The sequence below is a fragment of the Pseudarthrobacter niigatensis genome (assembly GCF_030812615.1).
In the GTDB taxonomy this organism is placed as follows: Bacteria; Actinomycetota; Actinomycetes; order Actinomycetales; family Micrococcaceae; genus Arthrobacter; species Arthrobacter niigatensis.
Genome location: NZ_JAUSTB010000018.1, coordinates 1 through 41,516 on the forward strand (window position 1 = coordinate 1; position 41,516 = coordinate 41,516).

Sequence of the window (41,516 nt, forward strand, 5' to 3'; positions counted from 1 at the left end):
CGGGGGACGGTTTCGACGTTGTGGGCGAAGACTTCGGGGGCGGAGTCGCAGATCGCCTTGATGTGGTCGGGGTTGCCGGAGAAGTCGGGGATGAGCAGTTCGACGCCGGTGCCGGGGTTCAGTTCGTGGATCTTGCGGACGGTTTCGGCGTAGAGCCAGACGCCTTCGTCTTCGAGGTCGTCGCGGGCCACGCCGGTGACGGTGGCGTAGCGCAGCTGCATGGATTGGACGGAGCGGGCCACCTTGGTGGGTTCGAACATGTCCACGGGGGAGGGTTTGCCGGTGTCGATCTGGCAGAAGTCGCAGCGGCGGGTGCATTCGGAGCCGCCGATCAGGAAGGTCGCTTCCTTGTCTTCCCAGCATTCGAAGATGTTGGGGCAGCCGGCTTCTTCGCAGACGGTGTGCAGGCCTTCTTTTTTGACCAGGTTCTTCAGTCCGACGAACTCGGGGCCCATCTGGACCTTGGCCTTGATCCACTCCGGCTTGCGCTCCACCGGGACCGCAGCGTTGCGCTGCTCGATCCGCAGCATCTTCCGGCCTTCAGGTGCCAATGTCACAGTAGAGCTCCTTCAGGGCTCGAAACCAATACTTCTTCATGCTTGCGGAATTCCTCCACGAACCGCTCCGCGATGTCCGCGGGGTGGATTTCCCTGCCCGTTTCAAGGGACATGGTGGTCACTCCGGCGTCGGTGATGCCGCAGGCTATGATCTGGCCGTAGGGCGCAAGGTCGTTGCTGCAGTTAATGGCGACGCCGTGCATGGTCACGCCGTTCAGGACACGGATGCCGATCGCAGCGATCTTGCGGTCGGGGCCTTTTGAATCGGCCTTGATCCATACGCCCGCGCGGCCTTTGATGCGTTCTGCGTTGATGCCGTAGTCCGCCATGACGGCGATCATGATCGCTTCAAGGCGCTCCACGTAGTCCCTGATTCCGGAGCGGTTCTTGAGCTTCAGGATGGGGTAGGCAACCAGTTGGCCCGGGCCGTGCCACGTAAGTTTGCCGCCGCGGTCCACCGCGACGACCGGCGTACCGTCAAAGGGCCGCTCGTGGTCCTCGGTAAGCTTGCCGGCCGTATAGACAGCGGCGTGCTCCAACAGAAGGACTGTGCTGGGCGCACTTCCCGCGACAACTTTGTCATGGAGTTCGCGCTGGGCATCCCAGCCTTCCATGTAGTCAACGAAGTCGGGGGCAAGACCCAGCTGTGAAAACTCAAGAGTCATGGCATCCAGCTTAGACCCCGCAGCCGCACCGGCCCGGTTTAGTGTCGAAGCTCACCGGCGGAACTCAATGTGACCACGGCCGCCGGAGGCTGTGGATAACTTCTGCGGCGCGGCCGGAAGTCGGCTAGACATGGACCATGGACGATGCACAGGCACCCGAGGTACCGGGCTACGACGTCGGCAGGCTGCTGGGGCGGGGCGGCAGCGCGGACGTGTGGCTGGTACGGGAGCGCCGGACCGGACAGGAATACGCACTGAAGTGCTTCCGCGCCGCCGGCAGCGGCGCGGGCAGCAGTCCGGGAATCACCCAGGAGGAAGTGCGGCGGGAGATCCGCATCCTGTCAGTCCTGGACCATCAGCACCTGGTCAAGGCCCACGGGGCGGTGCAGGGCACCGAACCCGGCAGCGGTGCGGCCCTGACCATGGACTATGCTGCCGGCGGTTCGCTGGCCCAGCTGGTCGCCTCCCGGGGCAGGATCAGCGTGGGGGAAACGGTCACGGTGCTCACGCCCATAGCCCAGGCCCTGGCCTACCTGCATGCCAAGGGCTTCACGCACTCGGATGTGTCGCCGGGAAATGTCCTGTTCACCGGGCAGGGAAAACCGGTGCTGTCGGACCTCGGAATTGCCCGGATGCTGGGCGATCCCGGCCGTGCGGGGGCCGCGGGAACCGGAGGATTCGTGGATCCGTCCCCGGTGGACGCCGTCCGCGCCGGCCTGCAGCCGGAACGCGACGTGTACTCGGTGGCCGCCCTGGGCTGGTATTGCCTGACGGGTGAGCCGCCGGGACGGACCGCCGACCGGCCTCCGCTGTCCCTGCTGGTTCCCGGTGTTCCCAAAGACTTGGCAGCCGCCCTGGAAGCAGGACTGAACGATGAGCGGAGGCTGCGGCCTGACGCACTGGCGCTGGCCACTGCCGTGTACCGCAGTGCTGAACCACAACCCGTGGACCTCTCCGGCGCCGTTCACCCCAGCGTCCTGCCGGAGCTGCTGACCCGCCGCCACGTTCCCCCTGTGTCGCGGGGCAGCCGACTCCGGGAGAAAATCCAGGGGCTCCGCCGCCGGGCGGAGGCCTCCCGGTGGTCCGCGTGGCCGGGAGCGGCAACAACTACAACCCCGCCGGCCAGGGGAAAGCACGCGGTGGGCCCGGCCGGTGGCCAGGTGCTGCGGCTTCTACGCCGTTCCGTGCTGCCGCTCGTTGCCGCCGCTGCCGCAGTGCTGTGGTGGCTGTCAGCGTCCGCAGGGCACGGCATGTGGCCCGGGAATTCTGCACACGGTCCGGTCCCACCAGGTGCGTCCCCGGCCGCAACAGGTGGCGGTGGCCAGGCGGCCGTGCCCCTGGACGTGGCGGTGGAGCAGGCAGGGGCAGCTGATCCCGTAACAGCCGCGCAGGGGCTGGCGGCGGTTCGCGACTACGCCTTCAACAGCGGTGGAATGGAACTGCTGGCGGACGTGAACGCCCCCGGGTCGGCCGCGGCTGTGGCTGACCAGAGGATCTCCAGCCAGGTCGCCGCCGGCCGGCGGCTCGCCGGATTCAGCACCACGCTTTCAGGGTTGACTGTCGAGGACGGGGCCACCGGCGTGCACGCGGTGGTGCGGGCCGTCTCCACTACGTCCGGATACCAGGTGTTGGACCCGGATGACACCGTGCTGGCCACGGGGCCCGCGAGCCGGCCGCAGCCGCTGCGGCTGGTCCTGGTGTCCGTCGATGGCCGGTGGCGGGTCAGCGACATCCTGCCCGGCCAGTGAACAGCCCTCAGTGCATTGCCCTGCGAACCCTGGCATCCAGCATTGCCGGGTCGCCCCACTGCCTAGCCCCGCTGGACCGCGCCGGCCTTTCCCGCCACCCATTGGGCTGCATCTGCCAGGTTCCCGTGCTGCCACTGGAACCCGGCAGCTGCCAGGACGGCCGGCTCCATCCGCTGGCTGTACAGCAGGAGCTCCTCACCCAGGCCGGGCATCACGGTCCGCAGCACCGGGGCGGGGACCCGCAGCAACGCCGGCCGGTGCAGCGCCTTGGCCAGGGCCGCCACGATGGTATTCACATCCGCCTGTTCAGGGGCGGCCACATTGACCGGCCCTGAGACCGGGGAGGCCAACAGCAACAGGAATGCGGCCGAAACATCGGGAAGCGTTACCCAGGGCCAGAATTGCCTGCCGTTGCCAAACGGGCCGCCCACCCCCAGGCGCAGCAGCGGGAGCAGCTTGCCCAACGCCCCGCCGGACTGGCTGAACACCACTCCGGTCCGCGGCGTCACCACCCGTACGCCCGCCGGCGCCATCAGCGCGGCCTGCTCCCACTCAATGCAGATTTGCGCGAGTGTCCCCTCGCCTGCCGCTGCATCTTCCCGGAGGACGGTGTTGCCCGCGTCACCGTAGTAGCCCGAACCGGACTGGCTGATGAAGGCTGCGGGTGGAGCGTCGGACCGTGCCATAGCCTGCACCAGGGTCCTGGTGGGTCCCAGCCGGGAACTGAACAGTTCCTCCACGCGGTGCCGGGTCCACGGCCGGTCGCCGATTCCGGCGCCGGAAAGGTTGACCACTGCGTCCGCGCCGGACAGCACCCCGGGATCCAGGACCCCGGCCGCCGGATCCCAGCGAACTTCGCCGGCATTGGCCGGGGGCCTGCGGACCAGTGTCACCACAGAGTGGCCGGCACTGCGGAAGGCTGCGGACATGGAGGTGCCGATGAGCCCGGAGGCGCCGGCCATGACGATATGCATGGTCCATCTCACCACGGCAGCACGGGTTGTGTATCTCCCGCGGGGCAGGGGAGGGGATGGCTATGATCGAACGATGACCTCTTCCAGCTACTTCCGTTTCCCGCATCTGCACGGTGATCTGGTCACTTTCGTGGCCGAGGACGACGTGTGGATCGCGCCCCTGGACGGCGGCCGCGCTTGGCGTGTCTCCTCCCTCCAGCTCCCTGCCCGCAACCCGCGTTTTACCCCTGACGGCAAGCGCCTGGTGTGGACCGTAGTCCAGGGAACGGCGCCGGAGGTAGTGTCTGCACAGGTGGACGGCGGCGGGTACCGGCAGCTCACGTATTTCGGCCACAGCACCACCAAGGTCAAGGGATTCACCACGGGCGGTTCCGTGGTGGTCACCAGCGCGTTCCGCCAGGCCGAAAGCCGGCATACCCACGCCTACAGCGTCCCGCTCGACGGCGGCTGGGCCCAGGAGCTGCCCTATGGACCTGTGGAGTCCGTTGCCTTCGGCCCCGAAGTCGGCGATGAACGCCCCGTGGTCCTGGCCAGTGTTCTCTCCCGCGAACCCGCATGGTGGAAGCGGTACCGGGGTGGAACTGCTGGGAAGCTGTGGATCGACCGCGACGGCAACGGCGAATTCGAACGCCTCCTCCCGGACCTTGACGGCAACCTCGCCGACCCCCTCTGGGTGGACGGCCGGATCGCCTTCCTGTCCGACCATGAGGGCTACGGCAACCTGTACTCGGTCCTGCCCAGCGGTAAGGACCTGCGCAGGCACACCGACCATCAGGACTTCTATGTCCGGCACGCGGCCACCGACGGCAAACGGGTCATCTTTGAATCGGCCGGCGAACTTTGGGTCCTCCACGACCTTGGCTCGGACGCAGTGAAACTGGACATTAGCCTCGGATCCGCCAGCCAGACGAGGCGCCCCGCACTGCTCGACGCCGTCAAGCACCTCGGTGCGGTGGCACCGGATGTGGCGGGCGCCGCCAGCGCCGTCGAATCCCACGGCACCATCCACTGGCTGCGGCACAAGGACGGCCCGTCACGCATCATCGAGGCCACCCCGGGTGTCCGCGGCCGGCTGCCGCGGCCGCTGGGAGACGGACGCATTGCCTACATCGCCGACCATGGCGGCGTCGAAGCACTGCATATCAAGGACATCGCCGCACCTGTTCCGCACACCGCTGGAAATCCGGGCACCCAGGCCCAGGATGCCCCCGTCGGGGCAGCACCCGCTGAGGATGAAGCGGAGGCGGTCAGCCTGCCCCAGCCTGTCCCGGCGTCCGGCGCCAAAGTGCCGGCGGCAACAACAGCCCACGCGTCCACCGATGACGAGCAGCAGGCGGATGTGGCGCCCCAGGCCGATGCCCCCGGCACCGAAGCCCAGGCTCCGGCGGCGGACGCCGGTGTCACCGTGCCGACGCCGTCCCGGGCCAGTTCGCTGGAGCCGAGCCCCGACGGCCGGTGGGTAGCCCTTGGAACCTCCTTTGGTGATGTCTTCGTGGTGGACACCCGCACCGGAGACCTCACACCGGTAGCCAGCATCGGGGAGGGCAGCATCTCCGAACTGGGGTGGTCGGCGGATTCGCGCTGGCTGGTCTGGTCCGAGCCCGTCACCTCCTTCGGTTCGCGCAGCCGGCTGCGCCTGGCCACCGTGGACCGGCTCGACGCGGCACCCGTGGAGGTTACCGACGGCCGCTTCCGCGACGCTTCCCCGGCCTTCACCCCGGACGGGAAATTCCTTGCGTTCCTGTCCAACCGCAGCTTCGACCCCGTGTACGACGGGCACTCGTTCGACCTCTCCTTCCCCAGCCCCATCAAGCCGTACCTGGTGGCGCTTGCTGCCGGGACGCCGTCGCCCTTTGGCCCGTCGGTTGATCCCGCGGGCCGGGAGCCGGACGCAGAAGCCGCGGACGGTGCCGGGGACGGCGCGGTGCCCGCCGTCACTGTCGATCCGGAGGGCCTTGCCCACCGCGTGATCGGCGTTCCCGTGCCGCAGGGCAACTACAGCTCATTGAAGGCCGTTGACGGCGCGCTCCTCTGGCTCGACTCCGTCCTGGCGGGCGTGACCGGCGACGGGAAGGCCAGCCAGGAGGACAAGGACGCCCGTCCCAGCCTGGTCCGGTATGACATCGCCCGGCGCAAGCAGACCACCCTGGTGGATGCCGTGGACAGCTACCGGCTCTCGGGTGACCGCAGCAAAGTGGTGGCGGTCGCCGATAAGCAGGTGACTGTTGTTCCGTCGGACGCCAAGACGGACGAGGAATCCGGCAAGCTGGTCAAGGTGGACCTGGGCAGGATCCGCGTCCTGATGGACCCGCTCAGCGTTTGGGGACAGGCATTTGACGAGGCCTGGCGCCTGCAGCGCGACTTCTTCTGGGCCGAGGACATGGCCGGCCAGGACTGGGAATCCATCCACGCCCGGTACCGGCCGCTGGTGGAACGGCTCGGCTCCCATGACGACCTCGTGGACCTCCTGTGGGAACTGCACGGCGAACTGGGAACTTCCCACGCCTACGTGCGCCCTGCGGCCGTCACCGAACGCGGCAGCCGTGGACAGGGCAGGCTCGGCGCCGACCTCCTACACACCGCCCGCGGTTGGGAGATCACCCGCATCCTGGCGGGCGAGTCCTCTGACCCGCTGGCGACGTCGCCGCTGACCAGGCCCGGCGTCGGCGCGAAAGCGGGGGACGTCCTCCTGGCCGTCGACGGCGTCCCGCTGTCCGAAAGCACCACCCCTGCCATGCAGCTGGTGGGGGCCGCCGGCCGCGCCGTGGAGCTCACCCTCCTCAACGGCCCCGGACACGGCGGCGCTGAGGGCACCCAGCGGAGGGTCGCCGTCGTGCCTGTCAAGGATGAGGAACGCCTGCGGTACCAGGAATGGGTTGCGGGCAACCGGCGGACGGTCCGCGAGGCTTCCAACGGAACCTTCGGCTACCTGCACATCCCGGACATGATGGCCAACGGCTGGGCCCAGCTCCACCGGGACCTGGATACCGAAACGGCATTCGATGGCCTGATCGTCGATGTGCGCCGCAACCGCGGGGGGCACACCTCCCAGCTTGTTGCCGAGCTCATTGGCCGCAAGGTCACAGGATGGAGCATGCCGCGCGGCGAAAAGCCGCGTACTTACCCCCACCATGCGCCGCGGGGGCCCGTGATCATCCTCGCGGACGAGTTCGCCGGGTCCGATGGCGACATCATCACCCAGGTGTCAAAGCTCCGCGGCATCGGCCCGGTGATCGGAACGCGCACCTGGGGCGGTGTGGTCGGCATCGACAACCGGTTCACGCTGGCGGACGGCACCGGCGTCACCCAGCCCCGCTATGCCAACTGGTTCGGCGGCGGCGTGGGCTGGAGCGTGGAGAACTACGGCGTTGACCCGGACATCGAGGTCACCTACCCGCCGCACGCCTACGCCGCCGGGCGGGATCCCCAGCTGGAGTACGGCATCGGGGCGCTGAAGGAAATGATCCAGGAACTGCCCACCGACCGGCCGCCGGCGCGCTCCGGCTACCGGAAGCTGAAGCCTGCCCCGCTTCCGGCGCGCCGGCACGACGGCTAACCCGGGCCGGCAACGGCAAAGGCCCTGCCCTTCCGGATTTCCGGAAGGGCAGGGCCTATGCGTTGTGCGGGGTGCGGAACCTAGGACTGCAGCGTGGCGTCGAGGGTGATCTCGATGCCGGCCAGGGCCTGGGACACCGGGCAACCCTTCTTGGCGGCCTCGGCAATGCGCTGGAAGTCTTCTTCCGAGATGCCGGGGATGCGGGCGCTGAGGGTCAGGTGGCTGCCGGTGATACCGGTTCCGGGCTGGAAGCCGACCTCCGATTTGGTGTTGACCTCTTCCGGAGTGAAGCCCGCCTGGCTGAGTTCGTGGCTGAAGGCCATGGAGAAACAGGCCGAGTGGGCCGCTGCGATCAGCTCTTCCGGGCTGGTCTTTCCGCCGGCAGCCTCCGTGCGCGCCTTCCAGGTGACATCGAAGGTGCCCAGGCCCGAGCTGTCCAGGGTGGTGTTGCCCGAGCCATCGGTCAGGCTTCCGGTCCATACGGTGTGGGCATTGCGTGTTGTAGCCATGTCTCTCCTCAACGTCGATTCGGTCCGGGTCCGGCAGCACGGCCGGGCCCACCGTTTCCCATCCTAGGGATCCGGCCCCTGCGGTGCACGGATTGTCCGCTCTCAGAGGATTATGACCGGTCCCCGGACGGGTTTTACTGCCAGATGGTGGCGATGGCGATGTTGACCAGGGCCAGGCCGCCTACGCCGTGGGCGAGGCCGGTGGACACAGGCTCACCCTTCTTGACCTTGCGGGTGCCGATGATGGCGAGGACTGCAACGACGATGGCAATGACGAACTTGATGCCCAGCTTGGCGTAGTTCGGGTCCTTGTCCGGCAGGAACGGAAGGATGCCCATCATGGCGATGCCGGTAAGAAGCTGAAGGAAGGCGCCGTCACGCTGGCGCGGGTGCACGGTAGGGGTCCGCATCGTGGCGATCCAGTAGCCCACGATCATGGCCGCGCCCACGACGTGCAGGAAAACCAGGATGTTAAAGAGGATAGTCATGGCTCCAGCTTAGCCAGTCAGTTCTACCGCCTGTAGCAAAGCCACGCTGGCCACCCACGCCTGGGTGCCCATTAAACAACGACGGCGGCGGGTGCCTCCGGTGGATATCCCACCGTTTGGCACCCGCCGCCGCTGCTCGTGGCTGGCTGTTACAGCCCCAGGTCCGCTTCGAAGGCGCCTTCTTCGAGGCGTGCCTTCAGCGTCTGGAGGAACCGGCCCGCGTCCGCGCCGTCCACCAGGCGGTGGTCGTACGTCAGGGACAGGTACATCATGGAGCGGATGGCGATCGAGTCGTCACCGTTTTCGTCGGCAACCACAACGGCACGCTTGACGATCGCGCCGGTACCCAGGATCCCTACCTGCGGCTGGTTGATGATCGGGGTGTCGAACAGTGCGCCAACCGAACCGATGTTGGTGATGCTGAACGTGCCACCGGACAGTTCATCCGGACCGATCTTTCCGTCGCGGGTTCGGGAGGCAACGTCCGCAATTTTGCCTGCCAGTCCGGCGAGGTTCAGGTTGCCGGCGTCAGCGATGACCGGAACCAGCAGGCCCTTGTCGGTGTCGACGGCGATGGCCAGGTGCTCGGCGTTGTGGTAGGTGATTTCCTGCTTGTCCTCGTCGTACGCAGCGTTGAGCTTGGGGTGCTGCTTGAGGGCCTCGGCCACGGCCTTGGCGATGAAGGGGAGGAAGGTCAGCTTGACGCCGTTCTGGGCCTGGAACGAGTTCTTGGCGCGGGCGCGCAGCTTCGCCACCTTGGTCATGTCCACTTCGTGCACCTGGGTGAGCTGGGTGGAGACCTCGAGGGATTCGCGCATGCGGCGGGCGATGACCTGGCGGATGCGGGGAGCCTTTTGGGTGGTTCCGCGCAGCGACGAGGCAGCTGCAGCCGGGGCGGCAGGGGCGGAAGCGGCAGGGGCTGCTGCCGGAGCCGCTGCCGGGGCAGCCTTGGCTTCAGCGGCGGCCATGACATCCTGCTTGCGGATGCGGCCGCCAACACCGGTGCCGGACAGTGAAGCGATGTCCACACCGTGCTGGTTTGCCAGCTTGCGGACCAGGGGAGTGACGTAGCCGGATTCCGAGCCTGCGGCCGGGGCGGCTTCCTGGGCAGCGGGTGCAGCCTGCGGGGCGGGCGCCGGTGCTGCGGCGGGGGCCGGTGCTGCGGCCGGAGCGGGGGCTTCCTGCTTGGTGGCTTCCTGCTGGGGAGCCGCGGGTGCAGCCTGCGGGGCGGCGGCAGCGGGGGCACCCGAGCCGATGACGGCCAGCACGGAACCAACCTCGGCGGTCTCGTCCTCGTTGACCCGGATTTCCTGCAGCGTGCCGGCAACCGGCGAGGGGATCTCGGTGTCTACCTTGTCGGTGGAGACCTCGAGCAGGGGCTCGTCGACCTCGACGGAGTCGCCCACGGCCTTGAGCCAGCGGGTGACGGTGCCCTCGGTGACGCTCTCGCCGAGGGCGGGGAGCGTCACTTCATGGCTTTCGCCGCCGGCAGCCGGAGCGTCCTGGGCGGGCGCTTCCTGGGCAGGTGCTGCTTCAGCGGGTGCTTCCTGGGCCGGGGCCTCCTGTGCCGGAGCGGCAGCGGGAGCTTCTTCGGCCGGGGCGGAACCGCCGCCAGAGCCGTCGCCGATGCGCACCAGCGGTGCGCCGACCTCGGCGGTCTCGTCTTCAGCGACCAGGATTTCTTCAATCACGCCAGCTACGGGAGAGGGGATTTCAGTGTCTACTTTGTCGGTGGAGACTTCGAGCAGCGGCTCGTCCACCTCTACCCGGTCACCTACCTGCTTGAGCCAGCGGGTGACGGTTCCTTCGGTGACACTCTCACCGAGGGCGGGCAAGTTAACGGATTCAGACATGTCGTCCCCGTTCTCCTTATTGATCTTTAGTGCGAATGATTGCTGCCTTGTTGGAAGCCTAGTGCACCCGGCCTGCGCGGCCGGGTGCACCGGGCCTGGTAATGCTGGGGGAACTAGCCGTGCAGCGGCTTGCCGGCCAGCGCCAGGTGGGCTTCGCCAAGGGCTTCGTTCTGGGTGGGGTGGGCGTGCAGCAGCTGCGCCACGTCCTCAGGGTAGGCTTCCCAGTTCACGATCAGCTGGGCTTCGCCCACCTGCTCGCCCATGCGGGCACCGATCATGTGGACGCCGACGACGGGGCCGTCCTTCTGGCGGACCAGCTTGACCAGGCCGGAGGTGCCCAGGATGGAGCTCTTGCCGTTGCCGGCCAGGTTGTATTCCTGGGTCTGGACCTGGTCTTCGCCGAACTTCTCCTTGGCAGCCTTCTCGGTGTAGCCAACGGTGGCGATCTCGGGCTCGGAGTAGGTGACCTTGGGGATGTTGATGTCCTCGACGACCACCGGCTTCAGGCCGGCGATTTCCTCGGCCACGAAGATGCCCTGCTGGTAGCCGCGGTGTGCCAGCTGAACGCCGGGGACGATGTCGCCGACGGCGTAGACGTTGCCGACGCCGGTGTGGAGGCGCTCGTTGGTGATGACGAAGCCGCGGTCGATGGTGATGCCCGCTTCCTCATAGCCGAGGTTCGCGGTGACGGGGCCCCGGCCGACGGCGACCAGCAGCAGGTCGGCTTCGAACGTCTTGCCGTCCACCAGGGTGACCTTGACGCCGTCGTCGTTCTGCTCGACGCCCTGGAAGAACACGCCGGTGGAGAACTTGATGCCACGCTTCTTGAAGGCACGCTCGAAGTTCTTCACGATCGTGGCGTCCTCGTTGGGAACGAGGGAGGGGAGGCCTTCGACGATGGTGACGTCCACGCCGAACGACTTCCAGACCGAGGCGAACTCGACGCCGATGACGCCGCCGCCCAGGATGATGGCGCTCTTGGGGATGTAATCCATGGTGAGGGCCTGGTCCGACGTAATGACCTTGCCGCCGATTTCCAGGCCGGGCAGGGTGCGGGAGTAGGAGCCGGTTGCCAGGACGATGTTCTTGCCCTTGTAGGCGGTGCCGTTCACGATGACGGTGTCGGTGCCCTGCAGCTTGCCTTCACCCTCGATGACGGTGATGCCCTTGGACTTGATGAGTCCCTGCAGGCCCTTGTACTTGCCGGCGATGATGCCGTCCTTGTACGCGTTGACAGCGTTGATGTCGATGCTGTCCAAGGTGACGTTCACGCCGTACTTGGCGGAGTCACGGGCGTGGTCGGCGAGCTCTGCAGAGTGCAGCAGGGCCTTGGTGGGGATGCAGCCGTTGTGGAGGCAGGTGCCGCCCAGCTTGCCCTTCTCCACGAGGCCGACGGTGAGGCCGAGCTGTACCGCACGCAGGGCCGCAGCGTATCCGCCGCTGCCGCCACCGAGTACCAGGATGTCGAATTCTTGCGCAGTTGCCTGATCGGCCACTAAAACGCTCCCTCGCGTGAACGATGACGCGTTCAGCGCGCATCATCTGGTCTTGGAACTTGCACTGCCGTGATTATGTCAGCAGGGCAACTCTCTTGCATTTGTGACTACCGTGGTTCACCTTAGCGAACCACCTATCCATGCTCCACCTTGGCACTGCGTTTGTGGAGCGCTTGTGTCCAGTGTCACGCGGCTCTGTGGCACAGGAATCACCTGGCCGCAGGGCCGCGTGGCACGGGGGCTGCAGCCGTTCTCAGGCGGCGGCCAGGATGTCCTCCACGTAGGCCACCAGGGTCCGGACAGTGCATCCGGTGCCCTGCTTGTGCGTGTAGCCGTACGGGCTCCCGTTATTAAAGGACGGTCCCGCGATGTCGATGTGCGCCCAGGGGATCTGTTCGCCTGCCTTGTCCTTACCCACGAACTCACGCAGGAACACGGCTGCGGTCATCATCCCGCCGTGCCGTTCGCCGATATTGGCCAGGTCCGCCACCTGGGAGTCCAGCGTGGGGCGCAGTTCCTCCGGCAGGGGCATGGGCCACACCAGCTCGCCCGCACGGTCCGCCGCCTCCTTGAGCGCACCGGTGACGCTGTCCGAACCCATGACGCCGGCGGTGCGGTTGCCCAGTGCGATCAGCTGCGCGCCGGTCAGGGTGGCCACGTCGATGATGGCGTCGGGGAGTTCGCGGCTGGCAGCGACGATGCCGTCGGCCATGACCAGACGGCCTTCGGCGTCGGTGTTGAGGACTTCCACGGTCTTGCCGCCGTACATGGTCAGGACGTCGGCGGGGCGTGAGGCGCCGCCGCCGGGCATGTTCTCGGCAATGCAGAGCCAGGCGGTGGCCTTAACCGGCAGGCCCAGTCCGGCGAGGGCCAGGACGGTGTTGAGGACGACGGCGGCGCCTGCCATGTCGCTCTTCATGTCACCCATGTTCAGGGCCGGCTTGAGCGAGATCCCGCCGGTGTCGAACGTGATGCCCTTGCCAACGAGCGCGATCTTTGCGGTTGCCTTGGCGGGGGCGTACTCGACCTTGACCAGGCGGGGCTGGCGCGTGGAGCCCTTGCCCACGCCCATGATGCCGCCGAAGCCTTCCTTTTCCAGGCGCTTCTCATCCCACACGGTGACCTTCACGGGCAGGCCCTTGGCCAGGTCCTTGGTTGCCTCTGCGAAGGATTCCGGGTACAGATGGCTGGGCGGCGTGTTGACCAGGGAGCGGGTCTGGTTCACGGCCCTGGCAACCAGTCCGGCACGCTTGAGGGCGGCTTCGAGCTCTGCGCTGCCAGCGAGTTCGGTGAAGATCATCGCGTTGCGGACCGGATCCTTGAGCCCGTCCGTTGAGGACCGGAACTCGGTGAAGGAGTAGGCGCCCAGCGCGGCACCCTCGGCGACCGCCGCCACGTCCTGGACGCCCGCCGTCGGGAATGCCAGGGTGACCGTGGCCAAACCGGCCAGCTGCCGCACGGCCGACCCCGCTGCCCTCCGAAGTGCCTCACCTGTGAGCGCCCCCGCAGCGGGGACCTTTCCGACGCCGGCCAGGACCAGGATGCCGGCACCGGTCTCGGGCAGGCCCGGCAGGCGGACCAGCTGGTCTGCAGCGCCGGTCACTCCGAGTGCCTTAAGTGAGTCTGCGAGTGCCTCTGCGGACTTTGCCGTCAGCGGGTTCTCCAGCAGGACGGGGCCGTCAGTTCCCTGCCCCACCCCGATGACCACTGCGTCGCTGGGGCTCTTCTTCAGGTCCCGCGAGACGGTACTAAGGTTGACTTCAGTATTCTTGACCACAGGGATGAGTCCTCAATTCTCGAAACGTTCGGGCAGGGATGCATGTTGGGCGCGCTGCCATAATGGCCCGGATCCGGCCGTTCCGGACGGTCACGGGGTGGGTTCAGGCCCGGCTGGCAGGCCAGTTCCGATCGTAGCCCTTCCCCGGCGCAGCATGGGAATTTCCTGAGAGGTGCGCCACACCGGCCCGAGGAATGCCGGGTGCCCGTGCAGCGTTATGAATGATGTCCACCCGCACCCCTGAAAGGAACATGCCGTGCTTGAACGGATTTCCGGCTCCCTGCTGGACCCCGACGCGCTCTATGCCAGCAACATCGAGCTGTTCCACAGCCCCGACCTGCAGGGGTTGAACCTGGTCATGGGTTTCACCGGGTTTGCCGACGCCGGCCACGTGGTGAAGCAGATCAATGCGGAACTGCTGGATTCCCTTGATGCCCAGCCGGTCGCGGTCTTCGACGCGGACCAGTTGATTGACTACCGGTCCCGGCGGCCGCACCTGAGCTTCGTTGAGGACCACATCGAGGACTACCAGGAGCCCCGGCTGGCCCTCTACCGCCTGGTGGACGGGCTGGGGAAGCCGTTCCTCCTCCTGGCCGGCTTCGAACCGGACCTGCAGTGGGAACGTTTTGCCCGTGCCGTGGTGAACATCGTGGAGAAGCTGGACGTCAACCTGGTCACCTGGATCCACTCCATTCCGATGCCCGTGCCGCACACCCGGCCCGTGGGCGTGACGGTTCACGGAAACCGGCCTGAGCTGATCGAGGGCATTTCGGTATGGAAGCCCACCGTCGAAGTTCCTGCCGCCGTCGGCCATATCCTGGAGCTGCGCCTCGTGGAGGCCGGACGCAACGTCGCCGGGTACGTCATCCACGTCCCGCACTACCTGGCTGAAGCTGAATACCCCACCGCCGCCGTCGCCGGCCTGGAATACCTGGGCGCTGCGGCGTCCCTCATGCTGCCTACCGACCGGCTCCGCGAATCGGGCCGCGAGGTCAGCCGCCAAATCGCCGAGCAGATCGAGGCCTCCGAGGAGGTCCAGCAGGTGGTGTCCCGCCTCGAAACCCGCTATGACGAGAAGGCAGACGGCATGGTGCGGCGCTCGCTCCTGGCCAACGAAAACGACGAGCTTCCCGACGCCGACGACCTCGGTGCCGCCGTGGAGGCTTACCTGGCCAGGGAGAACCCCGGGCAGTAGCGCGGCGTCACAGCATCCGCGGGGGCGCCCGCGGGCCGGGCATAATGAAGGAGTGACTGCACCCCGCGCCTGGCTTATCTGGACCATTGGAATTTTCGGGTACCTGGTGGCCGTGGCGCAGCGGACATCGTTTGGTGTGGTGGGCCTGGAGGCGACCGAGCGGTTCCACGCCACCGCCTCTGCCATCTCCTTCTTTACCGTCCTGCAGCTGCTGGTCTACGCGGGTCTCCAAATCCCCGTGGGACTGCTGGTGGACAGGTTTGGATCGCGGGCCATGATCGCCGGCGGTGCGGTCCTGATGGGACTCGGACAGCTGCAGCTCGCCTTTGCCGAAAGTATCCCCGGCGGAGTCCTGGGCCGCGTGCTCGTGGGCGCCGGCGACGCCATGACCTTTATCTCCGTGATCCGGCTCATTCCGCTGTGGTTCGCCCCCGCCCGCGTGCCCTTGGTCACCCAGCTGACAGGGATGTCCGGGCAGCTGGGGCAGCTGTTCAGTGTCCTGCCTTTCGCGCTGGTGCTGCACCTGTCCGGATGGACCCCGGCCTTCCTGATGCTGGCAGGAATGTCCGCTCTCGCCGTCGTACTTGTCGTCCTGATGCTGCAGGACGCGCCGCCGGGCAGCGAACGGCCGCACGCCCGGCAGGGGCTCAGGGCCACCGGGGCATCACTTGCCCGTGCCTGGCGGCAGCCCGGCACCCGGCTGGGCATGTGGAGCCATTTCACCATCCAGTTCAGCGGCACCGTTTTTGCCATGACCTGGGGCTACCCGTTCCTGATCTCCGGGCAGGGCCTGGATGCCGGAACCGTTGCCGCCCTGATGGCGCTCTACGTTGCGGCCGCCATGGCCGTGGGCCCCTTCATTGGACGTTTCGTTTCGCGGCACCCGCTGCGCCGTTCCACCATGGTGCTGCTGATAGCCGGGGGAACCGCCGCTGCGTGGGCCGCCGTGCTGCTGCTGCCCGGCCGTGCCCCGCTGTGGCTGCTGGCCGGCCTGGTGGTGGTGCTCGCCATCGGCGGCCCGGGGTCCATGATCGGCTTCGACTTCGCCCGGACCTTCAATCCCGCGCACCGGATCGGCACTGCCACCGGGATCGTCAACGTTGGCGGCTTCATCGCGGCCCTGGTGTCGATCTTCCTGATCGGCCTGGTGCTCGACGTCCTCTACGCTTCCGGGTTCTCCCAGGGGGTGCTGTACGGCCTGGACCCCTTCCGGCTGGCACTGAGCGTCCAGTTCCTGGTCCTTGCTTTCGGCGCCGCCGCCATCCTCGCCTCACGGCGGAAGGTGCGCCGCCAGATGGCGGCACAGGGGATCGTGGTGCCGCCGCTGCGCAGCGCGCTGGCCCGCCAGCGCCGCGAAATCCTGGCGCGCCGCCGCCAGACAACGCCCAGCGACGACTGACTGCTCCTGCACAGGCCGCGTTTTATGCGGGCTGGACCAGCCTGGGTCCACGGGCGGCCGGACTTGTCCACATACGGCCGGGACTCCCTTATGCTGTGCCGCGTCCGGACAAAGGCTGGAGCCATGACAGCTTCAGAACGATTAACAATCCGCGGACCGGAAGATATTCTCAGTTTCATTCCACATTCCCTGGGGTACTGGCCTGCCTCCAGCCTGGTGGCCATCACCCTCCACGGCACCAGACTCGGCGCCACCCTGCGGCTCGACCTCCCGGGGCCGGATATCCAAGCAGAGCCCGCCGGTTTTGCCGGCGCCGTCCGGAGTTACCTGGAGTCCGACCAGGAGGCTGACGGCTCGTTGCTGGCCGTCTTCACCAGCGACGCGATGATGGCTCCGCCATCGGCGTACCACCGCCTGGTCCTGGTGGTGCAGTCAGTCCTGGGCCGGGCCGGGATGCCCGTCCGGGACGCCTGGTTCGTGGGGGAGAAGTACTGGCGTGACGCACTGTGCGCCGATCCTTCGTGCTGCCCGCTTCCGGGGCGCCCGGTGCAGCAGATCCGGGACAGCACGCTGAACACCGAAATGGTGTACAGGGGCAGCAGCGTCGGCCCGGCTCCGGCAGCAGGCGGCGCGCCGGCAGCGGCCGTCCCCGCCATCCACCTTGCAGCTGTCCTTGAGGCGCAGGCGGGCTGGGAGGAAGAGCTTGGCAGGCGCTCCGGGAGCAGGCAGCAGTTCAATGCCGTGCTCGACTTCTGGGAGATGCTGCTGGAGCGGACCGGGTCCGGGCCGTGGATCCCGGACGTTGAGCGGGACGCCTTCCTCAGGGCCACCCTGCTCTGCCACACCTGGCGTGATGCCGTGCTGGTGATGGCAGCCGCCGGCAGGACCGCCGCGGCGGCCGGGGCCGTCCACTTTGGTGTCTTTGAGGACCCGACGGGCGACGGCATTGACGCCTCCGTGGTGCCGTTGCCGCTGGTGCCGCCGGCAGCAGGTGCGCGCCGGAATCCGAGGGGAGGCCGGGCAGGGGCCGCTTCGGCAGGGCCCGCGGCGCTCCGTCCACGGGTGCCGCTTCCCGCACGGGGAACAAGGGCACGCGCCGAATCCGTTCCCGCAGGCTACGGAGAGGTCCTTATGGGCATGGCACCCGAGGTTCCCGATTGGGAGGCCCTGGAAGCATTGGACCGGGTCCTTGGGCAGTTGGCTGCCTTGGGCGGGCCTGCGGCCGCGGCAGCCCTGACGCTTCGGGGCTGGGTCTCGTGGTGCCGGGGCCGCGGCTCGTACTCGGCTGCCTACCTGGGGCAGGCCCTTGAGCTTGAGCCGGGCTACCGGCTGGCGGAACTACTGCTGGACCTCGTGGGCAGAGGAACCCTTTGCGGCTGGGCTGCGCGGAAAGACGCGGCCTGGCAGAAGTTCCGGGAGGTCCCGGCCGGGGAGTGAGCGGAGCCGTATCCTGCCGGCACGGAGATATCCACCCATGGAAGGGGCGCGCGGCCGCGCGGCGCGGCGGCACTGTCAGCGGCACCATGCGGGGCAGGAGTAACGGATGGCGGCAGGAGAGGCCGGATCCGGGCAAATCATGAGACAATGGATGCCGAGACCCGGTTGGGTCCGTGTACCGAGTGCTTGTAAGCGGTCCCGCAAGGGAACATTACAGCCGCTCCGGGAGTTGTCTTAAGTGACTCTGCCGGCCGTGGTGGCGCTTGGTTTTCATCACGGACTTGACAGGGTCATAGTGGTGTTGCCCGTATGGTGATTCCACAGACCACCGCTAGAAAGGTTTTCTGTGACCCCGTCTTCCACGAAGAAGGATTCCGCCGCCCAGGATGTCTTGTCCCCTGAGGAGAAGCAGGCCGCGACCAATGCCAAGCGGGCAGCCACACGTGCTGCCAACAAGGCTTCGGCAGGCGAGGCTGCAGCGGACGGCAAGCGCGAGCCCAAGAAGCGTGGGCCCAAGCCCGGCGCCAAGGCTGCAGCAGCGGCCGCGGGAAAGTCCGCCGGTGACACCGACCCGGATGAGGTCGAAGAAGTCGAGGAAGACCTCGACGTCCTCGAAGGGCCGGACGCAGTAGAGGATGCCGATACCGAGGCCGATCCCGTCAAGGGTGCAGCCGGCAGTGGCAAGGGCTTTGTCTACTCCGACGCGGACGACGACGACGCCCCGGTGCAGCAGGTCATGTCTGCCGGTGCCACGGCCGACCCCGTCAAGGACTACCTGAAGCAGATCGGCAAGGTGGCACTGCTCAACGCGGAGCAGGAAGTGGACCTGGCACTGCGGATCGAAGCCGGGCTGTTTGCCGAGGAGAAGATCGCCGCGGACGACGGATCCATGGACCCGAAGTATAAGCGCGAACTCGAATTCATCATCCACGACGGCAAGCGCGCCAAGAACCACCTGCTCGAGGCCAACCTCCGCCTGGTGGTCTCGCTCGCCAAGCGCTACACCGGCCGCGGCATGCTGTTCCTGGACCTCATCCAGGAAGGCAACCTGGGCCTGATCCGCGCTGTCGAGAAGTTCGACTACACCAAGGGTTTCAAGTTCTCCACGTACGCCACGTGGTGGATCCGCCAGGCCATCACCCGCGCCATGGCTGACCAGGCCCGCACCATCCGTATTCCGGTTCACATGGTCGAGGTCATCAACAAGCTCGCCCGTGTGCAGCGCCAGATGCTGCAGGACCTGGGCCGCGAACCCACGCCCGAAGAACTGGCACTGGAACTGGACATGACCCCTGAAAAGGTTGTCGAAGTCCAGAAGTACGGCCGTGAACCGATCTCGCTGCACACCCCGCTGGGCGAGGATGGCGACTCCGAGTTCGGCGACCTGATCGAGGACTCCGAGGCCGTTGTCCCCGCCGACGCCGTGAGCTTCACCCTCCTGCAGGAGCAGCTGCACTCGGTGCTGGACACCCTCTCTGAGCGCGAGGCCGGCGTGGTTGCCATGCGCTTCGGCCTCACCGACGGACAGCCGAAGACTTTAGACGAAATCGGAAAGGTCTACGGCGTGACCCGCGAGCGGATCCGCCAGATCGAATCGAAGACCATGTCCAAGCTGCGGCACCCCTCCAGGTCGCAGGTGCTGCGGGACTACCTGGACTAAGTCCCCGCAATGGCCAGGCAGGGGCCGTCCGGGACCCACTGAAAAGTGGGTCCCGGACGGCCCCTGCTGTTTCGCTCCGTTGTCTCCTGGTCTGCAGCGCCATGTCCCGTGCGGGCCGGGCCCAGTCCGGCCAGGGGTCCTTAAACGCCTGCGGGACCCTTCCGAATGGAAGAGTCCCGCAGGGTCGTTGTTACCGATGCCTCATCTAGTCGATTTCCACGGCAGCTTTCTCGTGAAGCTTTCCCGTCTCGTCGTGCCAGTCGGAGCTCAACGGCTTGAGCGTCGCTTCGACTGCACGGGCGTGGTGGCCGCAGAACAACAGCTCACCGCCGGAGGACTCGAGTACAACCCGGACATATGCCTGGGCTCCGCAACGATCGCACCGGTCCAGTGCGTTGAGCGTGCGGTCTGCCACTGCTGTTGTCATGTCGGCCTCCTTAGTAGATCAGTACATCTATATAACCAGCATTCGTATCCAATCCATCGCAAGGATGGGGCAAGTTCGCTGTGCGCGTATCCGCAAGGTTCGGTCAAGAACTTCCCAGTTCCGCCCGCCACCACGGTCCGTGGCGCGCCGCACACCGGGCCGCGGGTGTGGCAGACGGTTCTGCCCGCTGCAGCGGACTACCCTAGAAGGTGCGGTCCCAGCGCCGCATCGACGTCCCTGAAGGAGTTCATCACCAGTGGCACCAAGCTCTGAGTACACCGCCCGGCACCTTTCCGTCCTGGAAGGCCTCGAAGCCGTCCGCAAGCGCCCGGGTATGTACATCGGCTCCACCGACTCGCGCGGCCTCATGCACTGTCTCTGGGAAATCATCGACAACTCCGTGGACGAGGCCCTGGCCGGGTTCGGCCACGACATCCGGATCATCCTGCACGCGGACAACTCCGTGGAAATCCACGACGACGGCCGCGGCATCCCCATCGACAAGGAGCCAAAGACGGGGCTCACCGGCGTCGAAGTGGTGTTCACCAAGCTGCACGCCGGTGGCAAGTTCGGCGGCGGGTCCTACACGGCCTCCGGCGGCCTGCACGGTGTGGGCGCATCGGTGGTCAACGCCTTGTCCTCGCGCCTGGACGTCGAGGTGGACCGGGGTGGCAAGACCTACAGGATGTCCTTCCGCCGCGGTGAGCCCGGCCGCTTCAAGGACACCGGGTCCCGCCTGGATCCGGCAGCTCCGTTCACGCCGTTCGTCAACGACTCCGTGCTGGACGTGGTGGGCAAGGCCAAGCGCGGCGTGACCGGAACCCGGATCCGCTACTGGGCTGACCGGCAGATCTTCACCCCCGATGCCAAGTTCTCTTACGATGACCTGGTTGCCCGCGCACGCCAGACCTCGTTCCTGGTGCCCGGCCTCAAGCTGACCGTCCGGGACGAGCGCAGGGTCCCCGGGACCCCCGGTGAAGCAGGTCCCTTCGAAGAGGTTTTCCACCACGACGGCGGCATCTCCGAGTTCGTCGAGTTCCTTGCAGCCGATCCGGCCGTCACGGACGTTTGGCGGCTTCACGGTTCCGGAAAGTTCAAGGAGACGGTCCCGGTCCTTGATGAGCGCGGACACAGCCAGCTGGCCGAGGTCGAGCGCGACTGCGAGGTGGACGTGGCGCTCCGCTGGGGGATCGGCTACGACAGCTCCGTGCGGAGCTTCGTGAACATCATCGCCACCCCGAAGGGCGGCACCCACCAGTCCGGGTTCGAACAGGCCCTGATCAAGACCTTCCGGAAAGCCGTGGAGGCCAACGCCCGGAAGCTCAAGGCCGGCAACGACAAGATTGAAAAGGACGACATCTTCGCCGGCCTGACGGCCGTGCTGACCGTCCGGCTCGCCGAACCGCAGTTCGAAGGCCAGACCAAGGAAATCCTGGGAACCAGCGCCGTCCGCGCCATCGTGGCCAAGGTGGTGGAGCGCGAAATCTCCGCCAAGCTGTCCTCCAGCAACCGGAACGACAAAGCCCAGTCGGCGCTGCTGCTGGAGAAGATCGTCAACGAGATGAAGTCCCGCATCTCGGCGCGCGTGCACAAGGAGACCCAGCGGCGCAAGAACGCGCTGGAAACTTCCTCCATGCCCACCAAGCTTGCCGATTGCCGGACGGACGACGTCGGGCGTTCCGAACTGTTCATCGTGGAAGGTGACTCCGCGCTGGGCACGGCCAAGCTGGCCCGTTCCTCGGACTTCCAGGCGCTGCTGCCCATCCGCGGCAAGATCCTGAACGTCCAGAAGGCCTCGGTGGGGGACATGCTCTCCAACGCCGAGTGTGCCGCCCTGATCCAGGTGGTCGGGGCAGGTTCCGGCCGCAGCTTCGACATCAGCGCCGCCCGCTACGGCAAGGTGATCCTCATGACCGACGCCGACGTGGACGGCGCCCACATCCGGACACTGCTCCTGACCCTGTTCTTCCGCTATATGCGTCCCATGATCCTTGAGGGCCGGGTGTTCGCCGCCGTGCCGCCGCTGCACCGGGTGGAGGTCATCAACGCCGGCCAGAAGGCCAACGAGATGATCTATACCTACTCCGAGGCCGAGCTCCACGTGCTGCTGGCCCGCCTGGCGAAGGAGGGCAAGCGGTACAAGGAGCCGATCCAGCGGTACAAGGGCCTGGGGGAGATGGACGCCGAGCAGTTGGCCGAGACCACCATGGATCCGCGGCACCGCACCCTTCGCAAGGTGGGGATCGAGAATGCGCAGCAGGCTGAGGAGATTTTCGACCTGCTGATGGGCTCGGACGTGTCCCCGCGCAAGGACTTCATCATTGCCGGCGCCTCCAGCCTGGACCGGGAGCGTATCGACGCGTGACAGCCGCCGGTTTTCGCGCGGCTGAACCACCAGGAGGCAGCGCGCGACGGCGGCGCGTCAGCCGAGCAGTCCGGGTACCACCAGCAGGGCGGTAGGCAGCGCCAGCAGGAGGATGCAGCCGGCCAGGACGGCGCTGCGGACAGCGGCAGGAAGCTGGGGCTGCGGCGTCAGGAGCCGGCTGACCCGGGAGGCAGCCGTCCGGACCGCATCCGAGCCCGGGCCGCCCGATGCCGCCTCGAGGCCCGAAAGGGCAAGGGTAGGGGACGACGGCCGGATGTCGCCGCCCCCGGAGTTGCCCGCCGAACCGCTGGCCACAATGGCGATGGCCTTGATGAGCGTCGCTTTGCTTTCCGTCCGAAGGGCGACGTCGTCGGCCAGCATCTCGATCAGCGAATTCACCGACTCCTGCGCAAGCCGGGTGGTGGGCAGCCAGGGGAGGGCCTGCCGCCAGGCCGCGAAGGCCCACAGGAGCAGGTGGTGCCGCTGGCTCAGGTGGGCGTTCTCGTGGATGAGGACGGCACGAAGCTCAGCCGGTTCAAGGGCAGCCATCAGGCCATCCGACAGTACGGTGACCGAGCGGGCGCCTCCCGGAAGGCAGTAGGCAACAGGGGAATCGTGGCTGATGACCAGAGTTCCGGCGTCCTGGCCTGACGGGGAAGCCAGGATGGCGAGCAGTTCGCGGTGCCGGCGCCGCTGCCGCTGGATCTTGTAGTACGTCAGCAACAGGGTGAAGACCAGGTGGGCCGTGAGCAGGGCGGCAGCGGACAGGGCAAAGATATGCCAGAACCCCAGCGCCGTGGTGGGGGCATTGAAGAGCACCATGCCGGCAAGGGCGCGCAGCCCCGCGATGAGGTTGTCACCCACAGGTTCCAGGCCGTAGACCAGCATGGCGCCGATCATGGAGAGACCACCTGCGAGTGCGATCGCCTGCCACAGCAGCATGGCCGTGAAGGGCGACCTGGCCGGCCATTGTGCCCGTGACAGGAGGATTGGCACCGGCCACGCCAGGATTATCGCAAGGACCGCCAGCAGGTATGAGGCCCAGAACATGGTGTGCTAGAGATGACCCAGCAGTTTGCGCAGCGTTTCGGCTTCACCTTCGGAGACAGACCCGATGAAGCGGGCCAGCACGGCCTCGCGGTCCGGGGCCGACCCAAGGACCTCATGCATGAGTTCGGCGGTGTGGTCTGCACGGCTGGACACTGCCTGGTACCGGTGCGGGCGGGTGCCGCGTTCGCGTTCGACCAGGCCCTTCTTTTCCAGGCGGGAAAGTACGGTAAGCACCGTGGTGACGGCGAGTTCCTTGCCTTCGTGGCCGGGGCCGCCCTGCGCCGCCGACGTGCGCGCCAACTGATCCCTCAGGGTATTGGCCGTAGCCGCTTCCTGGCCCGCCCAGAGCAGGTCCATCACTGCCCGTTCCAGTTCACCAAGACTAGCCATGTCACTTTTCCTTTTATTTCCCCGCACCGTGCGCTGTGCGCCAGGTGACGTCACGCGGTTGTTCAACTACACAACTAAATTTACCCCGAAAACGCCGAACCTTCTACATCGGGTAGAACATCTGGCGCGCCGCGCCCAGGTGGGCGATCCTAGGGAGGACGGTTGGTTTTCGTCCGCCGCCGACCATGTTCTACACTTTGTAGAAGTTACAGTTCTACGAAGCGTAGAAAACTGCATTGGCTAACAGTAGGGACTGCCATGGACGCCTTGGAAATCGCACGCTGGCAATTCGGCATCACCACCGTCTACCACTTCATGATGGTGCCGCTGACCATCGGCCTGGGCCTGGTGGTCGCCGTGATCCAGACGGCCTGGTACCGCACCGGCAAGCCGGAGTACCTGCGCATGACCAAATTCTGGGGAAAGCTTTTCCTCATCAACTTCATCATGGGCGTTGCCACCGGCATTGTGCAGGAGTTCCAGTTCGGCATGGCCTGGAGCGAGTACAGCCGCTTCGTCGGTGACGTCTTCGGCGCCCCGCTGGCCCTCGAGGCCCTCCTGGCCTTCTTCGTCGAGTCCACCTTCCTGGGCCTGTGGATCTTCGGGTGGAAGCAGCTCAAGCCCGCCATCCACCTTGCCTGCCTCTGGGTGGCCGTCGTCGGCTCGGCGCTGTCCGCCTACTTCATCATCGTGGCCAACAGCTGGATGCAGCACCCGGTGGGCGTGGAAATGATCAACGGCCGGCCCGTCATGACCGACGCCTGGGCCGTGTTCACCAACAACACCGCCCTGGTTGCCGTACCGCACACCCTGTTCGGCGCCCTCGCCGTGGCGGGCGGCTTCCTCCTGGGCATCGCCTGGTACCACCTGTGGCGGAGGCGGCACGACGGCGTCGACACCGTTGGCGCCGACGGCCGGATCATCCCCGGCGAAGACGCCAGCATTTCCGGCCGCGACCGGGCCGACTACAAGGTGTGGATCCGGTCCCTGCGCATCGGTGCCGTGGTGGCCATGATCTCCTTTGCCGGCACCGCCGTCACCGGTGACCTGCAGGGCAAGCTCATGTTCCAGCAGCAGCCCATGAAAATGGCCGCGGCAGAGGCTGCGTGCCACGACGGCACCGGCTTCTCCGTCCTGAGCGTCGGCAACGTGGGCTCGAAGAACTGCGACGACGTCGTGGCAGTGATCGAGGTCCCCGGCATCCTTTCCTTCCTGGCCAAGGGTGACTTCACCACCGAGGTGAAGGGCGTCAACAGCCTGCTGCCCGAGTACAAGGAAAAGTACGGAACCACGCTCCCGGACAACCCGATCTACGGGGACCGCGCCGGCCAGGAGATCCAGTACGTACCCGTCATGGAAGTCACCTACTGGGGCTTCCGGATGATGATCGGCTTCGGCGGCCTCGCGGCGCTGGCTGCGCTGGTGGCACTCTGGATAACCCGCAAGGGGACGGTGCCGGAATCCCGGTGGCTGATGCGCCTGGCAGTGTTTGGCATCCTTGCACCCTTCGGTGCCAACGCCGCCGGCTGGATCTTCACCGAGATGGGCCGCCAGCCGTTCGTGGTGGCACCCAATCCCGACCCGAGCGGCATCGACCAGGTGTTCATGTTCACCGCCGCCGCCGTATCACCCGGTGTGTCCGCAGGGGAGCTGATCGCCTCGCTGGTGGCCCTGACCGCCGTCTACGCCGTCCTGCTGGTGGTGGAAGTAAAACTGCTGGTCAAGTACATCCGCGGCGGTGTGGTCTCCGCTATGCCGGAACTCGGCCACGCCCCGGTGGACGAGAACGAGGATGAAACCCCGGGCCCAGGCGGCCCCAAGCCCGCCGACGACGTCCTGGCCTTCGCCTACTAGCAGAGGAAACACACAATGGAACTGCTGCCCACCATCTGGTTCATCGCCATTGCGGTGCTGTGGACCGGCTACCTCTTCCTCGAAGGTTTCGACCTGGGCGTAGGGATGCTGATGAAGCTCTTCGCCCGCAACAACACCGAACGCCGCGTTCTCCTGAACACCATTGGGCCCGTCTGGGACGGCAACGAGGTGTGGCTGCTGACTGCCGGCGGCGCCACCTTCGCGGCCTTTCCGCTTTGGTACGCGTCCTTGTTCTCCGCGCTCTACCTCCCGCTCCTGGTGGTCCTGCTCGCCCTGATCTTCCGCGCGGTGGCATTCGAGTACCGCGGCAAGGTGGACACCGACAGCTGGCGGAACCGCTGGGACTGGGCCATCGCGCTGGGTTCCTTCTTCGCCGCATTCGGCGTCGGCGCCGCCTTGGCCCTTACCACCACCGGGCTGCCGCTGAACGCCAACGGTGACCGCGAAGGCGGCCCCATGGCCTGGTTCAGCGGGTACGCCCTCCTTGGCGGCGCGGCAGTGGTGGGCTTCTCGCTCGTGCACGCGCTGGCATTCCTGGCACTAAAGACGGACGGGGATGTCCGGCACCGTGCCCGCCAGTGGTTCGTGCGGCTGCTGCCGGTCCTGCTGCTGCCCATCGCCGCATGGGCGCTGGCCATCCAGTTCATGGACGGGAAGCCCTGGACCTGGGCCGCCGTCGTCCTTGCCGTCGCCGCCGCCATCACTGCCTGGCTGCTGGCCCGGAAGGGCGCTGAAGGCAGGGCCTTCCTGGCCCTCGGCGGCTTCCTGGTGCTGGGCACGGCATCCATCTTTGGTGCGGTCTTCCCCGTGGTGCTGCCCTCCACGCTGGACAGCGCCTTCGACCTCACTGTCTCCAACGCATCCTCCTCGGACTACACGCTGGGGCTGATGAGCATCGTGGCGGCATTCGGCCTTCCCCTGGTGATTGCGTACCAGGCATGGACCTACTGGGTGTTCCGCCGCCGGGTAAGCACCGCGCACATCCCGGAAGCCCACAGCTTCCTCCCGGCGGTCGCTGCCAGGGCCTTCACCACCAAGGGCTGACGTGCGGCCAACATTTCCCGCCGGTCCGTCCACCCGCTCGGCGATCTACTGGCTGGGACTCCTGGCGGCGCTCAAGGCCCTGTCCCTGGTCCTGATCGGCCAGGCAGTGGCATCGGTCCTGGCCGGACTCGTCGCCGGGAACCCGGCCTGGGGGAGCCAACTGACCGCCGGACTTGCCGGCGTCGTGCTTCGGTCCCTGACCGTCTGGGGCCAGGCCGTCGCTGCCCGCCGCGCTGCCCTGGGCGTGAAGGAGGAACTGCGCGCCGAACTGCTGGACCGGGCCCTGCGCACGGGTGTGCGCGGATCCGGCCCGGGCGACGGCGGGCTGGCGGTCCTTGCCACCCGCGGCCTGGACGCCCTGGACAGCTACTACACCCAGTTCCTTCCCGCACTGGTCAACTGCGCCGCCGTTCCGCTGCTGCTGGGGGCCCGGATCCTCTTCGCGGACTGGGTCAGCGCGCTGGTGATCGTGCTGACAGTTCCGCTGATCCCGGTGTTCATGGTGCTGATCGGCAGGTACACCGAGGACAGCGTGCGGGAAGCCCAGGCCACCCTGGCGCGGCTGTCGGCGCACATGCTGGAGCTGGCCAAGGGCCTGCCGGTCCTGGTGGGGCTGGGACGTGCCACCGCCCAGCGGAAGGCCCTTGAGGAGATCTCGGAGGAGTACCGCTCCCGCACCATGGGCACCCTGCGCACTGCTTTCCTGTCCGCCCTGGCCCTGGAGCTCATCGCGACCATCTCGGTGGCAGTGGTGGCCGTCTTCATCGGTGTCCGGCTGGTGCATGGCGACATGCCGCTGGAAGCCGGCCTGCTGGCCCTCCTCCTGGCACCTGACTGCTACCTCCCGCTGCGGGAACTCGGCACCGCCCACCACGCCAGCGACGACGGCAGGGTCGCACTGGCGGAAACGGCCGCCGTGACCAGTGCCCCCGAGCCGGCACCGCTCCCGGCGGCCAAGGCCGGCAGGCCCGGTGCCCCGCTTGAAGTCACCGGACTGACCGTGACATACGCCGGGCGGTCCGCAACCGCCGTCGGGCCCATGACGTTCACCGCGCCGCTGGACAGGATCACGGCATTGGACGGCCCCAGCGGCGCCGGCAAGAGCACCGTCCTGGGCGTCCTTGCCGGGATCATCGGCCACGGTGGCGGCACCAGCGTCACCTGCTCCATCAGCGGGCTTGACCGCCGCTCCGTGGCATGGGTGCCGCAGCACCCGGTCATGGTGGCCGGAACCGTCCTGGAGGAGGTACTGCTGTACCTGTCGCCTGACTCCGGCCACGGCCCGGACCGGTTCGCCGCCGAAGATGCCGCCCGCCGCTGCCTGGCACGTGCCGGAGCCGGGCACCTGGCCCCAAAGCACCAGGCGGAACTGAGCCCGGGTGAGCTGCGCCGCGTCGCACTGGCCCGCGGCCTGGCCAGGATCGAGGCCGGTGCCACCCTCCTGCTGCTCGACGAACCCACCGCGCACCTGGATGACGCGTCGGCCGTGATCGTGGAGGACGCCATCCGCCGGCTCCGCGGCCAGGTCACGGTGGTCCTGGTGGCCCACAACCAGCGCACCCGGCAGCTGGCGGACCTGCTGGTACCGGTGGCGCCTGCGTCCCGGACCCACGCAACGGCCCGGCAGGACGACGCCGATGCCGCGTTGCTGCCTGCGGCCCCCGCCGGCGTCCCGCATAGAGCCAGCGCTGCAGACGGGGCGGCCACGGACCGCGCTTCGACGGACAACCCCGTCACACGGAACCCGGCCGTACGTGCCGCTGAAAAGGCTGCCCCCGGGGCCTTCCGCCTGCTGGCAGCACTCCTGGCTCCGGTGCGGGGCAAGTTCGCGGCCGCCGCCTTCGTCGGCACCCTGGCGGCCCTCTTCGCCGTCGCGCTTTCCGGCCTGTCCGGCTGGCTCATCATCCGGGCGAGCGAACAACCGCCCATCCTGTACCTGTTGACCGCCATCGTCGGGGTCCGGTTCTTCGGCATCGGCCGGGCCGTGTTCCGCTACTGGGAGCGGCTGCTGCTGCACGATGCCGTGTTCGCCGCACTCACCCGGCTCCGCGGCCGGCTCTGGGAGTCGCTGAGCCGGCGCGCCCTCTCGCTGCGCCGGCTGCTGCAGGGCGGCAACGTTCTGGGTACGGTGATTGACGACGTCGATACCGTCCGGGACCTCCTGCCCCGGGTGGTCCTGCCGCCCGCCACCGCGGTGGCGGTGTCCGTCCTGGCCGTGGCAGCCACCGGCGTCCTGGTACCGGATGCCCTTCCCGCCGTGGCCGGTGCGGCCGTCGGCGGCCTGCTGCTGGCGCCTGCCGCGGCCTTGTGGGGCGACCGCAGGTCCGCTGCCGCCGAGCAGTCCCTGCGCTCGGGCGTGCTGCGCCGCGTCACCGCTGCCCTCGATGCCCGCGCGGATCTGCACGCCAACGGCGTGGCACCACGCGTGCTCGAGGCGCTGCTGGCGGAAGACCGGGACGCCACCCGCGCTTCGCGGCGCTCCGCCTGGGCGGACGGGCTGGGCCATGCCGTTGCCACAGCAGCCTGTGGGACGGCAGCCCTGGCTGCTGCCTGGCTGGCGGGGCCCGCAGTCCTCGCGGCCCAGGTGGCACCGGCGGCCGCCGCCGTGGTGGTCCTTCTCCTGCTTGCCCTGGTGGAACCCTACGCGGCGATGACGACGGCGGTGCGCCAGTACCCCGCCCTGCGGTCCGTCATGCGGCGGGTGGGGGAGCCCGGCGCCCTGGCGGCCGGCAGCGAACCACGCGGGGGCCTGCAGCCCGTTTCCCGCCGGGCCGGGGACACGCCGGGCGTTGAGCTCCTGGACCTGGCCGCGGAATGGCCGGGCGGCCCCCCGGTGTTCGCCGGCATCACTGCTGTGGCAGTTCCCGGGCGCTGGCTGGCGGTCACCGGACCGTCCGGCTCCGGCAAATCGACGTTGCTGTCGGTGCTGCTGGGCTTCCTGCCGCCGGCATCCGGACAGGTCCGGGTCACCGGCCGGGCAGCATGGTGTCCGCAGGAGGCCCACCTGTTCGATTCCACGATCAGGGGAAACCTGCTGCTGGGACGGCCGATCGAGGACGGCCCGGCGCCGGCGTCCGACCGCGAGCTGGAGGCGGTGCTTGCCGCCGTCGGCCTTTCCGCGCTGGTGGGCAGGCTGCCAGCCGGGCTGGACACCCGCATCGGCCCCGGCGGCGCCTTCCTCAGCGGCGGCGAGCGCCAACGCCTGGCTGTGGCCCGGACCCTGCTGACGGGGGCGGAAGTGATCCTGCTCGATGAGCCCACCGCGCACCTGGATGCGGAGTCCGCGGCCACCATGCTGGCGGACCTGCGCGCCGGACTGCGGGACCGCACCGTGGTGCTGGTGACCCACAACCCCGCCGACATCCAGGCCGGTGATGCCCGGCTGGAACTTTCGGAGCCGGCCGGACAGTCCAGGGGCTCCCTGGCGCCTTCGCGCTAAGCGCTGCCGGACGCGCTGCCGCCACGGCTCCGGCGGCCAAGCGCGCTTCCGTCAGCCGTCGACGTCGTGCAGGTGGTGGACCACGTCATGCAGGAAGTACTGCGAGAGCGTCAGGACGGTGAACTCGGAGCCGTTGCTGCGCACGCCCTTGCGCCCCCAGTCCTCTTCGGGGACGCCGGCGAAGGCTTCGGCGGCCTCGTGTCCCTCCGCTGCCAGCTCCGGACCCACCTCGGACGGGTCGGCGTTGGCGTAGTCCTTCTCGATGGCCGTCCGGTCCTGGTCCCAATCAGCGAAGCGGGCGTCGTCCTCGGCGAGCATCAGGTTCAGCCTCTGGTTGAACAGGGTAAAGACGTCCCGTACATGGCACGCGTACTCCACCGCGGACCAGGTCTGTCCGTTCGGGCGCTCCGCCGCGTCCGGCCGCCGAAGGACGGCCAGCCAGCGGGGAATCATGCTTTCGACGCTTCCCGGAACCGTGGCGGGCGTGGCGGTTGGGGCATGGAAGTTGCACTCCGGGCAGGGCCGGGAGAGGACCCAGGTCCAGTCCTTGTCATCAGGCGCGATAGGCATGGGAGCAGTCTAAGCTGTGCGGGCCAAAAGACTCTGGGCCGCAGGGAGCGTCCCGGCTAGCGTGGCCGCATGAGCCCGGAAGCGCGCAAGGACGCGCAAAGCATGGTGCGGCTGGCCGGCCTGACGAAGCGGTTCGGCCGGAACACGGCGCTCGACGACGTGACCCTCACCATTGGGTCAGGCGAGGTGTTCGGCTACCTGGGTCCGAACGGGGCAGGCAAGACGACCACCATCCGGCTGCTGATGGGAATGCTGCGGCCCACATCCGGAACGGCGTCCGTCCTGGGAATGGATACCTGGCGCGAATCCCGGGGCGTCCACCGGGTGGTGGGCTACGTTCCCGGCGAGCCGGCGCTCTACGACCGCCTGACCGGCCACCAGCACGTGGCCTACTGCGCCCATCTGCGGCACCGGGACGACAGCGGGCGTGCGGCAGAGGTGGCTGACCGGCTGGAACTGGACCTGGGAAAACCGGCCCGCACGCTGTCACGCGGGAACCGGCAAAAGCTCGCCATCGTCCTCGCGGTCATGTCCAGGCCGCGGCTGCTCGTGCTGGACGAACCAACCAGCGGGATCGACCCGCTGGTGCAGCAGGTGTTCCACTCCATCCTGCGTGAACACACGGCCGGCGGCGGTTCGGCCCTGTTCTCCTCCCATGTCCTGGGCGAGGTGGAGCGCGTCGCAGACCGGATCGGGGTGGTCCGGGGCGGCAAACTGGTGGCGGTGGAGCGGCTGCAGGACCTGGCCGCCCGCTCCCTGCACCGGGTGCGGGCCAGATTCGCCGGCGACGTATCCGTGGCCGAGTTTACCGGAGTCCCCGGGGTACGGGACGTGCTGGTGGACGGCCGGACCCTGAGCTGCAACGCCCCGCAATCGGCCCTGGACGCCCTGCTGAAACGGGTCAGTGCCCGGGAGGTGGAGGACTTCGAATGTTCCGAGGCCCCGCTGGAGGAGACGTTCCTGAGCTATTACGGGATGGACCGGGCGGACGGCAGCGCTGCGCCCGGCCCAGCGGAACGCGCGGCCGGAGCGGTGGGGCACCGTGCTGGCTAGCGTCCTGCTGAAAACGCTCCGGGACCAGGGCAGGCTGCTGGTCGCCTGGGCCGTCTCCCTGGCCCTTGTCGTGGCCATGTACGCAGCCGTCTGGCCCTCGGTGAAGTCCCAGCCCTCCATCAGCGCCTTCATCGAGCAGATGCCGGAGGCCTTCAGTTCCCTCTTTGCCACTTCCAGTGCAGACCTGTCCACCCCCACCGGGTACATCCAGGTGGAGCTGCTGTCCTTCATGGGTCCCATCGCAGTCCTGATCTACGCCGTCAGCTCCGGTGCGGGAGCCATCGGCGGGGAAGAGGACCGCCACACCATGGACCTGCTGCTCGCCAACCCCGTGGGCCGGGGAAGGGTGGTGGTGGACAAGTTCCTCGCCATGGTGGCGGGCACGTTCCTGTTGGCCGCCGTCATGGGTCTGTCCCTGTTGCTTGAAGGCAACCTGGTGGACCTGGTCCTGCCGGCGGACAAGGTGGCAGCGGCCATGCTGCACCTGGCGCTCCTGGGCGTCGTGTTCGGGGCGCTCGCCCTGGCGTTGTCAGCGGCGACCGGTCGGACCGGGCTCAGCCGCGGCGTCCCTGCAGTGCTGGCGGTCCTGGCCTACATCGTCAATGCCCTGGCACCCATGGTGGACGTTTTTGACCGGATCCAGAAGGTCTCGCCGTTCTTCCAGTACATCGCCCACGACCCGCTCCGCAACGGCACCGCCTGGGACAGTGTGCTGGTATCTGCCGTGACCATCGCGGTGCTGGTGGCGCTCGCCGTCGCCGGATTCCGGCGCCGGGACGTCGCCGGCTGAGCCGGCCACGCCGCCGGCACTACTCCGCGGTGTCGCCGGCTGCGCCGCCGTCCATCCACGCCATGGCAGGGCCGACTGCTTCGACGGCCTGGGAGAGCGGGACGCCCGAGCCGTCGCGGCGGCCATGCTCCTGGGGCAGTGACCGCGCCACTCCTGCCGCGGAGGACGCCTTGGCCGGCCCGTGGCCCGCCCAGGCCAGCAGGAGCATGTCCTCGCCCTTGAGGAACCGGTGCGACCGGACCCCGGCAGTGGCGCGCCCCTTGGCCGGATATTCGGAGAACGCCGTGACTTTGGCCGTGCCCGGGGCAGTGCCCGGCAGGGCGCCGTTGGTCCCGGCGATGGTGACCACGACGGCGGCCTCATCCTGGGGCTGTACGGCACCAAAGAAAATCACCTGGTCACCAGCGGCGAGTTTGATTCCGGCCATGCCGCCGGCGGTGCGGCCCTGGGGGCGGACCACGGCGGCGGGGAACTTCAGCAGCTGGGCCTCCCGGGTGAGGAACACCAGTTCGGTGTCATCGCCGCCGGCGGGAGCGACTCCCACCACCACGTCCTTGTCCTTGAGGGTGATGACTTCCCAGTCTTCCCGGTTCAGCGGGTAGTCCGGCTGGACGCGTTTCACCACGCCCTGGGCGGTGCCGACGGCCAGGACTTCATCCAGCCGCGCGAACGCCACCAGGGTTTCACCCTTCACCAGGGTGAGGAACTCCTTGGCAGGGACGCCGCCGGCCAGGTTGGGCAGGCCGGCCACGGGCGGCAGGACCGGCATGTCCATGACCTGAAGCCGGAGCATCCGGCCCTGCGAGGTGACCGCCGCGATTTCGCCGCGGGCCGACGTCTTGACCACCGAGGTGTATACGTCGTGCCTGCTCCGGGGACCTGCCTCGGCGAGCGGTTCCTGGTTGCTGGTGCGTGCCACCTGCCCGGACGCGGTGAGGATGGCCCAGCAGGGGTCGTCGGCGATTTCCAAGGACAGCGGGGCAGCCTTGCCCTTCTTGGCCCCGGCAAGCTCGGCGGCGGCGACAGTGGGGGACACGGCCTCGGACTCCAGGAGCACGGTGCGGCGCGGGGTGCCGTGTTCCTTGGCGATCGCGCCGAGTTCGTCGGAGACCACGGTGCGGAGCAGCTCCTCGGAGTCCAGGATGGCCTGCAGTTCCGCGATGTCGCGGCGGAGTTCGTCCTGTTCTTTTTCCAGTTCGATCCGGGAGTACTTCGTTAGCTGCCGCAGGCGGAGTTCAAGGATGTAGTTTGCCTGGACCTCGGTAAGGTCGTAGATGGACATCAGCCGCTCACGGGCCGCCGCGGCCTCATCCGAGGACCGGATGATCTGGATGACCTCGTCGATGTCCACGATGGCGATCAGGAGGCCCTCCACCAGGTGGAGGCGGTCCTTTTTCTTGCCGAGGCGGAAGACGGTCCGGCGGCGGACCACGTTGATCCGGTGGTTGACGTAGACGCTCAAAAGGTCCACCAGGCCCAGCGTCTGCGGCTGCCCGTCCACCAGCGTGACGTTGTTGATGCCGAAGGAGTCCTCCATCGGCGTGTACCGGTAAAGCTGCTGCAGGACCGCGTTCGGGTTGAAGCCGTTCTTCAACTCGATCACCAGGCGCAGCCCGTGCTTGCGGTCTGTCAGGTCCACGATGTCGCTGATGCCGGTCAGCTTCTTGGCGTTGACGGCGTCCTTGATCTTCTCGATCACCTTCTCCGGGCCCACCATGTACGGCAGTTCGGTGACCACCAGGCCGGTGCGGCGTGCCGAGAGCTGTTCGATCTCCACCTTGGCCCGGGTCTTGAAGGATCCACGCCCGGTGGCGTAGGCGTCGCGGATACCGTCCAGGCCCACGATCCGGCCGCCGCTGGGCAGGTCCGGGCCCGGGACGAACCGCATGAGGTCCTCCAGGGTGGCGTCGGGGTGCGCAATCAGGTGCCGTGCTGCGGAGATAACCTCCACCAGGTTGTGCGGGGCCATGTTGGTGGCCATGCCGACGGCGATGCCGGTGGCGCCGTTGACCAGCAGGTTGGGGAAAGCGGCGGGAAGGACGTCCGGCTGGGTCAGCTGGTTGTCGTAGTTGGGGACGAAGTCCACCACGTCTTCGTCCAGGTGGTTGGTGAGGGTGAGGGCCGCCGCGGCCAGCCGCGCCTCGGTATACCGCGGTGCTGCCGGGCCGTCGTCGAGCGAGCCGAAGTTGCCGTGCCCGTCGATCAGCGGCAAGCGCAGGGAGAAGTCCTGCGCCATGCGGACCATGGCGTCGTAGATGGCGGCGTCGCCGTGCGGGTGCAGCTTGCCCATGACCTCGCCCACCACGCGGGCGCTCTTGACGTGGCCGCGGTCAGGGCGCAGTCCCATGTCGCTCATCATGTACAGGATGCGGCGCTGGACCGGTTTAAGCCCGTCGCGGGCATCCGGCAGGGCCCGGGAGTAGATCACCGAGTACGCGTACTCCAGGAAGGAGCCCTGCATTTCGGACGTCACGTCGATATCGACGATGTTTTCCGTGTAGCTGTCGTCCACGATGGGTTTTGAACTTTGCCGGCGGGCCATGGGGTTTGGTGAATCCTTCTGCGGTTACTGCGCAGCCTTGGGGTGTGCTGCGATAGTTTTTGGCTAGGCTAAGCCTATGGTGGATCAGCCCGGGGACGGCGAATATCCGGAACATTGGGAAGCCGATGTCGTCCTGCGTGACGGCGGGACAGCGCATCTGCGGCCCATCCACCCGTCGGACGCGGACGCCGTCCAGGCTTTCCACACCGGGCAGTCGCAGAATTCAATCTACATGCGGTTCTTTGCGTTCAAGGCCCGGCTGTCCGCCAAGGAGCTCAAGCGGTTCACCGAGGTGGACTACAAGGACCGGGTGGCGTTCGTCATCACCATCGGCGGCGAAATCATCGGTATCGGCCGCTATGACCGGCTCAGCGATCCCACCGAGGCAGAGGTCGCGTTCAACATCGCGGACTCCCACCAGGGGAGGGGTATCGGCTCCATCCTCCTGGAGCACCTTGCCGCCGCAGCGCACGAAAACGGCATCCGGAAGTTCACCGCCGAGGTCCTGCCGGAGAACCGCAAGATGCTGATGGTCTTCTCCGACGCCGGCTACGACGTCAAGCGCCACTTCGACGACGGCGTCGTCAGCCTCGAGTTCAACATTGACCCCACCGAAAAATCCCGTGCCGTGATGGAATCCCGCGAGCACCGCGCTGAGGCGAGGAGCGTCCGGGAGTTGCTGGCGCCGTCGTCCGTTGCCGTGATCGGTGCCAGCCGCCGGTGGGGAACCGTGGGTTACCAGCTGCTGGAGCACATCATCGAGGGCGGTTTCCACGGCCCGGTGTACGCCATCAATCCCGAGGCGCTGGAACTGGCGGGCATGTTGTCCTACGGCAAGCTCTCCGAGGTGCCCCAGCCGGTCCAGCTGGCCATCATCGCGGTGCCCTACGAGGAGGTCGCCGGCGTGGTGGAGGAGTGTGCGGCGGCCGGTGTCAAGGGTGTGGTGATCGCCTCCGCAGGCTTTACGGACGACGGCGAGCGCGGCCTGCTGCGCCAGCGCGCCCTGGTGCGGCAGGCCAGGGCCAACGGGATGCGGGTGATCGGGCCGGCCTCGCTGGGCATAGCCAATACCCACCCGGACGTGTCCCTGAACGCCTCCATGGCCCCGACGATGCCCCTGCGCGGGAGCCTGGGCCTGTTCAGCCAGTCGGCGGCCATCGGCGTCTCGCTGTACGCCGCCTCGAGCCGGCGGAAGCTGGGCCTGTCCAGCCTCCTCTCGGCAGGCAACCGGGCTGACGTCTCCGGCAATGACATGATGCAGTACTGGGAGGACGACGCCGACACCTCGGCCGTGGGCCTGTACCTGGAGTCGATAGGCAACCCCCGCAAGTTCTCCCGCATCGCACGGCGGCTGGCACGCACCAAACCGGTCATCGTGGCCAAATCCGACACCATGGGGCTCCGCCTGCCGCCGGGGCATGCCGTCCGAACCACGCAGGCGCCGGCGGGAGCGCTGGACGCCATGCTGCGCCAGTCCGGGGTGATCCGCGTCGAAACCGTTGAACAGCTGGTGGACGTGGCACAGGTGGTATCAGCCCAGCCCCTCCCTGCCGGGCCCGACGTCGCCATCTTCAGCAACTCCCAGGCCCTGGGCAACGTGGTGGCGGACAGTGCGGCCGCGCATGGGCTGGGAGTGGCGCAGGTGGTCTCCGGACTCGACCTCGACGCCGGCCAGTCCGTGGCCCTGCCCCTGCTCCGGAAGGCCCTCCTGGATGCCCTGGCCTCCGACGCCGTGCACGCCGCCGTCGCCGCCCTGCTGCCCGCGCGCGGCCTGACCGTCGACGCCGTGGCCGGAGTCCTCGCGGAATGCTCCGCAGCAGCCGGGAAACCGGTAGTGGCGGCGTTCACTGGGATCCTGGACCCCACCATCACCGTGGAGGGCCTGGTGGGAACGGAAGGCTGCACCGTTCCCTGCTTCTCCAATCCCGGTGCAGCCGTGGCCGCCCTCGCCGCCGTGGTCCGCTACGCGGAATGGGCCGCGCGCGACCATGGGCACTTCGTGGAACCCGACGGCTGTGACCCCCGCCAGGCGGCGGCTGAACTTGATGGACTGCTGGCGGACGTCAGCGGCGAGCAACTCAAGCAACTGGACCCGGCGGCAACGACTTCACTGTTGGGCCATTACGGCATTTCCGTCCTGCCCTCGGCACCGTTCACCACCCCGGATGAAGCCGTTGCCGCCGCCGACTCGCTGGGCTGGCCGGTGGTGCTCAAGACCACCGAGCCCGCCCTCCGGCACAGGCTGGACCTTGGCGGCGTGCGGCTTGGCATCGAGGACGCCGAATCGCTGCGCCTGAACGTGCTGCAGATGCGGCGTGCGCTCGCCGCCTACGGAAACCCGGCGCTCGAGGTCCAGGCCATGGCCCCGGTGGGGCAGGCGTGCACTTTCCGGGCCATTGAGGACCCGCTGCTGGGTCCTGTCATCTCCTTTGGCCTCGCCGGTGACGCCGTGAACCTCCTGGACGACTGGGCCCACCGCGTTCCACCGCTCTCCGCAGCGGACGTCCACGATTTCATCCGTGCGCCCAGGGCGTCCCGGAAGCTTTTTGGCTACCAGGGCCTGCCTGCCGTCGACGTGCAGGCCCTGGAGGATCTTGCCGGCCGGCTGGCGTGGATGAAGGACAACCATCCGGAGATTGCGCTGGTGGAATTCAACCCTGTCCTGTGCGGCCCGGCGGGTGCCACCATCCTTGCTGCTGACGTGCGGATTGGCAACGCCGCGCAGCGCACGGACAGCGCGCGGAGGGCGATGCTGGGCTGAGGCGGTTAGCAAGTGACCGGACGATCTGTGAAAATGGGGGCATGAGCTTCCAGCCTTCCGCTTCGGCGCCCGAAACGCCCGGCAACGAAAACCAGGCAGTCCGCCAGCACAGCTCACACAACCACGGAGTCCAGGGCCAAAGCCTGGAGGACGCGCTGCAAAAGGCCGGCTTCTACCCGCGCCTGGTGTCGGACGTCGTTGACGATGCACTCGACGGACGGGACTGCGTAGCCCACCTGGTGCACCTGGAAACCCACTTCGACCGGGCAGAAGTGCGCCGCCACATTACGGTCCTGGTCCTGACCGCGGACATGCTGGTCATCACCCATGTGGACGACCAGCAGTTGGACGAGGCAGGGGAGCAGATCGTGGCCCAGATCTCCACCGAGTCCGTTCCCGTTGCCCAGATCCGGTCTGTGGTGCTCAGCTACATGTACGCGCAGCCGCAGAATTACAAGCCCTCCGACCCCGTCCGGGAGCTGACGCTGTCCATCGCATGGTCGGGCGGCCAGCGGCTGGACATGGGCCCCGCCAGCTGCGGCGATCCGCAGTGCGAGGCCGACCATGGCTACACCGGAACCATTGCGCAGGAGGACATCGTGCTGCGCATCAGCGCCGAGGCGGACGGACTGCAGGCCGTACAGGACGCCAAGCTGTTTGCCCGGGCACTGCGTGCGGTCAACACCGGTTCCGCCGCTCCTGTATCGCACGCCCAGTCCATGGGGCCGCGGCCGCGGTCCGGGGTGTTCGGCAACCGGCTCAGCCGCGGGCACCAGCAGCGCTGATGCCCGACGACAGCCACCAAGCCGCAGTAACCACTGGACGCATTCCCGACCTTCCGCCTGCTCCCGCCTACGGGCACCGCTCCATCGCCGAGGTCCTGACCAGCGCAGCGGCAAGCCTTGGCGTGGACGGATTCAGCAACACCCTTGGACTCCCGGTTGCCTCACGGGTGTGCGTGGTCCTGGCGGACGGCTTGGGCCGGAACCTTCTCAAGCAGAAATCCGCGCACACACCCTTCCTGCGCTCTGTGCTGCAGGCCGGGCAGGGCGACGTCCCGGTGTGGCTGGACTCCGCCTTCCCTTCCACCACCGCAGCGGCCCTCTCCAGCTTTGGGACCGGGCTTCCCGCCGGCCAGCACGGCATGGTGGGCTACGATGTCCTGGACCCCGGCCAGGACAAGGTGGTCAACCTGCTGGGGAACTGGGATCCCGGCGTGGATCCGTCAGCGTGGCAGCCCTTTCCCACCGTGTTTGAACGGATTGCCGGCCAGGTGGACGTCAGCACCGTCAGCCTCTCCCAGTTCGACGGCTCGCCGATGACCCGGGCCGCCCTCCGCGGCGGCAGGTTTATTCCAGGGACAACAGCTCACGCCCGGACGGCCGCCGCTGCCGAAGCCATGGCGGCACCCGGCCCGGCCCTCATGTATTTCTACGTCAACGACCTGGACAAGGCCGGCCACCGCTACGGCTGCCGCTCCGAACAGTGGGAGCACCAGCTCGAAGAGCTCGATGCCACAGTCAAGCGCCTAAACTCCACCCTTCCCACGGGCACCACCATCCTGCTCACGGCAGACCACGGCATGCTCGACGTCGACGAACCGCAGCGGATCGACTTTTCCACCGACCCCGCGCTGGTGCAGGGCGTCCGCCACACGGCAGGGGAACCACGGATGGTGCACTTGTACCTCGAGGAAACCCACCTGTCGGACGGCGGCGCGGAGCGGCTGCTGGCGGCCTGGAAGGCGCGGTTCGGCACCCGGATCTGGTCCTTTACCCGCGGGGAGGCCATCGCGGGAGGACTCTTTGGTGCTGACGTCCGGCCCGCTGTTGAGGGCAGGATTGGTGACGTCATGATCGCGGCGCGGGACGCCGTCGCGCTTTACGACGGACGGCGCATGCGGCCAACTGCCATGGAGGTGGTGGGCCAGCACGGCTCGCTGACCAAGGCGGAGCGGGAAGTCCCGCTGCTGTGCTTCACTGCTGAAGGAAGGACGCGGCGGCGTGGCTGAGCTCATCTTTTTCTCCGGCACCATGGACTGCGGGAAGTCCACCCTGGCCCTGCAGATGGACTACAACCACCGGGCCCGCGGCCGTGGCGGCGTCCGGTTCAGCCGGAATGACCGCGCCGGCGAGTCCAGGATCTCGAGCCGCCTGGGTTTGGAGACGGATGCCGTGGAGGTCCTGGACAGCACCGACTTCTGGGAGGAAGTCATGCTGCGCCGCACCCGGGGCCAGCGGGTTGACTACCTGATCTGCGACGAAGCCCAGTTCTATACGCCCGAACAGGTGGAGCAGCTGGCCAAGGTAGTGGACGAGATCGACGTCGATGTCTTCGCGTTCGGCATCACCGCTGATTTCCGCACCCGGCTGTTCCCCGGTTCCCAGCGCCTGATCGAGCTCGCCGACCGGGTGCAGGTGCTCCAGGTGGAGGCGCTGTGCTGGTGCGGCCGACGGGCTACGCACAACGCCAGGACGGTCGACGGCGTGATGGTCACCGAAGGTGCGCAGGTGGTGGTGGGCGACGTGGACATGGTGATGGAAGCTGCTGCCCCTGAGGCCGGGCACGTACCCGTTGTGGGTTACGAGACGTTATGCCGCCGCCATTTCATGCGGCGCGTGACGGCGCACGGAGCGTCCTTGATGGCACAGCAGGACCAGTTGCTGCCATTCGAGGTCGATGCCTGCCTCTGGCACGGATCGGGCGGGCCGGGCGAGAGCCGCGGGCCGGGGAGTAGAGCGTGAGACTGAAGGATTCGCTCTCGAGGTGGCTGGTGACGGTGCCCTTTTGTGGTGGCTCCTGGTGTCGCGTAAGGGGATCCCTGAACGGACGCCGCAATCGGTCAGCTCAAGGATGATGGGGTCGACGACTGCGTTCTGCCAGGTGTTCAAAACACTTAGCCAAAAGCCCGCAATTTTCTTCGGTCGTCGATGGAGCGTCCTGAACTGCTGCGTAAGCTCATTTCTTGTTCTTCTTTCGAAGAACTACAACTGCGGTGATGATGAGTCCCAATAGGGCAACGCCTACAAGTGCGAAAACCAGGCCGACATACTCTGCTCCGCCTCCAAGATTAGGACCAATCATCGGCATGGCTTCTCCTGATGCTCAACAAACCTAGTCAGCACATACTAAGGACCAGAGGAGCCGACCGAAAGCAATGGATGGCGCTATTTGCTTAGCGGCCGGAAGTCAGTCCATACACAATTGTTATGAGGCCCGCCAAAGCCATTCCGAAGCCTCCAATCAGATAGCCCCGTTCTGACTGGAAAGCGTTGAGCATCTCGCCCGGTGGTCCGGATCGTTGGTTCCAGCGGGTACTCCAGTCCATCAACCGCTTACGTTGCCAAGCCCCGAGCACGCCCACTACAAAAACTACACAGCCCAGAAGTACGTACATTCCCCTCCTATAACCGTCGAGACGAAACTACTGCTGGCCCAAACCTAGCGCTTGAGAGAGCCTCATGCCGCTGAGAATGCCCGCGTGCCCGGCCATGGAAACAAGGTTTGACCCGCGCCGACATCCCAGGCCGTCTAAAAGAGTCCAGATCTCGGCATCTCGGCAGGTATAAGAAGGGTCATGGGGAAGAGTAACTCTTTCCTGGTCGGCTCGAGCGGCCTGCAGGCGCCGGGCCACTGTCCAGCAGCGCCACGGCGCCCGTTAGCCGGTCCCTTACCGCTATGACCTTGCTCTGACGTGCGGTGTTGCAGGCGCGCAGTTTGGGGTGTCCCGTATACCCGGCCCGCAAAAATGCCCGGTGAAGGTGCCCTAAACGCTACATACCATCGCACTGGTCTGGTCCTCCGGGACTGTCCGATTTTCGGTGGATCCACGGTTGGCATTTAGTTGATTCTTCCGTCGAAAGTGATGGCGAAGGCGTTGAGCGCCGGCTTCCATC

General features: G+C 67.4%; 30 protein-coding genes. 16 read left to right on the forward strand and 14 right to left on the reverse strand.

Features of this window, described 5'->3' with window-relative positions; translation table 11 throughout:
- Both J2T23_RS18570 and lipB read right to left on the reverse strand, forming a co-directional pair.
- On the reverse strand, positions 1-557 hold a 557-nt coding region (locus tag J2T23_RS18570; protein WP_307362431.1), incomplete at its 3' end, for a lipoyl synthase.
- The gene (gene lipB, locus J2T23_RS18575) at positions 554-1,231 is read right to left on the reverse strand and encodes a lipoyl(octanoyl) transferase LipB (RefSeq protein ID WP_256371929.1); all 678 of its coding nucleotides are present in this window, start codon (positions 1,229-1,231) and stop codon (positions 554-556) included. The genes lipB and J2T23_RS18570, both read right to left, overlap by 4 nt.
- A gap of 128 nt (positions 1,232-1,359) precedes the next feature.
- On the opposite strand from lipB, the gene J2T23_RS18580 reads away from it, so the two are divergent.
- Positions 1,360-2,970, forward strand: coding sequence for a serine/threonine-protein kinase (locus J2T23_RS18580; protein WP_307362433.1), 1,611 nt, complete (start codon positions 1,360-1,362; stop codon positions 2,968-2,970).
- A gap of 62 nt (positions 2,971-3,032) precedes the next feature.
- Here J2T23_RS18580 and J2T23_RS18585 read toward each other — a convergent pair whose 3' ends face one another.
- Positions 3,033-3,944 (reverse strand): TIGR01777 family oxidoreductase, encoded by a 912-nt coding sequence (locus J2T23_RS18585; RefSeq protein WP_307362436.1) that lies wholly within the window; start codon positions 3,942-3,944, stop codon positions 3,033-3,035.
- A 73-nt stretch (positions 3,945-4,017) separates the two neighbouring features.
- On the opposite strand from J2T23_RS18585, the gene J2T23_RS18590 reads away from it, so the two are divergent.
- Positions 4,018-7,500, forward strand: coding sequence for a S41 family peptidase (locus J2T23_RS18590; RefSeq protein ID WP_307362439.1), 3,483 nt, complete (start codon positions 4,018-4,020; stop codon positions 7,498-7,500).
- An 80-nt stretch (positions 7,501-7,580) separates the two neighbouring features.
- On the opposite strand, the gene J2T23_RS18595 is transcribed toward J2T23_RS18590, so the two are convergent.
- From J2T23_RS18595 to J2T23_RS18615, 5 genes are all read right to left on the reverse strand, one after another.
- Positions 7,581-8,009, reverse strand: a complete 429-nt coding sequence (locus tag J2T23_RS18595; protein ID WP_307362441.1) for an OsmC family protein — start codon at positions 8,007-8,009, stop codon at positions 7,581-7,583.
- Positions 8,010-8,143: 134 nt separating this feature from the next.
- The gene (locus J2T23_RS18600; protein ID WP_141160817.1) at positions 8,144-8,497 is read right to left on the reverse strand and encodes a hypothetical protein; all 354 of its coding nucleotides are present in this window, start codon (positions 8,495-8,497) and stop codon (positions 8,144-8,146) included.
- Between the two features lie 149 nt (positions 8,498-8,646).
- The gene (gene sucB, locus J2T23_RS18605) at positions 8,647-10,350 is read right to left on the reverse strand and encodes a 2-oxoglutarate dehydrogenase, E2 component, dihydrolipoamide succinyltransferase (RefSeq protein WP_307362443.1); all 1,704 of its coding nucleotides are present in this window, start codon (positions 10,348-10,350) and stop codon (positions 8,647-8,649) included.
- A gap of 113 nt (positions 10,351-10,463) precedes the next feature.
- Positions 10,464-11,846, reverse strand: a complete 1,383-nt coding sequence (gene lpdA / locus J2T23_RS18610) for a dihydrolipoyl dehydrogenase (RefSeq protein WP_307362446.1) — start codon at positions 11,844-11,846, stop codon at positions 10,464-10,466.
- Positions 11,847-12,099: 253 nt separating this feature from the next.
- On the reverse strand, positions 12,100-13,623 hold the full coding sequence (locus tag J2T23_RS18615) for a leucyl aminopeptidase (RefSeq protein WP_141181262.1): 1,524 nt from the start codon (positions 13,621-13,623) through the stop codon (positions 12,100-12,102).
- Positions 13,624-13,879: 256 nt separating this feature from the next.
- Here J2T23_RS18615 and J2T23_RS18620 point away from each other — a divergent pair, with 256 nt between their 5' ends.
- The 4 genes from J2T23_RS18620 (at position 13,880) to J2T23_RS18635 (ending at position 19,314) form a co-directional block, all read left to right on the forward strand.
- Positions 13,880-14,818, forward strand: a complete 939-nt coding sequence (locus J2T23_RS18620; RefSeq protein WP_141160813.1) for a proteasome assembly chaperone family protein — start codon at positions 13,880-13,882, stop codon at positions 14,816-14,818.
- Between the two features lie 52 nt (positions 14,819-14,870).
- Positions 14,871-16,217 (forward strand): MFS transporter, encoded by a 1,347-nt coding sequence (locus tag J2T23_RS18625; RefSeq protein WP_141160812.1) that lies wholly within the window; start codon positions 14,871-14,873, stop codon positions 16,215-16,217.
- Positions 16,218-16,340: 123 nt separating this feature from the next.
- Positions 16,341-17,654, forward strand: a complete 1,314-nt coding sequence (locus tag J2T23_RS18630; protein WP_307362452.1) for a DUF4192 family protein — start codon at positions 16,341-16,343, stop codon at positions 17,652-17,654.
- 346 nt (positions 17,655-18,000) lie between these two features.
- The gene (locus J2T23_RS18635) at positions 18,001-19,314 is read left to right on the forward strand and encodes an RNA polymerase sigma factor (protein WP_307362456.1); all 1,314 of its coding nucleotides are present in this window, start codon (positions 18,001-18,003) and stop codon (positions 19,312-19,314) included.
- 205 nt (positions 19,315-19,519) lie between these two features.
- Here J2T23_RS18635 and J2T23_RS18640 read toward each other — a convergent pair whose 3' ends face one another.
- On the reverse strand, positions 19,520-19,741 hold the full coding sequence (locus J2T23_RS18640) for a DUF7455 domain-containing protein (protein ID WP_013600696.1): 222 nt from the start codon (positions 19,739-19,741) through the stop codon (positions 19,520-19,522).
- A 256-nt stretch (positions 19,742-19,997) separates the two neighbouring features.
- On the opposite strand from J2T23_RS18640, the gene J2T23_RS18645 reads away from it, so the two are divergent.
- Entirely contained in the window at positions 19,998-22,106 is a 2,109-nt protein-coding gene (locus tag J2T23_RS18645; protein ID WP_141181266.1) for a DNA gyrase/topoisomerase IV subunit B, read from the forward strand.
- A 57-nt stretch (positions 22,107-22,163) separates the two neighbouring features.
- Here J2T23_RS18645 and J2T23_RS18650 read toward each other — a convergent pair whose 3' ends face one another.
- Entirely contained in the window at positions 22,164-23,156 is a 993-nt protein-coding gene (locus J2T23_RS18650; protein WP_141160808.1) for a M56 family metallopeptidase, read from the reverse strand.
- A gap of 6 nt (positions 23,157-23,162) precedes the next feature.
- Entirely contained in the window at positions 23,163-23,546 is a 384-nt protein-coding gene (locus J2T23_RS18655) for a BlaI/MecI/CopY family transcriptional regulator (RefSeq protein WP_018769682.1), read from the reverse strand.
- A 258-nt stretch (positions 23,547-23,804) separates the two neighbouring features.
- On the opposite strand from J2T23_RS18655, the gene J2T23_RS18660 reads away from it, so the two are divergent.
- The 3 genes from J2T23_RS18660 to cydD are packed head-to-tail and all read left to right on the forward strand — an operon-like array spanning position 23,805 to position 29,904.
- Positions 23,805-25,400: a cytochrome ubiquinol oxidase subunit I gene (locus J2T23_RS18660; RefSeq protein ID WP_307362460.1), complete on the forward strand. Its 1,596-nt coding sequence runs from the start codon at positions 23,805-23,807 to the stop codon at positions 25,398-25,400.
- A 15-nt stretch (positions 25,401-25,415) separates the two neighbouring features.
- Positions 25,416-26,465: a cytochrome d ubiquinol oxidase subunit II gene (cydB, locus tag J2T23_RS18665; RefSeq protein ID WP_307362463.1), complete on the forward strand. Its 1,050-nt coding sequence runs from the start codon at positions 25,416-25,418 to the stop codon at positions 26,463-26,465.
- Position 26,466: 1 nt separating this feature from the next.
- On the forward strand, positions 26,467-29,904 hold the full coding sequence (gene cydD / locus J2T23_RS18670) for a thiol reductant ABC exporter subunit CydD (RefSeq protein WP_307362466.1): 3,438 nt from the start codon (positions 26,467-26,469) through the stop codon (positions 29,902-29,904).
- A 51-nt stretch (positions 29,905-29,955) separates the two neighbouring features.
- Here cydD and J2T23_RS18675 read toward each other — a convergent pair whose 3' ends face one another.
- Complete coding sequence (locus J2T23_RS18675; RefSeq protein WP_307362469.1) at positions 29,956-30,474, reverse strand: DinB family protein; 519 nt, start codon at positions 30,472-30,474, stop codon at positions 29,956-29,958.
- A gap of 69 nt (positions 30,475-30,543) precedes the next feature.
- On the opposite strand from J2T23_RS18675, the gene J2T23_RS18680 reads away from it, so the two are divergent.
- Positions 30,544-31,527, forward strand: a complete 984-nt coding sequence (locus J2T23_RS18680) for an ABC transporter ATP-binding protein (protein WP_307362471.1) — start codon at positions 30,544-30,546, stop codon at positions 31,525-31,527.
- Positions 31,517-32,317, forward strand: a complete 801-nt coding sequence (locus J2T23_RS18685; RefSeq protein ID WP_307362474.1) for an ABC transporter permease subunit — start codon at positions 31,517-31,519, stop codon at positions 32,315-32,317. The genes J2T23_RS18680 and J2T23_RS18685 overlap by 11 nt, the downstream gene beginning before the upstream one ends.
- A gap of 19 nt (positions 32,318-32,336) precedes the next feature.
- Here the strand turns inward: J2T23_RS18685 and J2T23_RS18690 are convergent, their stop codons facing one another.
- Positions 32,337-34,859, reverse strand: a complete 2,523-nt coding sequence (locus J2T23_RS18690; RefSeq protein ID WP_307362477.1) for a DNA gyrase/topoisomerase IV subunit A — start codon at positions 34,857-34,859, stop codon at positions 32,337-32,339.
- Between the two features lie 76 nt (positions 34,860-34,935).
- Here J2T23_RS18690 and J2T23_RS18695 point away from each other — a divergent pair, with 76 nt between their 5' ends.
- From J2T23_RS18695 to J2T23_RS18710, 4 genes are read left to right on the forward strand one after another with little or no spacing between them, the layout of a single operon-like run.
- Positions 34,936-37,620 carry a bifunctional acetate--CoA ligase family protein/GNAT family N-acetyltransferase gene (locus J2T23_RS18695; protein WP_307362479.1) on the forward strand — a complete coding sequence of 895 codons (2,685 nt, stop codon included), beginning with the start codon at positions 34,936-34,938 and terminating at the stop codon, positions 37,618-37,620.
- A 41-nt stretch (positions 37,621-37,661) separates the two neighbouring features.
- A complete protein-coding gene (locus J2T23_RS18700) occupies positions 37,662-38,405 on the forward strand; it encodes a DUF5998 family protein (protein WP_141160799.1) in 744 nt (247 codons plus the stop codon).
- Positions 38,405-39,631: an alkaline phosphatase family protein gene (locus tag J2T23_RS18705; protein WP_307362481.1), complete on the forward strand. Its 1,227-nt coding sequence runs from the start codon at positions 38,405-38,407 to the stop codon at positions 39,629-39,631. Before J2T23_RS18700 ends, J2T23_RS18705 begins: the two co-directional genes overlap by 1 nt.
- Positions 39,624-40,364, forward strand: a complete 741-nt coding sequence (locus tag J2T23_RS18710; RefSeq protein WP_307362484.1) for a thymidine kinase — start codon at positions 39,624-39,626, stop codon at positions 40,362-40,364. Before J2T23_RS18705 ends, J2T23_RS18710 begins: the two co-directional genes overlap by 8 nt.
- A gap of 214 nt (positions 40,365-40,578) precedes the next feature.
- On the opposite strand, the gene J2T23_RS18715 is transcribed toward J2T23_RS18710, so the two are convergent.
- Positions 40,579-40,710, reverse strand: coding sequence for a hypothetical protein (locus tag J2T23_RS18715; RefSeq protein WP_307362486.1), 132 nt, complete (start codon positions 40,708-40,710; stop codon positions 40,579-40,581).
- Positions 40,711-41,516 lie beyond the last annotated feature (806 nt).

Coding starts and splice junctions, on each gene's coding strand:
- J2T23_RS18580 (WP_307362433.1), top strand. CDS start 1,360: ATGGACGATGCACAGGCACCCGAGGTACCGGGCTACGACGTCGGCAGG.
- J2T23_RS18585 (WP_307362436.1), bottom strand. CDS start 3,944: ATGCATATCGTCATGGCCGGCGCCTCCGGGCTCATCGGCACCTCCATG.
- J2T23_RS18590 (WP_307362439.1), top strand. CDS start 4,018: ATGACCTCTTCCAGCTACTTCCGTTTCCCGCATCTGCACGGTGATCTG.
- J2T23_RS18595 (WP_307362441.1), bottom strand. CDS start 8,009: ATGGCTACAACACGCAATGCCCACACCGTATGGACCGGAAGCCTGACC.
- J2T23_RS18600 (WP_141160817.1), bottom strand. CDS start 8,497: ATGACTATCCTCTTTAACATCCTGGTTTTCCTGCACGTCGTGGGCGCG.
- sucB (WP_307362443.1), bottom strand. CDS start 10,350: ATGTCTGAATCCGTTAACTTGCCCGCCCTCGGTGAGAGTGTCACCGAA.
- J2T23_RS18630 (WP_307362452.1), top strand. CDS start 16,341: ATGACAGCTTCAGAACGATTAACAATCCGCGGACCGGAAGATATTCTC.
- J2T23_RS18640 (WP_013600696.1), bottom strand. CDS start 19,741: ATGACAACAGCAGTGGCAGACCGCACGCTCAACGCACTGGACCGGTGC.
- J2T23_RS18650 (WP_141160808.1), bottom strand. CDS start 23,156: ATGTTCTGGGCCTCATACCTGCTGGCGGTCCTTGCGATAATCCTGGCG.
- J2T23_RS18655 (WP_018769682.1), bottom strand. CDS start 23,546: ATGGCTAGTCTTGGTGAACTGGAACGGGCAGTGATGGACCTGCTCTGG.
- J2T23_RS18660 (WP_307362460.1), top strand. CDS start 23,805: ATGGACGCCTTGGAAATCGCACGCTGGCAATTCGGCATCACCACCGTC.
- cydB (WP_307362463.1), top strand. CDS start 25,416: ATGGAACTGCTGCCCACCATCTGGTTCATCGCCATTGCGGTGCTGTGG.
- J2T23_RS18675 (WP_307362469.1), bottom strand. CDS start 30,474: ATGCCTATCGCGCCTGATGACAAGGACTGGACCTGGGTCCTCTCCCGG.
- J2T23_RS18680 (WP_307362471.1), top strand. CDS start 30,544: ATGAGCCCGGAAGCGCGCAAGGACGCGCAAAGCATGGTGCGGCTGGCC.
- J2T23_RS18690 (WP_307362477.1), bottom strand. CDS start 34,859: ATGGCCCGCCGGCAAAGTTCAAAACCCATCGTGGACGACAGCTACACG.
- J2T23_RS18695 (WP_307362479.1), top strand. CDS start 34,936: ATGGTGGATCAGCCCGGGGACGGCGAATATCCGGAACATTGGGAAGCC.
- J2T23_RS18700 (WP_141160799.1), top strand. CDS start 37,662: ATGAGCTTCCAGCCTTCCGCTTCGGCGCCCGAAACGCCCGGCAACGAA.
- J2T23_RS18705 (WP_307362481.1), top strand. CDS start 38,405: ATGCCCGACGACAGCCACCAAGCCGCAGTAACCACTGGACGCATTCCC.
- J2T23_RS18715 (WP_307362486.1), bottom strand. CDS start 40,710: ATGCCGATGATTGGTCCTAATCTTGGAGGCGGAGCAGAGTATGTCGGC.